Raw genomic sequence first — 54,634 nt, 5'->3', positions numbered from 1 at the left:
CATTGCTGATGGCCTCCGCCAGCAGGGCATGGTTCCAGCAATTTGCGCGGGAAAGGGTGAACAGCAGTCCGCCGACAAAAGCATCACCGGCTCCCGTGGTATCGACAACATCGACGCGCGGTGCGGGGAAATGGAACTCCCCCTCGGCGGTAATCAACAGCGCGCCATCGGCCCCCAACGAAATAATGGTGGTGTCGCAGCCCAGATCGCGCAGGTAATAACGCGCATCCTGCCAGTGGCTGGCCCCGCTGAGCTGGCACAGCTCATCTGCCGAGACTTTGCAGATAGAAGCCAGCGCGGCGGACCGGGCGATCAGTTCAGGGATTTCATCGGTATTGCGCCACATCTTGCTGCGCAGATTGACGTCAAACAGTACGTAACCACCCGCTTCACGCATTCTTCTCGCTCCCTCAAGGCACGCCTCGCGAGCGGGCCTGTCGGTGAGGCCAATTGAGCTGAAGTAAAACCATTCGTGCTGCCTGAACGGCGGCAAATCCTGCGGCGAAACGTAGGTATCAGCCCCCGGATGCACCAGATAGGTAAAGCTGCGTTCCCCGTCAGCCGTCAGGTTGACGATCAGCACCGCGCTGGTCAGGTCAGCATCCAGCCGCAGCGAAGAGACATCCACGCCGTTATCCTGGAAAACCTGGCGCAGGAAGCGACCGGCGTCATCGTCGCCAAGACAGCCAATAAAACCGCACTCTCCACCCAGCCTGGCCACACATACCCCCACGTTCGCCGACGCTCCGCCGGGGCATTTCAGATAGCTGTTCTGTTTTTCCGGCACCAGATCAACGGAGGCATCGCCGATAACCCAAACCTTATTCATGGCCTTCATTTGCGCCTCCTTATGCCTGTTTCTGCGCCAGGGCGAGCTGAATATCACGATAATATTCGTTGTTAATCAGATACTTTTTCATAAGCAGCCCAACCGCAAGGTGGAACAGAGCCGGAATGAGCGTCATCATCAGCGCAATACCGGTGAGCGAACGTGCGGTCTGTTCAACATCGGCCTGATAGCCAAAGTGGCTCAGCAGGAATCCGAGTATTCCGCCCGCGATCCCCATCCCAAACTTCTGGAAGAAGAGGATGCCGCCAAACGCCAACCCGGAAACGCGCAGACCGGTTTTCTTTTCGCCGTAATCCACCGCTTCGGCGATAGAGGACCAGAACACCGGCATTTGCATATCGCAGAAGAAATTAATAAGAAAATAGAACGCAAAGGCGAGGACAAGATTTTCACGCCCGACGGAGAAATACATCAGCGCGCTCAGGATAAAAGTAATAATCTGGGTGTAGCGGAACATCTTAATTTTGTCCCAGAATTTAGTTATCCAGGTGGTGGCGATCATCGCTAAAATAGAGGCAACGACGCCGGTGGTCAGGAAGGGTGAAATCAGGCTATCTCCGCCGTTCAGATAATACTTGGCGTAATAAGCGGCAACGGAACCGCGAATAACATAACCGCACATCAGCAGCAGAATAACAACGCCGAGAATAATCCACTGATCGTTACGTAACAGATATTTAAACTGTTTCCCCACCGATAACGAGGTAATTTCCGGCTCGCTGCGTTCACGCGTGGTAAGAAAACAGAAGATAAACAGCAAGGCGCCCATCGCCCCCATCAGCCCCATGGAAAACTGGTAACCCAGCGCCTTGTTGCCCTGCCCCAGCCAGACGGCAAGCATCGGTACGACGATAGTCACCAGGAAAGCGGCAATCTTGGTCATCACAAAGCGATAGCCGTTGGCGCTTAACCGTTCGACGGGATCGCTGGTAATCACGCCAATCATCGAAATATAGGGAATGGTGATCGCGGTATAGACCAGGGTCATAAGAATATAGGTGCCATAGGCCCACGCCAGCTTGGCCATATAAGCCATGTCAGGCGTAATAAACATCAAATACACGGCGAAACCAAAAGGAATGGCAAACCACAGCAGCCACGGGCGGTAACGCCCCCAGCGCGTGTTCAGTTTATCGGTCAGGACCCCCATGGCCGGATCGATAATGGCATCAATCATTCGCACAACCACAAACAGTACGCCAACATCAGCGGCACTCAGGCCGTAGATATCGGTATAGAAATAGGCGAGGAGCAGCTGCATGGCGATAATCACAACGTTTATCGCCATATCTCCCGCGCCGAAGCCGATTTTTTCCACGATAGAAAGTTTCATGTTGATATTCCTTTACGCTTAACAGCGCAAATCTGGTGAACAATTAATGATGTCACTACATGAAATAAAAACGTTTTTATATAAGCCATCCACCAGACAATCTATGGAGGCTATGAAGAGAGTGTAACTAACCACAAAAAGATATAAAGGTATACCTTTATATCTTTTGATCGGTTTCACATATTTTTATAGACACGATCTTACCCCAGTTTTAAACCGGGATAAGAATCAATAAGATAATGAGCAGGGGGTGGAACGAAAATCAGCGGGAAGACAAAATGGCGCAACTATGGTCCTGAATCTCTTCCGCCGATGCGCGGTTGAAGGTTAGTAAATTACGCTCGGTCGCCAGCAGGACAAAAGAGCCATCGCTTTGGCGTACCACCGCCAGCCCATAGCGTCCCATATGATCGCGCGCTTCCGGCACCTCTTCCGCCAACATCATAAACGGACTACGCTGCGCCAGTTCGCTCTCGGTTACCCGGCGCGCCAGGTATTCATGCCCCATCAGGTCGCCCGGTAGCGGAAGCCAGCGAGTGCTGATGCGCGTGAGATCGTTATCCAGTTGTTCCCGAACGTCAGGACGGATGCAAGAAATATGGATATGCAAATGGTCCTGTGAACGACCAAGCCGCGAATTAATCGCCAGCGAGACTGCGCTATCCGGAATATCATGCCCGTATTTTTTACTCATATAGCCGCGAGCCTGCCAGGCCAGCCAGAAAAAGTTGGGCGTAGCGGGTTCCAGCAATAGCGGGCTTTCTGTACCGTTGATACGGTAGGTGGGCATCAATAAATATTGCAACGGACCGTGACGATCTTTAAAGACGACATAGCCGGCGCGAGGTTTGACTTCCGCGCAAGGCGCTGGGTTTTGATGCTGTAACTGATCGGGCAGGCATTGTTCAAGCACGATTTCCCGTAATGCATCAGGATTGCCGGAAAATTTCCAGTAACCGACGCCCGCCGCGGCGACAATCACTATCACCGCCAGTAAAAAGTGGCCTGTTTTTTTCATGATATGCGTTCCCTGTGACCCATAGACGGGGAAGAGTAACGCAAAATTGTGGCAAAGAAAAAACCCGGTAACATAATACGTTACCGGGTTTATAAACGGTTTAGCGTTTGCTGATTTGGTCGAACGTACCGCCATTAGCGAAGTGATCTTTTTGCGCCTTCGCCCAGCCGCCAAACACCTCGTCAATGGTGAACAGCTTCAGCTTCGGAAACGCATCGTCGTATTTTTTCACCACGTCAGCATCGCGCGGACGGTAGAAGTTTTTCGCTGCTATCTCCTGCCCTTCCGGCGAGTAGAGATACTTGAGATACGCTTCCGCTACCGCTTTGGTGTCTTTCTTTTCCACCACTTTGTCGACCACGGAAACGGTCGGCTCTGCGAGAATAGATTCACTCGGGGTCACTATCTCGAATTTATCTTTACCCAGTTCATTCGTCGCCAGTAGCGCTTCGTTTTCCCAGGCAATCAGCACATCACCGATACCGCGTTCAACGAAAGTATTGGTTGAGCCGCGCGCGCCGGAGTCCAGCACTTCAACGTTTTTAAACAGGGCTTTGACAAAGTCCTGCGCTTTGGCCTGATCGTTATTGTTGTGGTGCAGGGCGTAGCCCCATGCCGCCAGATAGTTCCAGCGTGCGCCGCCAGAGCTTTTCGGGTTTGGCGTAATCACCGACACACCGGGTTTAATCAGATCGTTCCAGTCATGAATTTGTTTTGGATTGCCTTTGCGGACCAGGAAAACGATGGTGGAGGTGTAAGGTGCTGAGTTATCCGGCAGACGCTTAATCCAGTTTTTATCGATACGACCACGTTCCGCAATAGCGTCCACATCGTAAGCCAGCGCCAGCGTCACGACATCGGCTTCAATGCCGTTAATAACGGAAGTCGCCTGTTTACCCGAACCGCCGTGCGATTGGCGGATCACGACGTTGTCGCCGGTTTCCTGCTTCCAGTGCGCGCTAAACGCTTTGTTGTACTGCTCGTACAGCTCACGCGTTGGATCGTATGATACGTTAAGTAACTGAATATCCTTTGCCAGAAGGCTGGTTGACGCCAGCAATAATGTGAACCCCACGCCCCACTTTTTCATCGCCCGACTCGCTTATGTTGTGTTGTGATGAGCAAAGCGTGCCAGAAAGCGATCCAAACATTAAAGAATAAAAAAAGATTGGCTATAACTTCGAGGAATAAATCTGAGGGATTGCCGGATGGCGGCTAGCGCCTAATCCGGCCTACACGTGTCTGCAACCTGTAGGCCTGATAAGCGTAGCGCCATCAGGCGCGCAAAAACAATCAGTACAGTTTTTTCGCGCACTCCATCCAGTCGCTTTTGAACGGACGCTTCATGTTTTCAATCGCATCGATGATGTCATGATGAACAAGCTGCTCGTTCTGGATACCGACACAACGACCGCCATGGCCTTCCAGCAGCAGGTCAATAGCATACGCGCCCATACGGGAAGCCAGAATGCGATCGTAAGGTACCGGGGAACCACCGCGCTGAATGTGGCCGAGCACCGTCGCACGCGTTTCACGGCCCGTTTCTTTTTCAATAAAGTGCGCCAGCTCGTCAACATCACACATATGTTCGGTGATAGCGACGATAGCGTGTTTTTTCCCTTTCGCGATCCCGGCTTTGATTTCCGCCACCAGATCCTCGCGATTAAATTCAACTTCCGGCACCACGATAAACTCACAGCCGCCAGCAATAGCCGCCGCCAACGTCAGATCGCCGCAATAACGGCCCATCACCTCAACGATAGAGATACGCTGGTGAGAAGAGGAGGTGTCACGCAGACGGTCAATCGCTTCCACTACAGTGCCGAGAGCAGTGAAGTAGCCGATAGTGTAGTCGGTGCCTTTGATGTCGTTATCGATAGTGCCTGGCAGACCGATGCACGGGAAGCCCATTTCAGTCAGACGTTTTGCACCCATATAAGAACCGTCGCCGCCAATAACTACCAGCGCATCGATACCGCGTTTTTTCAGGTTTTCGATCGCGACAGCGCGAATATTTTCGTCACGGAATTCCGGGAAACGGGCGGAACCGAGGAAAGTACCGCCACGGTTGATCATGTCAGATACGCTGTAACGGTCAAGCTGCACCATACGATCTTCATACAGGCCCAGATAGCCGTCATAAATGCCCATGACTTCCAGCCCTTCCGTCAACGCTGCGCGCACAACACCGCGGATTGCCGCGTTCATGCCCGGCGCATCACCGCCGCTTGTCAACACACCGATTTTCTTAATCATGACTACCTCTGAACTTTGGAATGCAAAATGAAATCTATTGCCGGAAGCCGATTTCGCACTTCGAAACGATCCAACGAATATACAGATAGTATAACAATCCCTTCCTGCTGAATTGATTCAGGTCAGGCCAAATGGCGGTAATTTATACACAAAATGCTGGCCTGGCTCACTTTTTAACAATCAATTATACAAGCTCGAACTTCCTGCCTTCCCTGGGGACGACTGAACAGGGATCCTGATGAATAATGACATCTGAACCCGGAAAACGCCGCAAAATCGCCTGCTCTACCTGGTCAGCCACAAAATGCGCCTGAACGAGCGGCAGATTATCTTCCATTTCCAAATGAATCTGAATAAAGCGAGTCGGCCCTGACTGCCGCGTGCGGAGATCGTGCGCGCCGCTGACTCCCGGCCATGACGTCACGATATCAATAATTTCCTGTCGTTCCGCATCGGGCAGCGCGCGATCCAATAATGACTGCACCGCCTCATACCCCATACGTAACGCGCTATACAAAATATAGATGCCGATACCTAACGCAAACAGGGCATCCGCACGATGCCAACCGTACCAGGATAACCCCAGCGCGATAAGAATCGCTCCGTTCATCATAACATCAGACTGATAATGAAGCATATCCGCCCGTACCGCCTGACTTTGGGTCTTGCGTACCACCCAGCGCTGAAACGTGACCAGTATAATAGTGCATATCAGAGCGATGACGGTAACGCCAATCCCCACGCCGGGGTCGTTCATTGGCGTCGGCTTAATCAGATTCTGGATACTGGTCAAAAACAGAAACAACGCCGAACCGGAAATAAACATACTTTGCGCCAGCGCCGCCAGCGACTCCGCTTTACCGTGCCCAAACGTGTGTTCATCATCTGCGGGTTGCAGCGAATAACGCACGACCAACAAATTCGTCAATGACGCGGCAATATCCACCAGCGAGTCCACCAACGCCGCCAGAATACTCACCGATCCCGTATACCACCACGCAAAAATTTTGATCAAAAGTAACGCTGATGCCATCGCCGTTGCCGCGATAGCCGCCCGGCTAACCAGCCGTCCATAGGTTTGATTCATAAATACTCCCGCTATCTTCTGCCGGTAGTATAACGGATGGTTTAAAACAGTAAGCTAATAACAGAATGACAAACTGGAGATAAAAAAAACCCCCACATCATGTGGGGGAAGACAGGGATGGTGTCACAAAAAAGCACCTAACCTGATGATATAAATGGATTTATGTCAACCGCTGTCCACATAGCGTCCACATCGATCATAAATAAGCCCCTCAACTGAGGGGCTATTTTTGTGATCACATCCACATAATTTGCTGCCCTGACGGCAACGGGTGCGGCCTTACAGCGTGGACTTCTCCCGGCTTCACGATGTATCTCTGTACCGACTCATAGGTGATGAACGTGGCGCTGCAATTCACGTTCTGACACTGGTGATAACGCTCTTTTGTCGTGTCAGTGATATAGCGGCTTGTACGCGCATGTGCGGCATGCTGGCATAAAGGACAATGAAACATCGCGAGCACCTCTTCCGGTTTTGTTGATGTTGCCATTTTAGTTAATTTATCCTTATAAAACAAACAGATAAAATAAAAACATCACTCATCATCTTCTGTTTCGTACTCCACATCAGAAAGCCTGACCTCAAGCTCCAAGGACGTCGTGAAGCCGCTATTATTCAGAAAATGTGTCACCTTAGTGATTGTCCAGTCCTGCTCGTCTATGACGCGCTTAAAGCCTGACACTTTGACCGGCGTTTCCGTGTAAATATCTGCCCGACCAGTAGCCAGGCTGATGGAGAACTCCGCAACGCCCCGTTGCAGTTTGTCCCACTTCGCCTGAGCGGCGCGCATAGCCTGCGCTTTTGTGGCATATACCGTGGTCAGGGCAAAAACGTTGTCAGCTTCACCGGCCATGTATTCACCTTCGCGCGCTTCCGGTACTTTTGGCGCTTTCTTCTGCGTGACCGGTTTCGCTTTCGGGTGCTCCAGTGCGCGCAGGTGTTTTTCTTTCTTTTTGCGTTTCAGTTTTACCTTCTGCTTTTGCGGCTTCGGGTCTTTGGTGTGTAACCACTTTGCCGTTACACCGGTATAGGCTCCACGGTCAGCAATCGCAAAATGATGGCGGTCGCCGTCGCTGCGGGTGATGGTAATCTGCGGGATTTTTTTACCGCTGGCCGTCACCCCCTGCCCCGCTTTGAGAAACAACAGTTTTCCCATTTTTACCGACACCTCACCGCCGTTGCGTTCTGCAAGACGGGTCAGGAATTTCGCATCAGACTCCTGCGACTGGTCGATGTGCGGGATTTTAATTCCTGCCAGTGACGGCGCGACACTGGCTTCCAGCCTGTTACGGGAGGCTATCGCCTCAACAATCGCACCGAGCGTGGTGTCATGCCATGAGCCTTCCCGGCGGGAATTGAGCGTCCCGCGAAAATCTGCACTCCGGGCACGGATGGTGACCACATCCGGCGCGCCCCGGTGTTCAACCTCATCAACGGTAAATTTCCCTTTGCATACCAGGGCAAAACCTTTCCAGCCGATATACACCGTCAGGACAGCGCCACGAACCGGCAGCCCGACCTGCCCGTCGGCATCGTTCAGTTCAATATCAAGCTGGTCAGCCTCAAAGCCCCGGTTATCCGTCAGGGTCATGCTCATCAGACGGTCACTGATATTGCTGGTAATATCCCTGCTGTCGAGCATCAGCATGTAATCCGGCGTCAGCGTACTGCCTGCATCAAATGTCAGCGCATCCAGCATTATCCCGCCCCCGTCATACCCGTGAATTTAGTCGCCATACTGCCAGCCTTACCGATGAGCGACTCCGCCTGTTTACCGATATCGCCATAAAGCGCGGCCAGTGATTCATCAACGCGGGTGAGCGACAGCGTAAAATCAATTTTCCGGGGTGTGCCGTCTGCAAAGAAAATACTCCCTGTTTCACTCACCCTGCTGATGACATACATGCCGTAAATCATGCCGGTACCATCCAGCAACGGCCACGCCCGGCCTTCCTCTGCCATCAGTCTGAGCGTGGTCATCGTCAGCTTGCCGCCGGTCAGTTCGGGATAAAGCACACCGGCAAGCGTCATGTTTTCCTCACCAACGCCGAGAAACTGGTAGGCATCCCGTTTACCGATACGGGAATTTGACGGCCAGCGATAATCTGATTCACGCTGCATGGTCTGGTGTGGCAGCGTCTGGCGCATAAAAACAAACATACCTAACGCGAGCATCATTTTTCGTCACCTCCTTAACCGTCATGCATCATGCTGGCACGGGCGCGCGCACGTTTATCCCGCTCGTATTTTTCGAGCGCATCCTGTAACTGGCGGTCAAGCGGTGTCCCCGGCGCAGTACCGCCCGTCAGGTTGATGTGATATTCGTTTTTACTCTGGTCCACATAAGAGCGGCCAGCCGGTGCCGTGACCGGCTGATAAGCCTGATAACCTGCATAAGAGCTGGTCGCCGGAATATAACCACCGCTGCCATACGTGGCGGCTTGAGTTCTGGCGGCGGTCTGGTCAAGTGTGTCTGACTCTTTGTTGATAACACCGAGTTTTTCCAGTACCCAGTCAATACCACTGCGCAGTTTGTTGAACGCATTAAGCGGCAGCATCAGCGCGTCAGCCAGTGCCTGCCCGAACATGACGCCCGTGTCACGGCAACGGTTCAGGGTGTCCTGGGTAGCTTTGACCGGGGCAATCAGGTTTTTAAACCACTGCCACGCGGCCTGTAACTTTTCACCCAGCCAGTCAAACACCGGCTTAAGTGGCGTGAACAGTTCCCCCACTGGCGCAAATGCTGCTTTCAGCCCTTCAACCACACCGCCAAAGAATGCGCTGACAGGCTCCCAGTATTTACGGATAAGCAACGCCCCGGCGACAATGGCGGCCACCACAGCCACAATCGGCCAGCTAATCGCCCCGATGGCCGTCATAACAGCACTGCCAACCGTCGTGAAGATTGCCCCCATTGCGCCTGCTGCCGCGATGATGGCATTAATGCCGGTGATAACCGGCCAGGCTACGAGGCCAATGGCACCGATGACACCAATCAGTGCCAGTGCACCACCGGCAATGATGCCGATGGTTGACGCCAGTGATTTGTTTTTCTGGATCCAGCCGTCGAGTTTTAACACATACTTTGTGGCCGTCTGCGTGAGCTTACGCAGTGCGCCTTCCTGCTGGTCAAACAGGTCTGTCCCCACCGCCTCATAAGCGGACTGAAACTCCTTAAAGTCACCGCCGAGGTTATCCTGCATGATTTTAACCAGCTCTGCGGTCTTTCCGTCTGAGGCTTTAAACGCAGCGGTCAGTTTGTCCAGCTTTCCGGTTGAGGCGGCAGTCATCAGCACGGCGGCGGCTGAACTGGCCTCCTCCCCGAAAATGGTTTTCATGTATTCAGCCTGCTGGGCAGTACCGAGCCGGTTTTTCTCAAAACTGGCCTGCATTTCTTTCAGAATGGTAAATATTGGTCTGGTGTTTCCCTTACTGTCTGAGGTTTTCACTCCAAGCTCTTTGAGTGCATCCCATGCTTTTCCCGTCGGTGCCTGCAGGCGGCTTAACACGGCACGGCTTCCCGTCCCCGCCATTGAGCCTGTGATTTTTGCATCATGCAGCGCCCCGACCATTGCGGCGGTTTCTTCAATGCTGACACCGGCATTTTTTGCCACAGGTGCGGCATAGGTCAGCGCATCGCTCATGCCGTCAAAATCGGCGGCGGTTTTGTTCATCGTCATGGAGAGAACATCCCCGATATGAGCGACCTTATCGTTTGAAAGCTGAAAGGCGGATTTCATCCCCATCAGCAGGGCGGCGTTTTCTTCCATCGTGCGGCGGTTCGCCAGCGCCATATTCAGCGTGACCGGCGTTGCCGCCTGAATGGCATCAACATCCCCACCGGCTTTTGCAATGATAATCTGCGCACCGGCTGCATCATCCGCTGAGGCAGCGGTATTGTCGCCGAGCTGGCGCGCCTGTTTGCGTAGCGCGGCCATTTCGGCGGAATCTTTTGCCACACCGAGCACGGCCTGCAATTCTGAGTTTTTCTGCGCAAACTCATAACCGGGCATCAGCAGCTTAACTCCGGCCATCGTTCCCGCCGCCGCAATCCCCACACCGGCAGCGCCCACCGAGGCCATATTTCCGGCCAGTTCCTTTCCGGCCTGATAACGCTGTTTTACTGCGTTAAGTTTTGCCTGTTGCGCACTGACACGCGCCAGCGCGTCGCGCTGACGGTTAAGTTGTGCGGTGGTTTCACTGATACGGTTTTTCAGTCCCTGCTCATCATGTGCAAGATTGCGGGTATTAATTCCCACAACGGCCAGTTCCCGCTGCTGGCGTTTAACGGAATCCGTCAGGCGGTTATATTTCGCCTGTAAGTCCTCCGTCGCACGCTTTGCGGATTCCAGCACTTTCGCCTGAACACGGGTCGGTCGTTCGGTATTTTTAAACTGTGTGGCAAGGGCTTCAGCTTCCTGCCGTGCCTTTTCAAGTGCATGACCAGTCACGGCGAGCTGTGCACTGGTCTTGCGAAATCCCTCAATACGGGATGCCTGACCGTTCAGCTCGCGCAGTGATTTTTGTGTTTCCCGGATATCCCCCGACAGCGACTTACTCGCTGTGCGGATGGATTTAAACGGGCGGGATGCCTGGTCAACAGCCCTGAGCAATACCTGTAATTTTACATTGTTACTCATTCGTGTTTCCGCTTCGCCGGAGCGCCTTTTCGCGCCATGTGATGAGTTCGGTCAGGCTCATGGGATACAGTTCTGATGGCGGCCAGTGAAATATCACTGCCACATCCGCCATCAGGTCATCGACCGAGAGATTTTTCGGGAACGTCACTGCACCGAGTTCGGCGACAAAAAACCGACCACCTTACCGGCCAGCGCCACAAGGTCAGGCAGTTCCAGTGCGGCGACCTCCTGCTCGGTCAGCATCGGTGCCGTCATGCGCGGCAGCACTTTAATCAGTGCATCGACTTCGGAGTTTGCGACCGCAGCCAGACTGACACCGCGCAGCGTCCCGGCATTAGGTTTCATCAGCGTGACCTGTTCGATAACCTGCTCACCACGCTTGACCGGATTGTCCAGGGTAATCACATTTTCTTTGTTCATGGTTTTCTCACTTCTGAATCGGGGTTAACCGGTCAGCCAGGCTGACCGGATGAAAATCACAGGCCGATATTGCGGCGGTGTTGCTCCAGCCGGTCGACGCCGTTCACCTTCTCAATCATGTTGATGGTGTCGATTTCGACCAGCTCCTTACCGTCCATCGTCAGCCGGAAATAGGTGCAGACCACGGAGATTTTCGACTCAGTGTCTTCTCCCTGTTTACCCTCGCCGGTGTCGATTTCTTTCTGACGTCCACGCATGACCACTTCGACGGCCACCGTTTCGCCGGTATCGTCACGCTGGTAAGAGCCTGCAAAACGAATCGGCACAGCATCCACACCGGTTGCGGCGTAAAGCTCCCAGATAACCGAATCCGGGAAGCCACCGAGCGACCACTCCATTGACAGCGCATCGTCATCAAGACCGAGGTCTACCGGTGCGCTGCCGTTCATCCCCGCACCGCGATAGTTTTCGAGCTTACGGGTCAGTTTTGGCAGCGTGACGGACTTTGCAACGCCCTGATAGCTGTAGCCGTTCAGAAAGACGTTCATTAACTTGAGTTTGCGCGGCATTGCCATCGGTCAGGCTCCTTAATTGCTGTTAACCGAAGTGACCAGATTTGCCAGGTATTTATCGGTAATACGCTGGCGCAGGGTCAGGTTTTCGAGAGGAGGCACCGGTGTATAGTCGTAGTCGATATACAGTTTTCCGGCCTTGAGGGTTTCCGCATCGTTGGATTCTTCGCTGAACCAGCAGGTCGCATCCACGATATAGCCGTTTGTTTTCAGCTCACGGAATTTGGCATTAATACCGTCAACGATGTCGCGAATCAGCGTTGCAGTGATGGGCTTGTCCACCGCCCACATGTGCGCCTCAGCCATCGTGTCGGCCAGCACCTGCGCGGTGCGGGTGTAGTTTTCAAAGAGGAACAGCGGGTCATCAGAGCAGGTACGGTTACCCCAGAAGCGGAAACCGTCACGGCGAATCAGCGTTGTGACGCCTGACTCGTTAAGCAGGTCAGCATCAGTACCGGACTCCTGCAAATCCCAGAATACAGAGGCGCTGATGCCGGTAACACCGTTCACCCCGACATTGGACAGCGTTTTATGCCAGCCCTGCTCCTGGTCGATTTTAGCGCGCAGCCCCAGCGCACGGGCGGTGGCATACGCGGTGGCGGTGGTACTGGTGACCGTATCCCATGCGAGGAAATCCGGCCAGATGACCATCAGCTCACGCTGGCTGAAATTCTGACGGTAGGCTTTCACCTCGGAAATGGTTTTACAGCCCCATGCGCTGATATACCCGAAAGCGCGCAGCTTCTGACAGACTGATGCCAGTGCTACAGCCACCTCTTTGGTATCCAGTCCCGGCACACCAAGAATACGCGGTTTAACACCGGTTACCGACTCCGCCGCCAGCAGGGCTTTCAGTCCGGTGTACTGACCGTTTTCGTCAGTGGTGCCGATGATATTGGAAACGGTCTGCGCAAGTTTCGTTTCTTCGTCGTCGCCGGTGCCGTCCTCCACGCGCACAACAACGGTGACCGGTTTTGACTGGTCGGCGATAGCCTGCAACGATGCCGCCAGCGTGCCTTTTTTACCGGCCTTTGCAATTGCGCTCTGCACATTGGTAATCAGCACCGGTTTATTGAGGGGGAAGGTTTCCGCATCCGCATCGCTGGCCGTGCAGACCATGCCAACAATGGCAGTGGATACGGTGGAAATGACGCGGGTGCCGTCGTTAATCTCCAGCACCTGCACGCCGTGATGATAGTCACTCATCCGTTTAACTCCGTGGTTAATGGGTGAGTGGTATTTTCAGTTGTGCCGGAGATGTCAGGCTATTTGTCCCGGTTGGCTAAGGGATGACACAATTTATTCTTTGTCGCTGATGAGGGGAATTTCTTATAGAGCGTGGACAGGCCAATATCAAAAATCAGCGCCACGCGTTGACGAGATTCCCCCGCAGCCAGCAACCGTCCGACCTGCTCCCACTCACTCGCGGTGAGTTTCGGACGTCTGCCACCAATACGACCTTTGGCTCTGGCCGCTTCCAGTCCGGCGCGTGTCCGCTCGACAATGAGTTCTCGCTCCATTTCAGCCAGGGCACCCATCACATGAAAGAAAAAACGCCCCATCGGCGTGCTGGTATCAATAGCATCCGTCAGACTGCGAAAATTAACACCGCGTTCGCGCAGTTCCTCAACCAGAATGACCAGATGCCGCATACTACGCCCCAGCCGGTCCAGCTTCCAGACCACCAGTGTATCCCCCTCCGATAATGTCCTGAGCAGTTTTTTCAGTCCCAGTCGGTCGGACTTCGTGCCGCTGATTTTATCCTCAAAAATAAGCTCACATCCTGCACACTCCAGCGCGTTACGCTGCAATTCCGTGTTCTGGTCATTTGTTGACACGCGTACATAGCCAATAAGCATGAGCATCCCCCTGAATAAAAACCGGAGATGATGCCAGTTGCCCGTTATCTCTGCATTTTCATAAACGTTGGTTTAGGCGAAACGATAAATCTGGCTGCGGGCGCAGTCCAGAAAACTGGCGATGAGATGAACGGGAAGTTAACCCTGCCACAGACATCTTCCTTCGGCGTGAATACTAATAACACACTGGGCGGTAGTTCCATCGCTATCGGTGATAACGATACCGGGCTCAAAGGGAACGGCGACGGTAATCTGGCATTTATGGCTAACAACGTGCTGGCAGGATATTTTAATGAAAATGAATTGCAGCACAGTAAAAAGATGCTGACTAAAAATTTTCAGGCTCTTGTTGATAATAACTGGCCGGAGGGGGCGGGGGGATTTTCTGGTCAGTTAAGCAGTGAAGCACCGTTTAGTGTACCAATGGTTCACCGTCAGAATAATGATAATAATTTTTTCCCGCTCCTGAAAGGAAAGGTCTCACTGGAGTCTGGCTATCCTGTAGCCGCCTCTTTCGGAATATTAACTAGTGGGAATACTAATTTCCCACAAATTGCAATTCACGCGAAAACAGACTTTGATGTTAACGATAAAATATGGGTATTTGATGTTGCAACCGGAGAATTTCGCGCGCCGGGCAGGATTACAGCTACAGAAATTTTATTGAGCGGTAAAAGCCGTGTTGCTCCTGATGGTAATTTATATGGTGATGTGTGGGGTGGCTGGCTGAATGACTTCCTTAATAACAATTACAACCGCAAAAATACTGCCAGTCTGGGTGATTATGGATGGGTTCGTGACGAAAGCACCGGGTTTATAATGCAATGGGGGACACTTGGTAGCTCAAACGGAACCTACAATTTCCCGCGAGAGTTTCCGGCATCCTGCTTTGCTGTATTTGTCACCAACAATAATCAGCAGGGGGGGGCGGTGGATAACGCGTTTGGATATCCGGTGAGTAAAAGCCAGTTTTTTGCCGCTACAAAAGATTCATCGAGCAGTAATCATATAAATAACTACCCTGTAGCCTGGTTTGCGATTGGGAGATAAAATGAGCGATTATTATTACAGCTTTAAAGAGAAAGGTTTTTTCTACAAGCCGGATACCGAATCGGGAGATTGCCCGACTGATCTAATTCCTCTGACTGATGAACACTACCATGAACTTATGCAGGGTCAGGTGGACGGAAAATATATTGAGCACAGGAAAGGAGGCCCAGTACTGGTTGAACATCGCGAATATACGCCTGAAGAACTGGTTGCACAGGCTGAATCCAGAAAAGCGGAACTCCTTGCCGGAGCAGAGTCAGTCATTGCGCCACTGGCACGGGCAGTAAAACTAAAAATTGCCACAGATGAAGAGATTAAACGGCTGGACGCCTGGGAGCTCTACAGTGTACTGGTAAACCGGGTGGATACCTCAAATCCTGACTGGCCGGATAAGCCAGCCAGCCAGTAGTCGTTATTGTGGTAATTCAGGCCACCTGATTTCCGTGAAGGTGGCTGAGTCTTTCACGCCGCTCAAATCCAGCGTTTTAAGCGCCCTGATATACGCCATCCATTTAGTCAGGCTGGCCTTATCGTCGTCACTTATTTCACCCAACGCCAGTTCGGTTCGCCAGTCGGCAATGGCGCTGTTAGCGGCATCCAGTAGTTTCTGTCGGGTGGTTTCGGCCTTAGCCTGATAATCCACCGGAACGGGTAAAACCTTACCATCCCTGTACAACCATGAGCCATCACCACGGCAATCATCAGGACAGTCAGCAGCGTCTATTTCCGCAACAGACATATTAACCGGCCACAACATTGATACAGAATATGTGTTGCCACGTTGCGGGACTGGCTTATTAACAACACCCCAGATAACCCCTTCATGGTCGTACATTATTTTTGCAGTATCATCAGAAAATAATGACTGACACTCATACCAGTCCTGTCCGTCGTCTGACTTCAGAAAATATGCACCTATATTTATTTCGGCCTGAGTTTTCCCCCTGTTTACAGGCGCGTCAGTCAGTCTGAAATTTTTGATATTCTGATATTTTTTCATTATACCGTTCCCCCTTGTACGGTATACCACTGATTCCCGACTCGTTTTTGCAAAGGCGCATAATTAATACCATCAATATTTTCGCCCTGATAATCTTTCCAGACGGAGGTAACTACATATCCGGGAGTGTTAGGCCATGACCCTGCATTGTTCCAGGTAGTCACTGATGTGCCGGCCCCTAACTGAACATCTAAGACGAGATTATTATTAATCCAGGTACTTAACCAGCCATTTCCCCATAGCGAACCAAAGATATCACCGTTATTCTGATAGATGGCCCCGCCTGCACGCAGTACGTTAGCGGTGATATCGCCATTGACCGTAAACAGGACTGAACCATCAGGGTTTCGCTGGCTGTATAACTGCCATCCCTGATCATCATCCAGTTCAATTACAGTGGGCCTGTTTGCGTCGCCCCATAAGTTAAACGTGGCTGTCATTGTCGAATTATTATTACTCGTTAGTGACAGTTTTTTTTCTTTGCCTGCGCGAATAGCTCCCAGAACCATCATTTCACCGGGAGCGACACGAACGGTGTGCTGGTTGTTCGCGTATGTATCCAGTATCCCGTCACCGTTCTGTTTAAAACCGGTATCGTTATCACCGAGTACAATTGAATTACCGCCCAGTGCATTGTCAGTACCAATGCTTAACGGACCGTTTAGCTGTCCCCCTGTAATCGGCAATGCACCCACATCACCGGCTGTTGGTTTCATCAGACTACTGTAAATTGTATATGTCTGACCGCTGGTTGAGTTTCCCGGCTGTACTGATGAATATTCAGGCGTACTGTGCAACGTGACATTTGCATTACCGGTGTAGTCATATTGCGCAATTAACCAGTACGCATACTGGCCGATATTAATATAAATATCGTAGGTGTCGCCTGATGTATTAACCCATGCGACCTCGTTAGCCGCAGCAGGCGAGCGTCTCCACAACGTGGCAGTTATTCCAACAGGTGAGCCATTACCGGCACGCAATACCAGTTCGCTGATTGCCGCCTGTTCAGGTGAACCAGCGTTAAACCCCGCCCCACCGTACAGTTTAATCACCGCTGTTGATGTAGCCTGCGGCATTACAACCGTGGCGATTTTGAACCAGCCTGATTCACCAAGTGTAATGGTAGTCGATGTTACCGCGCCGATAGTTCTCGCAAATTGTTTTTTGTCCGGAATATCGCCGCCATTCTGCGATTTTTGCAGTGCACCCGCAGCGAGATTTATCGTTTCTCCTAAACCAAGGTATGCGAGAAGACCGGCAACATCCTTTCCACTCAAATGAGTCAGCGTCTCATCCAGTGGCTGCTTACCTGACAGCGCATTGTTAATGGTGGTGCTGAATTTCGGGTCATTGTTAATGGCTGCGGCAATTTCTTTCAGTGTGTCCAGCGTGGCTGGCGCACCGTTAATCAGAGCGGTAATAGCGGCCTGAACAAACGCAGTGGTCGCAATCCGCGTGGTGTTATTTCCTGCGGCAGGCGTCGGCGCTTTTGGTTCTCCGGTAAATGTCGGATTATGTTTCTGCGCATACTGGGTATGAGGATCCTGTGCGGCAATGTGGTTTCTCATCTGGTCATCCACATACAGCTTTAATTCCAGGACTTTATCATCCACGTATTTACGGGTCGCCAGTACCACCGACGGGTCGATTTTCAGCGTGATGGCTTCGGTATTCGTGATAACCAGAATCATGCGGATAGTCTGGGTACGACCACTGCCTTCCTGCAACTGCGGTTTGTACGTTTCCGGGCAGTTCGCCACCGCAATGAGTACGCCTTCATCATCATAAAGCCCAATCTCACGGATCCAGAATCCGCCCTCGTTCTCAGGGATGATTTGCTCCGCAATAATCTGGCTCTGGTTGTTCGGATCAACACTCAGAAGATTCAGCGGCGCGATGCGTTTCTGGTTAATCAGTTTTGTCTGTGCCGGGTCTGGTGTCGGCAAGACACCATTCGCATCACCAACGGCCATTTGCGTCAGATTCAGCTTACTGCCGAGCATCGTCGCGTTAGCCAGCCGTGCTGCGCCCTGATTAGTCAGAATGGCGTAGTATTTCACTGTCATGCGTTTACTCTCAGGTTATCAATTAAATGAATGGCCGAGGCCGGGAAATAATCCCCTCCGACAATAATGGCCTCCGGGGTGTAGGGATAAACCGTCAGGGCGTCGCCGTGATAGCATCCCGCACCGGCAAAAATGTTGCCGTTTGTACTTAAACTGATAGCCAGTCCCGTCAGATGGCGGCTTGCCGGTTTTGCATCAGCAACGAGGCGCTCCAGCTCCTGATACATTTCTTCGGTAATACCCTGCTCAAGCACGCCAACAACGATACGGAACGTCCCCGGATCCTCGTTGAGCTGCCACCACTCCCTTACCTCAATCAGATAGCCGAGCGGCTCCACCACACGCCGGATTGCGCCTATAGTGCCCTTATGGCAGTGAATGAAATACGCATCGCGGATAACAGCGCGTTTTGTCGCTTCCGGCCATTTATCATCCCAGCGGTCAACCGAAAATGACCACGCCAGCCACGGCAGCAGATTTGCCGGGCAGGTGTCCGGGTTCCACAGCTCACGAATACTGACCGGCGTTTTTTCAATTTCCGCACAGGCTTTTGCGGCGGCGACCTCAAGCGGTGATGAGCCGGTCGGCAGCAGTCGCGAATCACTCATCCGGGCCTCCGGTCACGACGCGGTATTCGGTACAGAAAGACGCCTGCGTATTGTTGAGCACGATGTCGGCCAGTGGTGCAGCCAGTTCGACACGCTGCACGCCTTCCACATGCAAAGCGGCATAAATGGCAGACAGACGGATGTCGCGCCCCAGCCGGTGCTGTGCCGTGATGTACGCTTCCAGCTTTTTCACGGCGGCGGCGCGGATGGGTTCGCTTTCGGGACCAGGGTAAAGGTAAAGCGTGGCGTTTATCTGGTATTCAACGATGGCGGCAGACTGCACGGTCACGCGGTCGGCCACCGGCCTGACGTCCTCGCCATTAAGGGCGTTACGCACCACGGCCAGCAGGTCTTCGGATGCAACACCGTTATTTTCACGTGACAGCACAGAGATGGTGACACAGGCCGGAGACGGACTGGTTACAGAAATATCCGCGACACGCCCGTCGGCACTGCGACCATGATACTGATAGGCACCCACCGACCCGGCGACGCTTAAACCTTCAAACGCCTGCTGAATACGCAGACGATAATCCGTGTCAGATTCCATCACTGCCGGTGTCGGCGGGATGGTCGAATCATCTGCCGGGGTGATAGTCAGGCGCGTAGTGTTGTAATTGGCACCAATCACATCAAGGTCATTACCGGCGGCACAGGCCAGCATCACCGCCCGTGCGGCCTCATTCACACGCTGACGCCAGATAAGCTCACGATAAGCATTTTCCTCCAGCAGTTTGACGAGAGGCTCAGATTCCAGCGTCAGGGTACGGGCGACCGCCTCCTGCTGGTCTTCCGGGTAAAGGGAAATCAGTGTCGCCTTGCGTTCGGCAAGAATGGTTTCAAAGTCCAGCTCCTCGACCACATCCGGTGCGGGTAGCTGGTTCAGGTCGATAATCGGCATGGTTTCAACTCACAGGGATGGTTAACGAAAGTGGCTGGCCGGTGTCGTTGTGCTGGCCGGTTAACGTGACCGTCATTCGCCCGTCAAAACTGCGCTCAGTGGTGACGGATGACAGGGTGACGCGGGGTTCCCATTTCAGCACCGCCATGTAACAGGCGACCTTAATCTGCAACTCAAGCGCCGGGGTCTGCGGCTGGTCAATCATTGATGCCAGCAACGAGCCGTAATCACGACGCATCACCCGTGAGCCGACCGGTGTGCGCAGGATATCGCCGATACTCTGGCTGATATGCTCAAGGTCAGTGACAGTCAGGCCATCACTGCGATTCATTCCGAGATAACGCGCTGTCATAAAGGACTCCCGGTTGTGCCGCCGCTGTCGCCGGGGTGTTTGTGGGTATGCAGTACCTTACCGTTTGATGAGAGTTCACCGCCGGTGTGTTCAATGTTGCCGCGCATCGTCCCGCCCTTCTGCACTTCCAGCGTGCCGGTAGTCAGTTTGTTAGTGCAGACCACTTCCGGTGTGTCCAGGGTGACACGGGTTGACGCTTTCACCGTGACCACCGGTACCGTGGCAGTAACAGAATCAGAAGCCGTCACGCTGGCCGTTTTAATTCCGCTTGCCGTGAGTGCACTGGTTTCGGGTTCATACTCAATCACCGCCCCGTCAGGGAAACGGATATGCAGGGCATCCGCCGACGCAGACGGCGCGGGGTTATCGCCGGAATAAATTCCCGGCAGAACGAACGCCGTGTCGAGTTCACCACCCACGGCCAGAATCAGCACCTGTTCCCCCACGGAAGGTGCCCACCATGTGCGCGAACGCCCGGCGCGATGGGTCAGCCACTGAAGCCAGTCGGTGCACATGCCGCCGGTCTGCACACGGCAGCGACCGGCGTTAAGGTCGGTTTCGACGACAAGGCCGGTGCGAATCATGTTGCGCAGTGCGCGCGCGAGTTCCTGAATATTTGCGAGAGTGTTCATAACGGGAAGGATGCCGCCGGGTCATACCGGCGGCAATGTGACGATGAGGTGTCGGGAATGGCACAACTAACGGTCGAGGTGAGCCAGGATAATCTCTTCAATCATCTGCACATCCTCACCGGTAAAGCCGAGCAGAGGACGCGCCGGATAATCAATTTTCTTACCGTCTTTCCGGTTTTCTTCCGACAGACCGAACTGATGCACACTGGCGATTTTCGGTGACTTCCCGCCGTAAAACTCCATTGATGCCTGCTCCGGGCTGGCGCGGATATGCAAAAAACGACTGGTGATAAGTTTCGCAAACATTTTTCGCTTAACACGACCGGTCTTTTTTCTGGCGCTCTGCTGCTGGCGTGGCACGTAGGGTGTGCCGTCCGGGGCTTTCTGTGCCATCACCCGACGCTGCTGACTCTGACGCAGACGTTTCGCCAGTTCGGCACTCAGTCGCCGACGCCCTGACGGTGACAGCGATTCAATCAGTCCGGTCAGCCGGTCTTCAAAACGCTTAAACTCATTCATCCCACTTGCTCACCAGTTCGCCATTGATATACAGCTCCACCGGGCGGGTGACCGGCTCCGGCGGCGTGGGTTCCGGGATATTCTTCACATGCAGCGCGCCGTCCACCTCACTGACCAGCGTGCGCTCGGTCAGCATCAGGCTGATGCTGATATCAAAGCTGCTGTCATTGTTGATGTCTGCATAAAACGTGAAACCTTTTTTCTGACCTTCGTCGGTGGTCATGATGTCGGGCTGATTTTCCCGCAGCCACGCCAGCACCGGCACAATGAGCAGGTCAAAATCACCGGTAAAGTCGGTCACAATGACATTGAGCGTGTAACGCTTTTCGAATGACAGCGACGTCGCCAGTGTGGAGGCAATACTCCCGTTATCCACGAATATCCGCAGCATATCGGGGTTAGTTTTCAGCACCGTGACGGCATCAGTCAGCGCCCTGCGCAGGCTGTCGGGTTTGAGCATCGTTTTCGTCCTGACAGTGTTTAATCATTTTTACCTGGCTGGCACAGCGTGCCAGCGCGTTCTCAAGCTGCCGGATATCGGCACTTAAATCGCCGTTCGTCTGCGGGTCACTGCCCGGCATCGGGCAAAGACTCACTTTCGGGCAGGCGTTGTGGACAATCACTGGCGTCGGTGCAGGCCGGGCGCTGGTGCAACCGGCGCACAGCATCAGGCAGGCCAGCGCCGTACCAGCGGCGAAAATCTTCGTTTTCATTCAGTAACCTCGTGATGGTTTTCTCGCGCTGTGCTTCACGCTTCGCGGCGTTCTCCAGTTCCTGACGCAGTGCCACCTGCGCCAGCTCGTTTTTGTCTGCTCTGGTGAGGGCAACATGAAGCTGATTTTTCAGCATGGTGATGGTCACCTGCTGTTCACTGGCGACGTTGTTCGCCCTGTCCAGCGAGGCGCGCAGGCTGGCGTTTTCATGCTTCGCCAGAAACAGCCCCGCCACCGCCAGCGATAACAACACGACCAGCACAATCATCAGCTTTGACATAATTCCCGCCCCTCAAGACGCTGACGACAGGCTTTACGTATCAGCCGGAAAAACAGCGACGCCACAAGATAAATCAGCGCGGTAAAAATCCACCCGGCAGCGACCAGCGAGATAAACGTCGCCACCATCACTACCAGAGCCGCCGCCCGTCTGCGCCACGGCACCGGCTGCAAAAACAGCGACGCGACAATCTTCACGGCCAGCGATTCCGGCGGCAGCTCCCGCCCGTAGCGTTCCAGTACATACTCTGTGGCATACACGCCGACACCACCGGCAACCACACAGATAACCGTCGTCAGAATCGCCCAGGCGGCGACAAAACTGACGGCCACGCTCTGCGGGTAAATCAGGGACAGTGCCAGCATCAGCGCCAGCGACACATTCAGCATCAGTGAAAGGGATAATTTCTTCATGGTGTTTACTCCGTTTAAGCCGGTACACCGCCGGCGGTACGCCAGACGGTGACCAGTTTTTCCAGTGAATGCTCACGCTGACCGTAACCGGCACCCGGCAGGGACGCCCAGATATTGCGACAGCGTGAAATGGCGCGCTCAATGCGTCCCGCCCGGATGTCATCCAGTGCACCGCGTTCGCGGATCAACTGAATGGCGAGCCTGTCCTGCGACAACGGACTGAAATCCGGCAGGGCAAGCTGTTTGCGGTAATGCGGCCAGAACAGGTAAAGCTGCTGATAGCGACCGGAGGCCGTGGATTTTTCACCGCGACGGTTAAACACCTTCGCCGGTCGGCCATGCGCGAACGGGTGGTCACTGTAGTCGGTGAATATTTCCGGCTTTCCGTCCAGTCCGGTGACTATCACGTCATAGCCCCGGTTTTTCGTCAGCGGGTGATTCGCCGTCCCTTCGGACACGGCCAGCATGTCGAGAAAGGCGGCGATATTCTGATGCGTGTTAATTACCGGCATTACGGTTTCCCCCTGCCCTTAAAGCGGCGCTGAATGGCAATCTCAATCACCTGATAACCGGCGATACCCAGCATGGAGCCGATGCCGCACACCGCAGGCAGTGACAGGTCAGGAAACTGCACCAGAACAACACCGGCAACCATCGAGACAAAACCACCGAGCAACATGCGCCCGATAAACAGACGCGGGGTGATGGGTTCACCACCGGCAAGCACCTTGCCGACAACAATCAGCACCCCAATCATGAAAAGCGACAGGACGCTTTTTTCTTCTGCTGTCATGCGTTACTCCCACAGATTGACAGTTTCAGCCACGGGCGCGGTCTGAACGTCGGGCAGTTCGACGGCGGTGCCGTGTGGCAGCACCGCACCCAGTTCAGCCAGTCCCGGATTTGCGGCGAGCACGGTCTCAACCACGCCCTCAGTGCGCCCGTAATACCGGACACAAATGGCGTCGAGCGTGTCGCCCTGTAGCGCAAAGGTCTTCATCAGATTTGACTCACGATGCAGCGTGGCTTGTCCTGGATACGCGCCACCGCCCAGCGCATATCCCGCCACAGTTCATCAATGGTGCTGTCAATGCTGTCAGCCTTCTTGTCGCCTTTCGCACTGGCATCCACGCCGCGATAACGCTCATAAAGCGACGCGGTCGCCATCGCACACACGGCGCGCTCGTAGTAAAAAACTTTGATGCTTTCACCGTCGATGTCGTCCGCCGGGACGTCCGCCAGACGCGTAAAACCGGCGGCAATTTTCTGTTCGCGGTACTCGTACAGCTCCGCATTCGTCTCCGCCATGCCTGACTTGATGGCCTCACGCAGACGGGCGGGGGCGACGGTCTGCTCAAGGCGCATACGTTCCCGGACGCGCTTCGGGTCGATATCGGGAAAAAAGAACGTGTTTTTAATCACCGGCTCGTCGCCTGCCGGTTGCGGGATGACCACCGTACCCTCACCGGACACGGGAGCCTCCTTTCGCGGAATAATCAGCGTCATCATGACTACCTCTGAAAAGTCGGGCGGTGGACGCCGGTGCAGTGTCAGGTGATTCACCCTCACTGACCGGCGTGCCGCCCTGGCGCGGGGCGCATTCGGTTGTTAACTGGCTTTCTTTTTCGGGCGTCCACGTTTTGCCGGTGCCACGCTCCGGGTCTTACGCGGGGCGCGGGTGGCCGCTTTTGGCTGCGGCTCCGGCTTCGGTTTCAGTTCCCGCTCCAGTCGTTCAATCTCTTTTTTGACGCCTGCCTGACAGTCGAGCTGTGTCGCACGTTGCAGGTGCGCCAGCGCACCGGCGGCATCACCACCGTCACGCAGAAACAGACCGGTAATTTTGTGCAGCTTTGCGCGCACTTCATCAGGCATGTCAGCCGTGGCGGTCAGTTCAAGGGTGTCCGTCAGCAGGCGGGGATCCACAGACTCACCGGCAGCGTGAGCGCGCATGGCCGCGAGCGCGACCTCCTCGGTGAACATGTACGGCGGGGTGCGGCGGTGTTTACCCGGCATGGTCAGACCGTACTTCAGGGCATAACGGGCAATCTCCAGCGCACCAGCAATATCGCCGGTATCCAGACGCCACAGCATGACCGTCATCAGAATGTCATCCTGTGCGCCTTTGCCCTGCTCCAGCACGCCGTTCACCCACGGCAACCAGAACGGCAGCAGTTCGCGTTTTTTCGCGGCCTTCAGCTCTTTTGAATAAATCGCTTTCAGTGTGCGCTGGTCTGCGGCCAGCTTGACCAGCATCTGCTCATAGACAGTTGCATGTCGCAGCGGGGCGGCGTCCCGCTGCGCGGTCATCGCTGCCGAGACCCGCATCATGTGGCGCTGTGCGGGACTCGTCATCGGTTACGCTCCCGGCTCTGCGGTCACTTTAGTCGGTGTGGAGAAGTCACCGACCTTAATTTTTTCCACCAGACAACCGGCGGCGTAGTCTTCCACCACGTAATCAATGTTCATTGACTCGTAGTTCTCCACGCGGTCGAGTTTCGGGTTTTCCACAATCACGCGGCGATGGCTGTCATCCATGTAGTAGATGGACAGGTTTTCCAGCTTCGTGATGAGCATCGCATCCGCCGGGAAGTACGGGACGCGTACCGCCGGCAGGTTACCGATGCGTTTCTGGCTGATAATGACGTCAGCGGCCAGCATCTCGCTGTTGTCCTGCTCCTTGTTGACGATGGGGAAATACTTGTCCGCCAGTAGCTGACGCCCCACAATCACCACAAGGTCAGGGTCTTCCTGATACCACGGCTCAATCAGGTTGTTGGTCGCATCCATCACCAGTGCATCGAGGCTGGCATAATCACCGCCCTTACCCACGCGGATGACCTCAGAGGTCGTGTGACCTTCCTCGTCAGTGACCTTGCTCATCACGCGCGCCGGGGCTTCATTGCGGTATTTCTGCAGCCAGCCGACCGCCACATCCTGCAGCATCGGGTTACTGCTGCGGTCAGAGGTTTCGGCACGCTTCACGCCGTTAAAACCGGCCATGATGAAATCAAGGGACTGGCGTTTGATAATGGCGTTACGGATACGGAGCTGGAAATCCTGATAACGCGCCCACAGGTCAAGCGTTTTGTAGCGGATATAAAAATCGAAGTTAATCTGGTCGCATTCGTACTTGTTTGACGCCAGCTTCGAGAAGTCCTTCGGCTGACGCTCGGTGCCACCGGCGGTGTCGGTGGTGCTGGCGATGGAGCCGGTGACACCGATGCCAATTTTTTCCCCTTTCATTTCGCTGACCGGCACAATGTTGATGCGGGTCAGAAAGTCAGAGGACTCCTGCATGGTGTTCATCAGGGTCTGGGTGACCGACGGTTCAACGGTGAATTTTTTCGACACATCACCGGCGTCGATGCCGTTCAGTTCGGCAACACGGGACAGGTAGGCATTAAATTTAAAGCGGGTTTCCTGGCGCATAGTTTTTCCTGAAATTAAGGGTTAATCGTGAAGGTTTTCCCGGACTGACTGACGCCGGTCAGCAGTTCGTCATCAGGGCGTCACCGCCACCACCGGTGGCCTTGCTGCGGCGCTGCTGGGTCAGACTTTCGGTGTGGTCGAGACTGTTTTTCAGGCGGGTGAATGCCTGGCTGGTTTCATCCGCCCTGTCAGTCACCTCCTGCTTAAGAGCGGAAAAGGCAGTTTCCATCTCAGCGAGGCGCTGCTCAGTGGCGCTCAGTTTTTCCTGCACATGTTCAGCAACAGCGGTCACCGCTTCATGCACGTCATTCAGACGGGCATCATCGCTGGCCTGTTTGCGGCCAAAAATGGATTTCACCTTTTCGGTCAGGGCGGTGAACACGGTTTCAGGCAGGTCTTCAAATTCCAGCTCAACAGGCGTTGCCACTGAAATCAGGTTTTCAGGGCTTAATTTGAAGCGGTTCAGAGGGTTATGTTTTGCCGTGCGGCAGAATTCCAGGTATTCCGTGCCGAGGCTTGCCGGGTCATCGGTGACGGCCAGCCCCACCAGATAACATTTGCCGGTGTTGGCAAAGTTCGGCTGAATTTCCATTGAGGTGTAGACCTTCTGCGCGGCCTTGTTCATCGCGATAAGGTCATCGGTCGGGGTGATTTTCGCAAACAGCGCCCATTTGCCTTTCAGCGCCGAATCATCGTCAATCTTTTCGGCCTTCAGTTCGACCACATCGCCATAACGCTTAAAAATACCGTCAGGCAGGATGCCGCGCAGATGTTCCAGGTTAATGCGGCAACCATAGACTCGCGGGTCAAAGGTTTCGGCCATTTCCTGAATATCCTGCGCACTGATGACACGCCCGTCACAGGTGTCACCCTCAACGCCGATACGAAAGAATTTTGAGACTTTTTTTGCCATTGTCAGGAGTCCTGAATAGTGATTAGAGGAGTCACATGTCGGCATCAGTTTCCCGACGATACGCATCCTCCGCCATCAGTCCCGGATGGCTTATCACTGACACAACAGCACCTTAGCGAATCGCGGGGCGCGACTCAGTAGCCTTGCCGTGTATTCATCACGGCGAGGTATTCATGACCATCACCACAGACACCACTCTTTTACACGACCCGCGTCGTCAGGCGGCGCTGCTGTACTGGCAGGGGTTTTCCGTGCCGCAGATTGCCGCCATGTTGCAGATGAAACGCCCGACGGTGCAGAGCTGGAAACAGCGCGACGGCTGGGACAGCGTTGCCCCCATCAGCCGTGTCGAAATGAGCCTGGAAGCGCGGCTGACCCAGCTCATCATCAAACCGCAGAAAACCGGCGGTGACTTCAAGGAAATTGACCTGCTGGGACGCCAGATTGAACGACTGGCACGGGTAAACCGTTACAGTCAGACCGGCAACGAGGCAGACCTTAATCCGAACGTCGCTAACCGCAACAAAGGCGGGCGTCGCAAACCGAAAAAGAATTTTTTCAGTGACGAGGCCATCGAAAAGCTGGAGCAGATTTTCTTTGAGCAGTCTTTCGACTATCAGTTGCACTGGTATCGCGCCGGGCTTGAGCACCGCATCCGCGATATCCTGAAATCCCGCCAGATTGGCGCGACGTTTTATTTTTCCCGCGAGGCGCTGCTGCGCGCCCTGAAAACCGGTCATAACCAGATTTTTCTGTCGGCCAGTAAAACGCAGGCGTATGTGTTCCGCGAATACATCATCGCCTTTGCCCGGCTGGTTGACGTTGACCTGACCGGTGACCCAATTGTCCTGGGCAATAACGGCGCAAAACTGATTTTTCTCGGCACCAACTCCAACACCGCGCAGAGCCATAACGGCGACCTGTACGTCGACGAGATTTTCTGGATCCCGAATTTTCAGGTGCTCCGTAAGGTGGCATCAGGTATGGCCTCACAGAGTCACCTGCGCTCGACCTATTTCTCCACCCCGTCCACGCTGGCGCACGACGCCTACCCGTTCTGGTCGGGTGAACTGTTTAACCGGGGACGCGCCAGCGCCGCCGAACGCGTGGAAATCGACGTCAGTCATAACGCCCTTGCCGGTGGGCTTCTCTGTGCGGACGGCCAGTGGCGGCAGATTGTCACCATTGAGGACGCCCTGAAAGGCGGCTGCACGCTGTTCGACATTGAGCAGCTCAAACGTGAAAACAGCGCCGACGATTTTAAAAACCTGTTCATGTGTGAATTTGTTGACGACAAGGCGTCGGTGTTCCCGTTCGAGGAGCTGCAACGCTGCATGGTCGACACGCTGGAAGAATGGGAAGACTATGCTCCGTTTGCCGCCAATCCGTTCGGCTCACGTCCGGTATGGATTGGTTACGACCCGTCACACCGTGGCGACAGCGCCGGATGCGTGGTGCTGGCACCGCCGGTGGTGGCCGGTGGCAAATTCAGAATACTTGAGCGTCACCAGTGGAAAGGCATGGACTTTGCCACCCAGGCTGAATCCATCCGCAAACTCACCGAAAAATATAACGTCGAATACATCGGTATTGATGCCACCGGCCTCGGTGTCGGCGTGTTCCAGCTCGTGCGCTCGTTCTATCCCGCCGCGCGCGATATCCGCTACACGCCGGAAATGAAAACTGCAATGGTGCTCAAGGCAAAAGACGTTATCCGCCGTGGCTGTCTGGAATATGACGTCAGCGCCACCGACATCACCAGCTCGTTCATGGCTATCCGCAAGACCATGACCAGCAGCGGACGCAGCGCCACCTATGAGGCCAGCCGCAGCGAGGAAGCCAGCCACGCCGACCTCGCCTGGGCGACCATGCACGCCCTGTTAAATGAGCCACTCACCGCCGGTATCAGCACCCCGCTGACATCCACCATTCTGGAGTTTTACTGATGAGCAAGAAAAAAGGGAAAACACCGCAGCCAGCGGTGAAAACAATGACCGCCAGCGCTCCGAAAATGGAGGCATTCACCTTTGGCGAACCGGTGCCGGTACTCGACCGCCGTGACATTCTGGATTACGTCGAATGCATCAGTAACGGCAGATGGTATGAGCCACCGGTCAGCTTTACCGGTCTGGCAAAAAGCCTGCGTGCTGCCGTGCATCACAGCTCCCCGATTTACGTCAAACGCAATATTCTGGCCTCGACATTTATCCCGCATCCGTGGCTGTCCCAGCAGGATTTCAGCCGCTTTGTGCTGGATTTTCTGGTGTTCGGTAATGCGTTTCTGGAAAAGCGTTACAGCACCACCGGTAAGGTCATCAGACTGGAAACCTCACCGGCCAAATATACCCGTCGTGGCGTGGAGGAGGATGTTTACTGGTGGGTGCCGTCCTTCAACGAGCCGACAGCCTTCGCGCCCGGCTCCGTGTTTCACCTGCTGGAGCCGGATATTAATCAGGAGCTGTACGGCCTGCCGGAATATCTCAGCGCCCTTAACTCTGCCTGGCTGAATGAGTCGGCCACGCTGTTCCGCCGCAAGTATTACGAAAACGGCGCACATGCCGGATACATCATGTACGTCACTGATGCTGTGCAGGATCGCAACGATATCGAAATGCTCCGCGAAAACATGGTTAAGTCGAAAGGCCGCAACAACTTTAAAAATCTGTTTCTCTATGCCCCACAGGGGAAAGCCGACGGCATTAAAATTATCCCCCTCAGTGAAGTGGCGACGAAGGACGATTTTTTTAATATCAAAAAAGCCAGCGCCGCTGACCTGCTGGACGCGCACCGCATCCCCTTTCAGTTGATGGGCGGCAAGCCGGAGAACGTCGGGTCGCTGGGCGATATTGAGAAAGTGGCAAAGGTCTTTGTCCGCAATGAGCTTATCCCGCTACAGGACAGGATTCGGGAAATAAACGGCTGGCTTGGCCAGGAGGTCATCCGCTTTAAAAACTACTCACTGGACACTGACAACGGCTGAACATCGCCGCCTGCGGGCGGCTTTTTTACACCCCGTCATCACGCCCTCACACGCTCACCACCGCACAAAACACCCCGCAGACACACCAACGCCCCGGCGCACAATCTAAACGCCATCACGACGCGCTCAGACGCTGAAAAAATAAAATCATCACCACCGCCAGCGCGCAGTGCTTTCCCCGCCTCGCCCGCCCGCTTCATGAGCCGGTTTTAATGCGGTTGAATTAAGTAATCAAACCCCCTTGGGGATTACCATACAAAAGAGTTAGAGACCAAAGAACATAAATGCAAATCCACGCACGCTATAGATACATGCGCTACCCTGATTGCAGGAAGCAATGACGCATGCGATAATAGAAATATTTTTCATAATAGTAACGGTGGCACATGGATCAGAGAATCCTTGAACATGAAGCAATAAAACAACTTAGCAAAAAATCAGTACGCAAGTTGTTTGGGGTTCACGACATCCCTAGAGCCAGCTCACCATTCCGCTATCCAGGTGGCAAGGACAAGCTTGCTTCATTTCTCGCTATTTTCCTCATGCATAATAAGTTAAATGGCGCACGGTTTATTGAACCATTTTGCGGCGGCGCTGGTGCATCGCTTTCACTGCTATTGGGTGGATATGTCAAAGAGATCCACTTAAATGACAAGAACTATGCTTTATTTTGTTTTTGGGATCAATTAATTAACAACACCGACAATCTGTTAGATATGGTATATCAGAATATACCATGTATCGATGAATGGCATAAACAAAAGAGAATTTATCAGTCAAGTATTACTGATCCTACTAAGTACACTAAACTCGAGTACGGGTTCAGTGTTTTTTATTTAAATAGGACAAATAGATCTGGAGTACTAAGCGCAGGGCCAATTGGTGGTTTAGACCAATCTGGAAAATATAAAATTGATTGTAGATACACTGTAAGCACCCTTATTAAAAAGCTCGAAAAAATAGCGAGCATGCGTGAATCTATATTTGTTTATAATGAACATTGTATTGATTTTTTAAAACGATTTGATAACAAAGACAATTACGAAAATGACTTTGTTTATCTAGACCCTCCCTATGTTAAAGAGGGCAGAAACATTTATTCTAAAAACTTTTGTTTCGATGACATACAGCATCGAGAGCTTAAGGAATATATAGCCGGTTATGCGAACCGCTGGCTAATTTCTTATGATGACCATCCATTAGTGCATGAGTTATATTCAAAACATGGCACAAGAGCGGTAGAGATAAGCTATGTGATGAACCAAGCTAAAGTTGGAAAAGAGCTCATGATCGCTGATTCTCGATTAAGAATGCCAGAGTCACTATTTACTGTAGACATATTGGAATCTGAAAGTAAAATTCCGATTGAAAAAAAAGCAATTAAAACGGCCTAATATTAGGCCGCTTCTTGTTGTAACGTTGCGGTTGTTGATATTACATATTGTGAAATATTATTTATTTCATTTCCCCTTTCTATCAGCAACTCAGGGTTAGAAACTAAAAGCTCTAAACCCCTCTTAAAACAAGTTGGCAACCGTAGCCTATGCAACACTGCTCCAAACTCCTCGGCTATCAAAGAGATATGATCTTTTTTTATAGATTCATCATCACTTTCGAAATCAAATGGAATAACAATCGCGTCAATTATTCTATATATTCTTTGCGACAACCAGTGATTTTGTATAACAGCAATGTCTTCTTTTACTGCTTTAGAGCGCCAGTCATTTCCGCTAGCAACTTGTGCAAAATAAATAAGCTTATTACCAGGAAACATATCGCGAGGATTATTATCCTTCCATGCAATAACATCAATACCAGCATCTTTATGAGGCCTAGACTGTAAATAGCGATTTACATCAGCCAGAGATTTTACTCTGCCCTCTCCTATTAAATCAATAGCCCTAGTTAACGCATCATAAAATCTTGAGCTATCTGGTCTTGGCCAACCGAATGAAATACTATGGCCTTGAACATAACCAGCCAAAGCAATAGTTGCAGCAATCTGTAATAAATCCCGTTGCTGGTTTGTAGGACTTTCCAAACCACTAAATAATCGTGATGCTGACATATGAGAAAAATACAAGCAGTATAAATAGATATGTTGGTCAACTGTCAGTTGTTCCAATGTACCTTCCATTAACTCAAGACAAAGTGTTTCTTCATTAAAAACAAATGGATAACTTTCACCCAAAATATCTTTTCTTTGCTGATATTGTTCCAGTAATCGTTGTATTTCATTCTCTACTTCAGCATCTTCCTCACCTATATCAGAAGATGTAAACGAATCTAAATTCTCCAGAATATTTCTTAACTCAGAAATACGCACAGTAAAGTAAATATTCGATAAACATGATAATTCAAGCCAATCTAATTTAACTTGAATATGATGACTCTCCGGATAAGGTAACAACTGCATTTATTATTCCTCAATACTCTGCAATTGAAATTGAACCTTCAATACTTTTTTCTTAAATTGTTCGATGTAGTTCTTCGTTGTGTCATCTAACGAATCAGTTCTATCAAGAACAGAAGATATAGTATCAAGCTGCTTGTTTATCTCCAGAAAAGCATCCTTGATGTGTTGAAGTGGATCTCCGGCCTGTTTATATAATTCAGACAGACTTTCAACCCCAGACTTAAAGGCTTCGTATGAGGCCTCATTAGCCAAAACCTCGCCAAAATATTTTAAATCCGGATTCTGTGAAGAAATTAAAGAAGCTCTTTTATCTTTTTTATAACCATAAAGACCAGTAAGAACATCTTTAAGTTTATCAATATTCTGCGATGGGACAGGGTTATCTTTAAGAGTAACATTCCAATCTCTCTCGAGCCCCAAGAAGTCTTTATATTCAGACCTATTTAATGCAGTATATAAGTGTGAAAATGAAAATTTTGGAGACATGCGATCAGCGTGAATATCATATACCTGCTGATTTTTTGCTTGTTCAAGTACAAACATAGCACTAACAATAGAACGCACAGTATTATTACTATCACCGAGTTTTTTTGTTATATCGTCTATTGTAAGCCCATTTGCCCTTTCACTTACAAACCATTTATATGCAAATTGCGCTTTAGCAAAAGAATCCCACTTATGTGGACCATTTACATGCTTAAATCCAATAAATGAACGAGCCTCTGACTCATCATTTACTAGATATACAGCCACTTCTTTCAAACTATCTATAACACGAGCGTCCAAGTTTTTAGGAACAACAACACGACACTTTTGTGCCAAACCCGGCTCAGTAAGTAATTTGATCGCTGCTAAACGACGATTTCCCTCTAAAACAACATATTTGGCACCTTTTTTCATGACAATTAAAGGTTCAATTGACATATATCCATTCTCTGATATGGATTTAATCAACTCCTCCAAATCAGCTGTATCAGAGAGAGCCTTAACCAGTTCGTGCGGGTCGGCATTGTCATTAAAACTTTTCCCGTTATAAAGTCTTGGGTTTTTAGCATCCAAGATTAATTCATCTGGGGAAATCATCTGTGTTTTGAATGGTTCTAAGACAGTCAGTGGCATTTCATACACCATAATCTAAATAAATTTAACAACATTCTATGCGTTTTTTGCTTCTTTACCATGTTTTTTAGTCTTTTTCCATAGAAACATGAAATACGTTAGGAAGCAACCTATCACATATAACACACATACTGAAAACCACTAACGCCTCGCGATGCTCGTTGTTCAACCCCGCCAGCCCTGAAAACAAGTTTCAAGACTGACGGCGTTTTCTATAGTCTGCGTGACGGTGGAGCAACTCTGGACTGACGGATATAATTAAGCCGCCCGTAATTATCCCGGACTATTTCGGCACACCCGACCAGCTCGTCAGGCGTCAGATTTTCGTTGACCATAATCTGCTGTAGACGGTGAACAATAGCCATCAGCTTGATATTTTTAGTGTTATGTTGCGGTATCTCGCCTGGTATTCTGTGCATTATCCAAGCCACCCGTTTTGCTTTGCACACTCAATCTGTTCGTCCGAATAGTTCCATGCTCCATCCGTGGCAACCATTGCCCCGCCAGACATCCCCGTCTCTGGTTCATACATGACAGCAAGGCCGAGCTGATGCATAATTTCATGATTAATTCTGAATACCAGACCACGCTCACTAAGTTCTTTCCAGTTCACAATCTCATATGCGCCTGTATTAAGCAGCTCAATACTTAGCAAGACATAATCTTCCAGCCAGTCTGACAGGTCAGTAACATCTGTTATCCGGGCTTCAACCTTTCGCCCCGTATACACCCCCTGCCCCCATTCATGCAAAATCAACGTGTCCCCGCGCTCATAATTACGGTCATTTTTCCGAAACTCTGCGCGTTTCTTTCCTTCCAGCACAAGGTCAAAATATTTTGCGTGCAGCTTTACCTCGTGAATTTTTGCCATCATGTCCACTCCATTACTTTTGAGAATCCCGGCCACTCATCAGCGACCGGATACATGAATTTTTTACCGTCATAATTTACGGTCGCTCCACGCGCCAGCGCCTCAAGCTCCCATCGCTGCGGCCTGATACCGTTCTGAGCAAGGTCAACGCGGATACGGGTAATTTGCATTCTTTCCGACCGGGTCAGTCTGGCCGATGGTGCAATTTCATGTGGTTTTAACGGGTTTCCGTTTCTTTGCTGACGATTTGGTGTTCTCAGGTCGTGTTTTAATGCCCCCCTGAGCGCCCTCACGACCTCCGTGTCATTCCATTCGATAACACCGTCATCAACCAGATTAAGCACTGCTGCGGCGTGTTCAGAAGGTGTGGGAGCCGGTAACGAAGTATCACCACCGGTGAGCTTTCCACAGTTATTGACAGGACTCCGAGGCGCGGCGATGCCGCTTTTTAAAGTCAAAGGCTCAACGACCGGAACTTTCGGCACAATGCGCCAGTCCGTCGTTCTGGTGATATGAATATGACGCGCGCCGAGATGCGGCGCGTAAATGCCGACCACTCTCTCGACTTCTTCCTCGTACTCGTTAACGTCATCCGACGGGCTACGGGCAACCCTGACAGTCTGACAATCGCGCGGGACATTTGCCCCACCCTGCGCGCTGATATACAACGCAAAATCACCACTGTCTGCAGCAGCGCGAGCAGCCTCGACGCGTTCGTCAAACTCATCAGCAATACTGACGCCGCGAGGCAATTTGCGTAGTTCACGGTAAGCCCCCATTGTCGGCAGGCCAACCGTTTTAAATTGCGGGATGCGCCACGTTGACGCCCATGCGGTAACAGCCGCCGCTGTGTCTTTCAGCGGTCTGCCGGTATCGTTATCGAGCTGACCATCCAGTGCATAGCCGTCGATGTTTTTTGAAATGTATTTCGCGATATATCCCGCAGCACCGCCCCGGTTAAGGTGTTTTGCCTGAAAACGGTTTCGCGCGGCTCCTCTTTCGTCGCCATCCTCTTTGAGCGCATAGCGACGCATGATTTCGATAATCTGGTTGCGCTGGCGTGGATTACAAAAAAGCATCATATGCCAGTGCGGCGTTCCGTCGTGGTGTGGCTCGACGACACGCAAACCGTAGACCTGTAAATCATTATCCTTGAATGCCGTGCGCATCAGGCTCCAGATACGGCAGAGATAACGCTGCGCATCCTTTGGATTAAATGCCTCATCGTTCCAGCCGTGATTAAGCTGAACGGTTTTACTTTCGCCTTTTCTGACCTGACGTGTCGGGTGATACTTTGACGGCGCGGTCAGCGTGATAAACATCCCCACATCACCCTCTGCGGCAGCGTAACGCTCAATACCGGCGATGGTGTTCATCAGCTCCATCCGGCGAATTTCTGGATTAGAAATACTGCCCATCACCTTACTGATAAGGTCGATGCGCTCGCCGGTTTCCCTGTTTTCAAGGTCACACGATTTAAGAAATTCCAGATTTGCCTGGCGGCGCGCACGCACATCACGAATGGCATGTTTACTGGCATAAGGAGAACGGTCTTTATTGACCTCCCCGACAGCAATCAGTAACGCCTCATGCCAGCGCATACGCTGGCCTTTAAGCTGATGAGTCCACCATTCATCGTTAAACAGACGGGCAATGGCAGAATATGCCTGCCTCGTGGTCATCTGCCCTTTACGGTATTTTTTCCAGTAGAGCGGGGAAATATTGAAAGCACGTGCAGCGCCAGCAACATGACCATACAGGTGAGCCTGCGCCTCATCCGTAAACAGCGATTCTTTTTCGCCATGTGCATCAACCCATGCATCGCAGAGTTCCTCATACATCATGAAAAGCTGCGATGAGATACGGGCGGCAAACTTTTTCAGCTCCTTGTCATTCATTCCAGGCAGGCGCGCATAGTGGTCACGCTCTGCCAGAAACAGCAACGACGCGTCGGTGTTCATTTCATGGCGCTGATTCACGCGCTCAATGCGCGGCCATAAACGACGCTGAAAAGTGGATGTGAGGAAATAAAACCCGTGCACCGGGCTTTTATTGCGCCGGATGTAGTCATAGCGTGAAGTAAACAGCGAGCGCAAAAAGTAAGGCAGGCGGTTAATCGTGGATAAAACACCTTGCACCTGACGCATCTCGTCACGTGTAAGGGGGCTTTCGCGCCCGACGGCCTCGCGTGGCGCGTTCCATGCATAAGCACCGGTAAACGTCTTACCGGTGCCTGCGGCAAATGCTGACGGAGGGACAAAACGCCCGGAGGCTTTAACGGCCATATGAGCCAAAAGCCTCTGAACAACGCTTGCTGAGTTGCTCAACCTGCGCGTTTAAATCAGCAAAAGACTTTGCGCTTCCGGTCAGAATATCGTGATGCATCAGGCCGGAAACGAGCTGGCTTAATTTCGGGTAATAACCAACCACCGCCAGCCATTCCTGACCGGCGTTTTTACCGCTTTCCGCTCTCTTTTTCTCGTGGAGAATAAACTGAAAGCTGTCACTGGTAACGACATAACGTTCGCCAATTTCAATACGAATACTCATGCCGTTCTCCGGTAATGTTTGTTTTTTGCTTCAAAGACTGACTGACAGGAAACACAACGCGTGGCTGACGGATAAGCCGCACGACGGGCAGCAGGTATTGGCGCGTCACACTCTTCGCAAACCAGCGCAGAAGCACCGCAATGTTTTACCCTTGCCGCGTTAATCTGGCGCTCCAGTAATTCAGCCTGTTGTTCCTGAATGAAATCTACGTTGTCCGGCATTACCAGTTCCTTTTGTCGTTCAGTTTCTTAAATTCATCAGCGCAATAGCTGACGATTTCTGTCGTTAATTTTGTCAGTTCATCCACGGAGGAAATTTGCTTGTGGAATACAGCGCGTTTAACAAGTAAATTGACCACATCAGACAGGAGGTTTAATTCATTCTGATAAATCGCGATAACAGATTCAGTTATGTCGCGTTTTTCTTTATCAAGACAAAGTTGAATAAGAGACAAATCACCATTTCCCATAACGGCGATTTTTAAGGCGTTATTCAGTAATACAACTGAATGAGAACAGGACATCAAAGCACCTCCCCGCGAGACAATCCGATATTGTGAAATTTTTCCGACTCCTGACTGAGCAGCTCGACTATCTCCACGCGGGATAACTCCGCCTTTGTGATATGGCGAATCATGGCGTCAAGATGAGAAGAAAAGCGTGTCGCTGCGTCGGCCTGTGCTTCGGTTCTGGCCTGTTGCAGCAGTAATGCGTATTTACCGCACTGATTTTCAGAAACTGTATGCATGACTTTCTCCAGGCAAAAAGAAGCCCCGCACGATTAAGTGCGTTAAAAACTCGGGTTAATTACTTAATGCAGATATTGCTCTGGTTTTACCGACGTCAGAATTGTCGGTGCATACTCAAACAGACTGAATAATTCACGTAATGCACGGAATAAAGCATCACGCCAGTAACATGACTCTTCATTAATTCGCCAGTATGGCTGGTTGAATTCTTTTTCAGTCAATCCGGCATGCATAAATAAAGTACGACGCTGACTGACTGTTAAAAAACTAATATATGCATACTCACTTGCGCCAACCTGACGGCGTTTTGAGAATGCCCCACGCAATTCATCAATTGCACAAACCAGCCGTTCACGTTCGACGTCGTTCATTTCTTCAAAACGCATCGTTGCATGACGTTGTTTTAACTGCGCATGAAAGCAAACCGTTAGCCGTTCGCGTTCCATCATCTGATTATAATAATCGCATGTCTCCTGCCAGCGAGGGACGGCCAGATGCTTACCAATTATCCGGCGCATAGCTGCTGGCTGTTTTTCAACGAGATTGAGCGTCATCACTGTCATTTCCAGACCCTCCGGCTTTTCAGAAAGGTCAGAGCCTTTTTTAACGGACTCTGTTTTTTGGTGCGGATAATGATTCCCTTACGCCCCTTACCGTGGGTGATGGTGAAGTCAATCGCCCTGGGGCTTTCGTTACGCAGTAACTGCGCAATACAACGCGGCTCATTCATAATCACAACCCCATCCACAAAAGCCATGCATCACGCTGTTCAACCGGTCGGTTATAAAACGCCTCACGTACAGCGCGATTAAACTCTGGAATGAAAACCCATTTCTCACCGGCGCGGGCCTTCGGCTTATTTGGATCTCGAAGCTCGATAACCGGTAGCTTGTTAGCCTTTATCATTTCTGTAACTGCGGTTTTTGGTTTACCCAATAAATCTGCAAACTTTTCCGCATGTACCGCATCAAGCGGGTACTTAATCACATAATCATTAACTTCCATCTATGTTACCCTCATAGGATCCAGCCCCTTAAAAACCGCTTGGAACCGTTTAAGCGGCGCTGGACTCACGCCCGAAAAGGTTCTGGATTAATGACCTTTTCGGGGAATATAGTCATTAAGTCAGGACTATGTCAAATGAATATCGCACAAAAATTAAGAGCAATAAGACAATCGGAAGGGCTAACTCAAGCAAAATTCAGTGAAATCAGCGGCATAGCGTTAGGAACGCTAAAGAATTACGAAGGAGGCCATCAAGACCCTGGCATCCAAGTTGTGTTGCAGGTCACCAATGCACCTCAGTTCCAAAAATACACACTATGGCTCATGACAGATAAAACAGCGCCGGAAGCGGGACAAATCGCACCGGCTCTCGCGCACAGTGGGCCAGAGTCAACAGAATCCAACCACTCCGCGAAAAGGATTGGCTAACTCTATATAAAAATTACATTTTCACCATTTGCCACCAAGATGGTGAATACAGCGCCGGAGGGCTTTCTTATGGCAATTAAGAAGCTCGATGATGGTCGCTATGAAGTGGACATTAGACCTCGCGGTCGCGACGGAAAACGCATCCGCAGGAAATTTGAAAGAAAAGCTGAAGCACTAGCATTTGAGCGATACACAATCGCCAATGCCAGTCAGAAAGAATGGGGAGGCCAGCGAGCAGACCGCCGAACTTTGACAGAATTGCTCGACATCTGGTGGAAATACCACGGGCAAAACCACGAGCATGGGACAAAAGAGTTTAATCATCTGCTCAAAACCATCAGCGGCATAGGTGATATACCAGTGAGTCGGATGAACAAAAGGGCTTTGACGGATTATCGCTCCATGCGACTACGTGATGGCATCAGTGCTGCAACGATAAACCGCGACATGTACCGATTATCCGGCATGTTCACAAAATTAATTCAATTGGATGAATTTTCCGGGCAACACCCAATTCACGGACTGCCGCCACTGACGGAGGCTAACCCTGAAATGACGTTCCTGGAAAAAGCAGAAATCGAAAAACTGCTAAATGTTTTGACTGGTGATGACTTACTTGTCGCGCTTTTATGTCTGAGCACTGGAGGAAGGTGGACGGAAGTTGCCACACTAAAACCAGCACAGATTACAAGTTGCAGGGTTACCTTCCTGAAAACCAAAAACGGTAAAAAGCGAACAGTGCCGATTTCTGAGGAACTGGAGAAAAAAGTTAAAGAGGAGGCCAGCGCCAAATTGTTCAAGGTAGATTATGAGAAGTTTTGCGGGATTTTACGCAGAGTGAAACCTGATATACCTCCCAATCAGGCAACCCACATTCTGCGGCATACATTCGCAAGCCATTTCATGATGAATGGGGGCAACATAATTGCACTGCAACAGATTCTGGGGCATGCGAGCATTCAGCAGACAATGACCTATGCGCACCTTGCGCCTGACTACCTGCAGAACGCCGTCGCTCTGAATCCACTAAAAGGCGGAGTGACGTTATAAATTTCCCCTCTGAGTGTCCACATAGTGTCCACACTCAAGAAATTTTGAAACCGCTCCAGACCCTTACAGCTTTCGATAAATGACTGTTTTTACTATTGATTGCATGTAAGTGATTGATAAAAAAAACCCCCACATCATGTGGGGGAAGACAGGGATGGTGTCTATGGCAAGGAAAACAGGGTTGTTACTGGGAACGTGAGTTGCTACTACTCAATAATTTCAACGATGAACTTTTTTGCCATTGCGCCACGTCGCGCAGTTGCTCCATTCGTTGCTGATGCTTTTCATTCAAAACCGCTTGCTGCTCCGGCGTTAACAGGCGATACATCTGGTTACGCACGCGGGCCATTTCGACCTGGCGGGCGACCTGCTCTTGCGCCATTTTTTCTGCCTGAGCGCGCACAGCGCTTTCATCAAATTTTTCTGCGGTGACAAGCCGATGCATTGTCTCCATTTCGCTAACATTAACAGGAGGCTGTTCGTGCCTTGCCTGTTGCATAAGATCTCGCATCTGCTGACGCTGATGTTCGGTTAAACTTATGCCGTCAAACATATGATTTTGCGCGCTACGCTGCGTGGCCCCGTCACCGGGGTGCCAGTTATCGCTTGTAACAACTTCAGCTGCGTGGCTTAAAAAACTGAATGCCAGCGTTGAGGCCATAACAGCAGCGGTAACTTTGCGCATCGCTTGCTCCCAAAATCTTTTCTGTCGCGATTCAACGAGAGACAGTTTACGATTCGGGCTGCAAACATGCGTCAGGGGGTGTAAAACAACGTAAAGTCATGGATTAGCGACGCCTGATGACGTAATTTCTGCCTCGGAGGTACGTAAACAATGAATAAAATCCTGTTAGTTGATGATGACCGAGAGCTGACTTCCCTGTTAAAAGAGCTCCTCGAAATGGAAGGTTTTAATGTCCTGGTGGCCCACGACGGCGAGCAGGCGCTTGAGCTTTTGGATGACAGCATCGATTTACTTTTGCTTGACGTCATGATGCCGAAGAAAAACGGTATCGATACGTTGAAAGCGCTTCGCCAGACACACCAGACGCCTGTCATTATGCTGACCGCGCGCGGCAGCGAGCTGGATCGCGTTCTCGGCCTTGAGCTGGGCGCGGACGACTATTTGCCCAAACCGTTTAACGACCGCGAGCTGGTAGCGCGCATCAGGGCTATTTTGCGCCGTTCCCACTGGAGCGAACAGCAGCAGAGCAGCGACAACGGCTCGCCGACGCTGGAAGTCGATGCGCTAAGCCTTAATCCGGGTCGCCAGGAAGCCAGTTTCGATGGCCAAACGCTGGAGCTGACCGGTACGGAATTCACCCTGCTCTATTTGCTGGCGCAACACCTCGGCCAGGTGGTTTCCCGTGAACATTTAAGCCAGGAAGTGCTGGGTAAGCGCCTGACGCCGTTCGATCGCGCCATTGATATGCATATTTCTAACCTGCGCCGCAAACTGCCGGAACGCAAAGACGGTCACCCGTGGTTTAAAACATTGCGTGGTCGCGGCTATCTGATGGTTTCCGCTTCATGATAGGAAGTTTAACCGCGCGCATCTTCGCCATCTTCTGGTTGACGCTGGCGCTGGTGCTAATGCTGGTACTGATGTTGCCCAAGCTCGATTCACGCCAGATGACCGAGCTGCTGGACAGCGAACAGCGCCAGGGATTGATGATAGAGCAACATGTAGAAGCTGAACTTGCGAACGATCCGCCCAACGACCTGATGTGGTGGCGTCGCCTGTTCCGCGCGATCGATAAGTGGGCGCCGCCTGGACAGCGGTTATTACTGGTGACCTCTGAAGGACGCGTGATCGGCGCTGAACGCAGCGAAATGCAGATCATTCGTAACTTCATTGGTCAGGCGGATAACGCCGATCATCCGCAGAAGAAAAAATATGGCCGCGTAGAGATGGTGGGGCCGTTCTCCGTTCGCGACGGAGAGGATAATTACCAGCTTTACCTGATTCGACCGGCCAGCAGTTCGCAATCCGATTTTATTAATCTGCTGTTTGACCGCCCGCTCCTGTTGCTCATTGTCACAATGCTGGTCAGTTCGCCGCTCTTGCTATGGCTGGCATGGAGTCTGGCGAAACCGGCGCGTAAGTTGAAAAACGCGGCTGATGAAGTGGCGCAAGGCAACCTGCGTCAGCATCCGGAGCTGGAGGCGGGTCCGCAGGAGTTCCTCGCCGCTGGCGCCAGTTTTAACCAGATGGTGACGGCGCTGGAACGGATGATGACCTCGCAGCAGCGTTTGCTGTCAGACATCTCCCATGAGCTGCGAACGCCCCTTACGCGCCTGCAACTGGGTACCGCGCTGCTGCGTCGTCGTGGCGGCGAAAGCAAAGAGCTGGAGCGTATTGAAACCGAAGCGCAGCGTCTGGACAGCATGATCAATGACCTGCTGGTGATGTCGCGTAACCAACAGAAAAACGCGCTGGTCAGCGAAACGATGAAAGCCAATCAGCTATGGGGCGAAGTGCTGGATAACGCCGCCTTTGAAGCCGAACAGATGGGCAAGTCGTTAACGGTAAATTATCCGCCGGGGCCGTGGCCGCTCTATGGCAACCCAAACGCGCTGGAAAGCGCGCTGGAAAATATTGTTCGTAATGCGCTGCGCTATTCACATACGAAGATTGAAGTCGGCTTCTCGGTGGATAAAGACGGTATTACGATCACGGTCGATGACGACGGGCCGGGCGTCAGCCCTGAAGACCGCGAGCAGATCTTCCGTCCGTTCTATCGCACTGATGAGGCGCGCGACCGCGAGTCTGGCGGCACCGGACTGGGGCTGGCGATTGTCGAAAGCGCCATGCAGCAGCACCGCGGCTGGGTTAAGGCTGACGATAGCCCGCTGGGTGGGTTGCGGCTCACGCTGTGGCTACCGCTGTACAAGCGAACCTAAAAACCATCGGCCTGCGAATGCAGGCCGATTTTTTATCTCGCCGTCGAGATTTACCGGGAGATTTCCGGCGCCAGAATCCACTCGGCGCTGTCGTTCCACACGTCCATCCGGGTAATTTTGCCATCGCGCACTTCGAAACGATCGATAAAGCGATTACCGGCAAACGGGCGACCGTCGGGCCATTCCCCATACAGCGTACCGTTGGAATAAATCACAACGTAATCATCATGCTGCACCGCATCAAACTCGCCCAGCGCCTTCTTCACCCACTTGTAGCGAGCGCCGTTAAACTGCGCGATATCTGCCGCGCCCGCCATCGCCCGGCCTCCGGTGAAGGTAATTTTCACCTCCGGGTGCATATACGTTGCGGCGCGTTCAGCATCGGGAATCATCGAGGCCACCAAAAATTCTTTTACGATCGCCACCGCATTTTCAGCTTCAGTCATAATCCTTCCTTTCATTTTGGCGGAGTTTTATCCCCCCACAGTCGTCTGGCGCTATCTTCAATTTTGCCGCTCAAACGACGCTTCTGCATGGTGCGGCTCCAGCTCGCCGACAGCCCGGCGGCGCTCAACAGCCGGTGATATTGTTCGTCATCAAACGGCATAGACCAGGCGATAACACCCGCTTCATGAACCGAGACATCGCTCAGACGCGACGCCAGTTCCAACGGCGCATCGCTGGAGACCTTACCTGGCGCAATGACCCGATACAGCCAGCCGGTTTTTCCGCTGTTCTGCATAAGGAGGGCCATGTCGCTGATGGCAAAGTGGAAATTAAGTTTAAAGCATGGAGAGCGCGGCTGAGTGACCTGGATCAACGCCTCACCCCAGCGGTAGATATCGCCAATAAACACGTTGTGTTCGGTCATTCCGTTCGTCGACAGATTCTCGCCAAACGCCGGGGCGCAAAACAGCGTCGCCTGCTCCGGGAACTGGCGAATCCAATCAGCATAGTGTTCGCGGGGGTAATGGCATAGCGCGCGGTCGGGGCCGCCGTGGATTTTCTTTTCGGCCTGCTGATCGCCTGCCAGACCGAGCTCGGTCAGCATGAGTTCGCCGTCGATTTGCACCTTGGCGATAGCGCTCGGGCGGCTGCCGTCATAGTCACGAATTTTGCCAATAAACACGTCAACCGGATAATGCATCTGCTGCTCCTTACGCGGATACAAAAAAAGCGAGTCATCAGACTCGCTTCTACAGACGTGCAATGCAAATTATTTTTTAGCGGCGAAACGCGCTGCTGCTTCGTCCCAGTTCACCACGTTCCAGAACTCTTTGATGTAGTCCGGGCGGCGGTTCTGGAATTTCAGGTAGTAAGCGTGTTCCCACACGTCCAGACCCAGGATCGGGAAGCCGGAAGCGCCGGAAATGGCTTCACCCATCAGCGGGGAATCCTGGTTTGCGGTAGAAACCACAGCCAGTTTGTCGCCTTTCAGCACCAGCCACGCCCAGCCGGAGCCGAAACGGGTTGCTGCTGCTTTTTCGAATTCAGCTTTGAAGTTGTCAACGGAACCGAAGTCACGCTCGATAGCCGCTTTCAGATCGCCCTGCAGAGTGGTGCCTTTTTTCAGCCCTTTCCAGAACAGGCTGTGGTTAGCGTGGCCGCCCGCGTTGTTACGCAGCACGGTTTTTTTGTCCGCTGGCACCTGGTCCAGTTTAGTAATCAGTTCTTCAACCGGCAGGTCAGCAAACTCAGGCAGGTTTTCCAGCGCCGCGTTAGCGTTGTTGACATAGGTTTGATGGTGTTTGGTGTGGTGAATCTCCATCGTCTGCTTATCGAAGTGCGGTTCCAGTGCATCATAAGCGTACGGCAGGGATGGCAGTGTATAACTCATAATCATCTCCATTATTGTCGAGCGGCACAGTGTTAACGCCGCGTAAGCAGTTGGTTCATTATAGTTAATTAAATGATATTGAAAATGATTATCAATGCCGTACTTTTTCCAGGGTTATAAACGTTACGGCATCCGCTGAAAAAAACCGTTTTTTACGCCTCCAACCGAAACCGCCTGTTGATGAATTCCTGGAAATCATGAAATGTGAAACAGGGTTTCAAAATATTTCTTTTGGTGCCAAATTTTGTCAGCGGTGGCAAAATCAAGAAGGTTATAATTTCACACTGCAATTACATTCCCGGTAAATTATTACAATTGCGAGGGAATCATGAAGCAACCTGGTTTTATACGTCTGGCTACGTTGGCCTTACTCTCCACACTCTCTTTCTTCTCCCACGGCGAAACCATTTTGCGCCTGGCCTACGCTGAAAATAGCCAGCCGGTAAAAGATGCGTTGCACTTCCTGGGGCAGCAAGTGGAAGAGAAAACGGGCGGCGATATCAAAGTACAGTACTTCCCGGACGGACAGCTTGGCGGCGAGCGCGAACTGGTGGAGTTGACGCAGGTCGGCGTCGTCGACATCACTAAAGTGTCGTCCGGGCTGATCATGAATAGCAGGGGAATTGCCGCCCTGTTCGCCGGCGGTCTGGTTGCGGGAGTGCTGTGGGGCGTTGGCTGTATGCTGGTCACGCTGGTGGTCGCTAAACGTCGAAATTATCGGGTTTTCTTCACCGTCCAAAAAGGCATGGCGACAATATAGGCAAAGATCTTTAATTTAAATTAGGGATAATGTTCAAAAAGCAAAATAAAACAAATGGAATTTATATTCACCATATAAAATAAAAATCAAAACATCATCAACAAAATCAATATAGGAATTTCCTTACACTTATATTTCATTGATTTCTAACGTTAATTTCAATATATTTAAATTATAAATACAAACAAACCAACTAAATAATTATTGTATAACTACCTTTTTATCAAACGGTAAGCCAGACGATTCCCATTATGTGATCTCACGCAGCGTTTTCTTTGCATTGCTGCCAGCTAAGTCGTTTCGTGTCGTTATGATGAAGGTATTTTAGAAAACAAATATTACCCACTGATTTAAATAACATCCAGACGGTCACGATGCGCTCCGACTTTTTTAAAACGTGAAGTTAATCACTTCATTAACGTGCTGATTGCCAGAATACACCCAACGGCGGCAATCGTTATAAGGTTACCAGGCTGCGTAATTTTTAAACTCATGCAAACGGAAGGGGTATCCCGTCCATAAAAAATAATGAGGAACATGTCATGAGTAACGCGATTACGATGGGTATTTTCTGGCATTTGATAGGGGCGGCCAGTGCAGCCTGCTTCTATGCCCCGTTCAAGCAAGTGAAACAGTGGTCATGGGAAACCATGTGGTCAGTGGGCGGCATCGTCTCATGGCTTATTCTGCCGTGGACAATTAGCGCTCTGTTACTGCCTGATTTCTGGGCCTATTATGGGCAGTTTAACCTCTCCACCCTTTTACCGGTTTTTCTGTTCGGCGCCATGTGGGGCATCGGCAATATTAATTACGGTCTGACCATGCGTTATCTCGGGATGTCGATGGGTATCGGCATCGCTATCGGCATTACGCTTATCGTCGGCACGCTGATGACGCCTATCATCAACGGTAACTTCGATGTGTTAATCCATACCGAAGGGGGACGCATGACGCTACTTGGCGTTTTTGTCGCGCTGATCGGCGTCGGGATTGTGACGCGCGCCGGACAGTTAAAAGAACGCAAAATGGGCATTAAAGCGGAGGAGTTCAATCTGAAGAAAGGGCTTCTGCTGGCAGTGATGTGCGGTATTTTCTCGGCGGGGATGTCTTTTGCCATGAACGCCGCGAAACCGATGCATGAAGCTGCTGCCGCGCTTGGCGTTGACCCGCTCTATGTCGCGCTGCCGAGTTACGTGGTGATTATGGGCGGCGGCGCGCTAGTGAACCTCGGTTTCTGTTTTATCCGCCTGGCAAAAGTGCAAAATCTGTCGATAAAAGCCGACTTCTCGCTGGCAAGACCGTTGATTATCAGCAATATTCTGCTGTCCGCGCTTGGCGGTCTGATGTGGTATTTACAGTTCTTTTTCTATGCCTGGGGTCACGCGCGCATTCCCGCGCAATATGACTACATGAGCTGGATGCTGCACATGAGCTTCTATGTGCTGTGCGGGGGGCTTGTCGGTCTGGTGCTAAAAGAGTGGAAAAATGCTGGCCGCCGTCCCGTTGCCGTATTAAGCCTCGGCTGCGTGGTAATTATTATCGCGGCAAATATTGTCGGTTTAGGCATGGCCAGTTAATCGCTTTGATTACTGAGATGACGCCATTGGCTCGGCGTCATCCCGGTTTCCCGCGTGAACACCACTGAAAAATAATTACTATCTTCAAAACCGCACTGCATCGAAATCTCGCTAATCATCAGCGGGCTATGCTGAAGCAGATACTGCGCGTGGCAAATACGGACCTGGCGTAAATATTGATTAATCGTCATCCCGGTTTGGGCGCGAAACTGCTGCCGCAGCACCCGTTCGCTGCATTGTTCCTGCTGGCAAAACGCATCCAGCGCAAAGGGACACTCAAGGCTATTAGCCAAAGCGGTAATTAATTTATCCAACAGGGTTTCTCGGGAGGTTGCCGGAAGATCGTCGGTCGCGTAGCGATGCCGTTTTAACGTCATCACCAGTTGACCAAACAGCAATTCCGCCATCTCATTCGCCAGCGGATCGCGCCCATTACTCTCATGTTCAAGCTGGTTAATAACCTGCCGCGCCTGATTCATTCCCATACTGCCCAGCCGCCAGTGAGGATGCCACTGCGCTCCCTGAAAGCCGGGAATCATCGCCTGCCAGTTTATATTGAGTTTCAAACGCTCCGGGCAGTAAATAATATTTTGCAGCACCAGATCGTTAACGGAAGTATAGGAGTGTTTGTCTTCAGCACGAATGTAAAACAGATCGCCGCGGGTAATTCTGTATGGGCGCTCATTAAGAACGTGTAGGCCATTGCCCCGCCAGACCATCACCAGTTCACAAAACTCATGCGTATGTTCCGCAAAAACATCCTGTGGATAGCGATCGGCAACCGTAACGGCCTGCTGCTCATCAGTAAAAAAATCTTTTTTCAAAAGGATTAACTGATTTGCCACCGCAGCACCTCATGTTGAATGCTTGCCGGATGGCGCTACGCTTATTCTGTCTACCGCTCGCCGCCGTAGGCCAGGTAAGGCGCAGCCGCCATCCGGTATTAAAGGGTATAATTATCAGCATATTGGCGACGAAAACGTTGATAGCGTTCGCGTTACTGGATTATCGCATCGCGTCCCTGACGGATATCCCGCGGCGACCAGTTAAATTCTCGGCGAAACAGAGTCGAAAAGTGGTTACTGTCGCCAAAACCGCAGCGGTACGCGATTTCTGTCACGCTATGATCGCTATGGCGCAATAAATGCCGGGCTTTGATCAAACGCAGGCGATTAAGGTAACGTTGCGGCGTCAGCCCGGTATGCTGTTTAAGCTGACGATGCAGCGTACGTAGCGACAGCGAAAACTGTTCAGCTACCGCCTCCCAGCAGACCTCCTCCGCAAAATGGTCTTCCAGCCATGCCATCAGTTGGTTGAGTTTGGCGTCGTTATTGGTCGCGCCTTCCATCAGGCTACTGCGGCGTAACAACACCAGTAGTTGCATAAACAAAATTTCGCGATTCGCCACGGCAGGCGCATCCATGCCGTCTCCGGCGCGCTCCATCAGACCGACCAACTGGCGCACCTGCTGCAACACACTCTGATTCACCCGCCAGTGAGAAGGATAGTAACCATCCTGCTCCTGCGGCAGCAATTGATCCAACCCCGCCAGGAACTGGAAGGCGTCCGGTGAACGCCACAGTACATTCGTCAGGCATAGGTTGTCGGTATGTTCATATAAATGCCGGTCGTGATCGCGAACAAAACACACGGTACCGCCGCTGATGGTATACGGCTGCCCGTTGAATACATGAATGCCCGTACCGTGTTCCACAATCACGATTTCATGAAAATCATGATGATGTTCAGGGAAAGCGGCTTGCGGCAGACGAGGCTCAATCGCCACGGGTGCTTTACCTGATGGAAAAAAATCCACGCTATGCAGTACGGTCATGGTTGCTTCCTCCTGAATTCAACATGTCCGAATAGTAATTAAGGGTTATCGGCCTCACCTTAAATTTTTGACGCTAAAGCGCGCAAACATGGTCTTTTTTTCAAGAAAAGGCGGGAAAAAGCGGGAAATGCGGACGACATCACACCGGCCTATTAGTAGAAACTGTGAACGCTATCACGTTCATCTTTGCCTTGTTGCCAGCGGCTCATTTTCCTGTCAGTAACGAGAAGGTAGGTCTTTGAGGGCTTTTTTAGACTGTGCGCAATGACTCTAAGAAGGACCTGATTATGACTTTTCGCCATTGTGTCGCGGTTGATCTCGGCGCATCCAGCGGGCGCGTGATGCTGGCGCGTTACGACAGCAAACACCGTACCCTGACGCTACGTGAAATTCACCGTTTTGTGAACTGCCTACAAAAAACAGACGGGTTTGACACCTGGGACATCGACAGTCTGGAAAAGGATATCCGTCTTGGTCTGAAGAAAGTCTGCAATGAAGGCATTCTTATCGACAGCATCGGCATCGACACCTGGGGCGTCGATTATGTCCTGCTGGATAAACAAGGTCAGCGTGTCGGCCTGCCGGTCTCCTACCGCGATAACCGTACCACGGGCATCATGCCGCAAGCGCTGGTCCAGATCGGCAAAAGCGAAATCTATCGCCGCAGCGGGATTCAGTTTCTGCCGTTTAACACCATCTATCAGCTACGCGCGCTGACGAAACAACAGCCTGAGTTAACGGCGCAGGTCGCTCATGCGCTGCTGATGCCCGATTATTTCAGCTACCGCCTGACCGGTGAAATGAACTGGGAATACACCAACGCCACGACCACCCAGTTGGTCAATATCAATACCGATGACTGGGACGATACCCTGCTGGCGTGGACCGGCGCGAAAAAGAGCTGGTTCGGTCGCCCCTCGCACCCTGGCAATGTTATCGGCGACTGGATTTGCCCGCAGGGCAACCGTATTCCGGTGGTAGCCGTCGCCAGCCACGATACCGCCAGCGCCGTTATTGCCTCTCCGCTGGCAAATAAACATAGCGCTTACCTGTCTTCAGGCACCTGGTCGTTGATGGGTTTTGAAAGCAAAATGCCCTACACCACTGACGAGGCGCTGGCTGCCAATATCACCAACGAAGGCGGCGCGGAAGGGCGTTATCGGGTACTGAAAAACATTATGGGTTTGTGGCTGCTCCAGCGCGTGCTGAAAGAACGGCGCATTACCGATCTGCCTGCGCTTATCGCCCAAACAGAAGCGCTGCCGGCCTGCCGTTTCCTGATTAACCCGAATGACGATCGCTTTATCAATCCTGACGATATGCGCGCCGAAATCCAGGCCGCCTGTCGCGAGACCGACCAGCCCGTTCCCGTCAGCGATGCCGAACTGGCGCGCTGCATTTTCGACAGTCTGGCGCTGTTATATGCCGACATTCTGCACGAACTGGCAAATCTGCGCGGCGAAAAATTTACCCAACTGCATATTGTCGGCGGCGGATGCCAAAACGCGCTACTCAACCAGTTGTGCGCCGATGCATGTGGTATTCGCGTGATGGCCGGGCCGGTTGAAGCCTCCACCCTTGGCAATATTGGTATTCAGCTTATGACCCTCGACGAATTAAACAACGTCGATGACTTCCGTCAGGTCGTCAGCGCTAACTACGACCTGACAACCTATATCCCTAATCCTGATAGTGAAATTGCCCGCCACGTTGCGCAGTTTCAACCCAAACGACAGACAAAGGAGCTTTGCGCATGACCACTCAACTGGAACAAGCCTGGGAACTGGCAAAACAACGTTTCGCCGCAGTAGGTATTGATGTCGAGGAGGCGCTGCGCCAGCTCGATCGCCTGCCGGTTTCCATGCACTGCTGGCAGGGCGACGATGTTGCCGGATTCGAGAACCCGGAAGGTTCGTTGACGGGCGGAATTCAGTCGACCGGCAACTATCCGGGCAAAGCGCGTAACGCCACCGAACTGCGCGCCGATCTGGAACAGGCGCTGCGTCTGATCCCAGGCCCAAAACGGCTGAACCTGCACGCCATTTACCTTGAGTCGGATACGCCGGTTGCTCGCGACCAGATCAAACCGGAGCATTTTAAAAACTGGGTGGAGTGGGCGAAAGCGAACCGGCTGGGGCTGGATTTCAACCCCACCTGTTTTTCTCATCCACTGAGCGCTGACGGTTTTACCCTCTCTCATCCAGACGCGAAAATTCGCCAGTTCTGGATCGATCACTGCAAAGCCAGCCGCCGCGTCTCGGCATACTTTGGTGAGCAGCTCGGTACGCCGTCGGTGATGAACATCTGGATCCCGGACGGCATGAAAGACATTACCGTCGACCGTTTAGCCCCGCGCCAGCGCCTGCTGGAAGCGCTGGATGAGGTCATTAGCGAGAAATTCGACCCGGCGCACCACATCGACGCCGTTGAGAGCAAACTGTTTGGCATCGGCGCGGAAAGCTACACCGTCGGCTCCAATGAGTTCTACATGGGCTACGCCACCAGCCGTCAGACCGCGCTGTGCCTGGATGCGGGCCACTTCCATCCCACTGAAGTGATTTCCGACAAAATTTCCGCCGCCATGCTCTACGTGCCACGGCTGCTGCTGCACGTTAGCCGCCCGGTACGCTGGGATAGCGACCACGTGGTGCTCCTGGACGATGAAACCCAGGCAATTGCCAGCGAGATCGTCCGTCATAACCTGTTCGACCGTGTGCATATCGGTCTGGATTTCTTCGACGCCTCTATCAACCGTGTCGCCGCGTGGGTTATCGGTACCCGCAACATGAAAAAAGCGCTGCTGCGCGCTCTGCTGGAACCCACAGATCAACTGCGTCAGCTTGAGGCCAGCGGCGATTACACCGCGCGTCTGGCGCTGCTGGAAGAGCAGAAATCTCTGCCGTGGCAGGCCGTCTGGGAAATGTATTGCCAGCGTCACGACACGCCGGCTGGCAGCCAGTGGCTGGACAGCGTTCGCGCCTACGAAAAAGAGATCCTGAGCAAACGTAGCTGACTGCGACACCTGATCTGTAGGCCGGATAAGACGCCCGCGTCGCCATCCGGCAATAAATGAAACACGATTGCCGGATGGCGCTGCGCTTATCCGGCCTACGTAAGACCCGAATAACCTTCGGGCAATGAATGGGAACACGAACATGCAAAATATTACCGATTCCTGGTTTGTCCAGGGCATGATTAAAGCCACGTCTGATGCGTGGCTGAAAGGGTGGGACGAACGTAATGGCGGTAACCTGACGCTACGTCTGGATGAAGCCGATATCGCGCCTTTTGCGGCTAATTTCCACGAAAAACCGCGCTATATCGCGCTAAGTCAACCCATGCCGCTGCTGGCGAATACGCCGTTTATCGTTACCGGTTCCGGCAAATTCTTCCGCAACGTGCAGCTCGATCCGGCAGCCAATTTAGGCGTGGTCAAAATCGACAGCGACGGCGCAGGCTACCACATTCTGTGGGGCTTAACCCACGACGCGGTACCCACCTCTGAACTCCCGGCGCATTTCCTTTCCCACTGCGAACGCATCAAAGCCACCCACGGCAAAGACCGCGTCATTATGCATTGCCATGCGACTAACCTGATCGCCCTCACCTACGTACTGGAAAACAACACTGCGCTGATCACCCGCAAACTGTGGGAAGGCAGCACCGAATGTCTGGTGGTATTCCCGGACGGTGTCGGCATTCTGCCGTGGATGGTGCCAGGCACCGATGAAATCGGCCAGGCCACCGCGCAAGAAATGCAGAAACATTCGCTGGTGCTGTGGCCGTTCCACGGCGTGTTCGGAAGCGGACCTACGCTGGATGAAACCTTCGGTTTGATAGATACCGCAGAGAAATCCGCTGAGGTATTAGTCAAAATCTATTCGATGGGCGGTATGAAGCAGACCATCACGCGCGAAGAACTGGTCGCACTCGGCAAACGTTTTGGGGTGACACCGCTGGCCAGCGCCGTAGCGCTGTACTAATACCTCCCAACTCAACGCCGGATGCGGCTTTGCCTTATCCGGCCTACAGGTCGGTGCGCATTTTACCGTAGGCCCGATAAGCGTAGCGCCATCGGGCAACAGGGAATTTTTTTAAGGAGAATAGTGATGAGCTTTATGTTGGCACTGCCAAAAATTAGCCTGCATGGCGCTGGAGCGATTGCCGATATGGTGAACCTCGTGGCGAATAAGCAATGGGGCAAAGCGCTGATCGTTACCGATGGTCAACTGGTAAAGCTGGGCCTGCTGGATAGCCTGTTTAGCGCACTGGATGAACATCAAATGTCTTACCACCTGTTTGATGAGGTGTTCCCAAATCCGACAGAAGAGCTGGTGCAGAAAGGTTTTGCGGCGTATCAGAGCGCAGAATGTGACTACATTATCGCCTTCGGCGGCGGCAGCCCGATCGATACCGCAAAAGCGGTGAAAATTCTGACCGCCAACCCAGGTCCATCTACCGCCTACTCCGGCGTCGGCAAAGTGAAAAACGCCGGCGTACCGCTGGTAGCGATTAACACTACGGCAGGTACCGCGGCAGAGATGACCAGCAACGCGGTGATTATCGACTCTGCCCGTAAGGTCAAAGAGGTGATCATCGACCCGAATATCATCCCGGATATTGCCGTGGATGACGCCAGCGTTATGCTGGAAATCCCGGCTTCTGTGACCGCCGCAACCGGCATGGATGCCCTGACCCATGCGGTGGAAGCCTATGTCTCCGTTGGCGCGCATCCGCTCACCGACGCTAACGCGCTGGAAGCGATTCGCTTAATCAATGTGTGGCTACCGAAAGCGGTTGACGATGGTCATAACCTCGAAGCCCGTGAGCAAATGGCATTCGGCCAGTACCTGGCGGGTATGGCGTTCAACAGCGCTGGTTTGGGGCTGGTTCACGCGCTGGCGCACCAGCCGGGCGCAACCCACAACCTGCCGCACGGCGTTTGCAACGCTATCCTGCTGCCAATTGTCGAGAATTTTAACCGTCCGAACGCCGTCGCGCGTTTTGCCCGCATCGCACAGGCGATGGGCGTGGAGACGCGCGGTATGTCTGACGAAGCCGCAAGTCAGGAAGCGATTAATGCTATCCGTACGCTGAGCAAACGCGTCGGCATTCCAGAAGGTTTCAGCAAGCTGGGCGTCACAAAAGAAGATATCGAAGGCTGGCTGGATAAAGCCCTCGCCGACCCGTGCGCGCCGTGTAACCCGCGCACCGCCAGCCGCGATGAAGTTCGCGAGCTGTACCTGGAGGCGTTATGATCCGCAAAGCCTTTGTGATGCAGGTAAATGCCGACGCGCACGAGGAGTATCAGCGTCGTCATAACCCAATCTGGCCGGAGCTGGAAGCCGTATTAAAATCTCACGGCGCGCATCACTACGCGATTTATCTCGATCAGGAGCGCAATCTGCTGTTCGCCACCGTTGAGATTGAATCCGAGGAGCGCTGGAACGCCGTTGCCAGCACCGACGTTTGCCAGCGTTGGTGGAAACATATGCGTGACGTTATGCCCGCGAATCCGGATAACAGCCCGGTCAGCGCAGAGCTAAAAGAGGTGTTCTATCTGCAGTAAGTCGTGTGCCCGATGGCGCAAGCTTACCGGGCCTACGGTTTTATTTTTTGTCGGCCGGATAAGGCGGTTAC

General features: G+C 52.2%; 66 protein-coding genes and 1 pseudogene (1 of these 67 running past the window's edge). 16 read left to right on the top strand and 51 right to left on the bottom strand.

Annotated elements, in window-relative coordinates; genetic code table 11:
- The 15 genes from NA330_RS21015 to NA330_RS20945 form a co-directional block, all read right to left on the bottom strand.
- Positions 1-838, bottom strand: the 5' portion of a protein-coding gene (locus tag NA330_RS21015; protein ID WP_023242412.1) for an aminoimidazole riboside kinase. 122 nt of this gene lie to the left of the window's left edge; only the first 838 of its 960 coding nucleotides appear in the window; it begins with the start codon at positions 836-838; the stop codon falls past the left edge of the window.
- A 10-nt stretch (positions 839-848) separates the two neighbouring features.
- On the bottom strand, positions 849-2,183 hold the full coding sequence (locus NA330_RS21010) for an MFS transporter (RefSeq protein WP_023227082.1): 1,335 nt from the start codon (positions 2,181-2,183) through the stop codon (positions 849-851).
- A gap of 262 nt (positions 2,184-2,445) precedes the next feature.
- Positions 2,446-3,201 carry a CDP-diacylglycerol diphosphatase gene (locus NA330_RS21005; protein WP_023242411.1) on the bottom strand — a complete coding sequence of 252 codons (756 nt, stop codon included), beginning with the start codon at positions 3,199-3,201 and terminating at the stop codon, positions 2,446-2,448.
- A 100-nt stretch (positions 3,202-3,301) separates the two neighbouring features.
- Entirely contained in the window at positions 3,302-4,291 is a 990-nt protein-coding gene (locus NA330_RS21000) for a sulfate ABC transporter substrate-binding protein (protein ID WP_023242410.1), read from the bottom strand.
- Between the two features lie 203 nt (positions 4,292-4,494).
- Positions 4,495-5,457: a 6-phosphofructokinase gene (gene pfkA / locus NA330_RS20995; protein ID WP_000591793.1), complete on the bottom strand. Its 963-nt coding sequence runs from the start codon at positions 5,455-5,457 to the stop codon at positions 4,495-4,497.
- A 184-nt stretch (positions 5,458-5,641) separates the two neighbouring features.
- Positions 5,642-6,544, bottom strand: a complete 903-nt coding sequence (gene fieF, locus NA330_RS20990) for a CDF family cation-efflux transporter FieF (RefSeq protein WP_001077321.1) — start codon at positions 6,542-6,544, stop codon at positions 5,642-5,644.
- 235 nt (positions 6,545-6,779) lie between these two features.
- Positions 6,780-6,998, bottom strand: a complete 219-nt coding sequence (gene ogrK, locus NA330_RS20985) for a prophage transcriptional regulator OgrK (RefSeq protein WP_000468308.1) — start codon at positions 6,996-6,998, stop codon at positions 6,780-6,782.
- Between the two features lie 81 nt (positions 6,999-7,079).
- Positions 7,080-8,243, bottom strand: a complete 1,164-nt coding sequence (locus NA330_RS20980; protein ID WP_001747944.1) for a phage late control D family protein — start codon at positions 8,241-8,243, stop codon at positions 7,080-7,082.
- The gene (locus NA330_RS20975) at positions 8,243-8,722 is read right to left on the bottom strand and encodes a phage tail protein (RefSeq protein ID WP_000978915.1); all 480 of its coding nucleotides are present in this window, start codon (positions 8,720-8,722) and stop codon (positions 8,243-8,245) included. Before NA330_RS20975 ends, NA330_RS20980 begins: the two co-directional genes overlap by 1 nt.
- Before the next feature lie 14 nt (positions 8,723-8,736).
- A complete protein-coding gene (locus tag NA330_RS20970) occupies positions 8,737-11,184 on the bottom strand; it encodes a phage tail tape measure protein (protein ID WP_001747943.1) in 2,448 nt (815 codons plus the stop codon).
- Positions 11,177-11,332, bottom strand: a complete 156-nt coding sequence (locus NA330_RS20965) for a GpE family phage tail protein (RefSeq protein WP_000143830.1) — start codon at positions 11,330-11,332, stop codon at positions 11,177-11,179. The genes NA330_RS20970 and NA330_RS20965 overlap by 8 nt, the downstream gene beginning before the upstream one ends.
- Positions 11,329-11,604, bottom strand: coding sequence for a phage tail assembly protein (locus NA330_RS20960; RefSeq protein ID WP_001031303.1), 276 nt, complete (start codon positions 11,602-11,604; stop codon positions 11,329-11,331). Before NA330_RS20960 ends, NA330_RS20965 begins: the two co-directional genes overlap by 4 nt.
- 56 nt (positions 11,605-11,660) lie before the next feature.
- On the bottom strand, positions 11,661-12,179 hold the full coding sequence (locus NA330_RS20955; protein WP_001251408.1) for a phage major tail tube protein: 519 nt from the start codon (positions 12,177-12,179) through the stop codon (positions 11,661-11,663).
- A 12-nt stretch (positions 12,180-12,191) separates the two neighbouring features.
- Positions 12,192-13,382: a phage tail sheath protein gene (locus NA330_RS20950; protein WP_001286716.1), complete on the bottom strand. Its 1,191-nt coding sequence runs from the start codon at positions 13,380-13,382 to the stop codon at positions 12,192-12,194.
- Positions 13,383-13,441: 59 nt separating this feature from the next.
- On the bottom strand, positions 13,442-14,035 hold the full coding sequence (locus tag NA330_RS20945; protein WP_001747942.1) for a recombinase family protein: 594 nt from the start codon (positions 14,033-14,035) through the stop codon (positions 13,442-13,444).
- Positions 14,036-14,062: 27 nt separating this feature from the next.
- Here NA330_RS20945 and NA330_RS20940 point away from each other — a divergent pair, with 27 nt between their 5' ends.
- Both NA330_RS20940 and NA330_RS20935 read left to right on the top strand, forming a co-directional pair.
- Positions 14,063-15,085 carry a gp53-like domain-containing protein gene (locus NA330_RS20940; protein ID WP_095462199.1) on the top strand — a complete coding sequence of 341 codons (1,023 nt, stop codon included), beginning with the start codon at positions 14,063-14,065 and terminating at the stop codon, positions 15,083-15,085.
- Between the two features lies 1 nt (position 15,086).
- Positions 15,087-15,494 carry a tail fiber assembly protein gene (locus NA330_RS20935; protein WP_001747940.1) on the top strand — a complete coding sequence of 136 codons (408 nt, stop codon included), beginning with the start codon at positions 15,087-15,089 and terminating at the stop codon, positions 15,492-15,494.
- A gap of 3 nt (positions 15,495-15,497) precedes the next feature.
- Here NA330_RS20935 and NA330_RS20930 read toward each other — a convergent pair whose 3' ends face one another.
- The 18 genes from NA330_RS20930 to NA330_RS20845 all read right to left on the bottom strand — a co-directional run bounded on the left by NA330_RS20930 (position 15,498) and on the right by NA330_RS20845 (position 26,914).
- Positions 15,498-16,115, bottom strand: coding sequence for a tail fiber assembly protein (locus NA330_RS20930; RefSeq protein ID WP_006678265.1), 618 nt, complete (start codon positions 16,113-16,115; stop codon positions 15,498-15,500).
- Complete coding sequence (locus NA330_RS20925; protein ID WP_001747938.1) at positions 16,085-18,154, bottom strand: phage tail-collar fiber domain-containing protein; 2,070 nt, start codon at positions 18,152-18,154, stop codon at positions 16,085-16,087. The genes NA330_RS20930 and NA330_RS20925 overlap by 31 nt, the downstream gene beginning before the upstream one ends.
- The gene (locus tag NA330_RS20920; protein ID WP_001747937.1) at positions 18,151-18,762 is read right to left on the bottom strand and encodes a phage tail protein I; all 612 of its coding nucleotides are present in this window, start codon (positions 18,760-18,762) and stop codon (positions 18,151-18,153) included. The genes NA330_RS20925 and NA330_RS20920 overlap by 4 nt, the downstream gene beginning before the upstream one ends.
- Positions 18,755-19,663, bottom strand: coding sequence for a baseplate assembly protein (locus NA330_RS20915; RefSeq protein WP_001747936.1), 909 nt, complete (start codon positions 19,661-19,663; stop codon positions 18,755-18,757). The genes NA330_RS20920 and NA330_RS20915 overlap by 8 nt, the downstream gene beginning before the upstream one ends.
- A 4-nt stretch (positions 19,664-19,667) precedes the next feature.
- Entirely contained in the window at positions 19,668-20,015 is a 348-nt protein-coding gene (locus NA330_RS20910; RefSeq protein WP_000127164.1) for a GPW/gp25 family protein, read from the bottom strand.
- On the bottom strand, positions 20,012-20,647 hold the full coding sequence (locus tag NA330_RS20905) for a phage baseplate assembly protein V (protein ID WP_001747935.1): 636 nt from the start codon (positions 20,645-20,647) through the stop codon (positions 20,012-20,014). Before NA330_RS20905 ends, NA330_RS20910 begins: the two co-directional genes overlap by 4 nt.
- Before the next feature lie 66 nt (positions 20,648-20,713).
- Positions 20,714-21,166, bottom strand: coding sequence for a phage virion morphogenesis protein (locus tag NA330_RS20900; protein WP_001001795.1), 453 nt, complete (start codon positions 21,164-21,166; stop codon positions 20,714-20,716).
- The gene (locus NA330_RS20895; RefSeq protein ID WP_001747934.1) at positions 21,159-21,626 is read right to left on the bottom strand and encodes a phage tail protein; all 468 of its coding nucleotides are present in this window, start codon (positions 21,624-21,626) and stop codon (positions 21,159-21,161) included. Before NA330_RS20895 ends, NA330_RS20900 begins: the two co-directional genes overlap by 8 nt.
- Complete coding sequence (lysC, locus tag NA330_RS20890) at positions 21,589-21,834, bottom strand: Rz1-like lysis system protein LysC (protein ID WP_230855587.1); 246 nt, start codon at positions 21,832-21,834, stop codon at positions 21,589-21,591. The genes NA330_RS20895 and lysC overlap by 38 nt, the downstream gene beginning before the upstream one ends.
- Positions 21,734-22,159, bottom strand: a complete 426-nt coding sequence (gene lysB, locus NA330_RS20885; protein ID WP_001747933.1) for an Rz-like lysis system protein LysB — start codon at positions 22,157-22,159, stop codon at positions 21,734-21,736. Before lysB ends, lysC begins: the two co-directional genes overlap by 101 nt.
- Complete coding sequence (locus NA330_RS20880) at positions 22,147-22,572, bottom strand: DNZ54_00345 family protein (protein ID WP_001747932.1); 426 nt, start codon at positions 22,570-22,572, stop codon at positions 22,147-22,149. The genes lysB and NA330_RS20880 overlap by 13 nt, the downstream gene beginning before the upstream one ends.
- A 14-nt stretch (positions 22,573-22,586) precedes the next feature.
- A complete protein-coding gene (locus NA330_RS20875) occupies positions 22,587-23,084 on the bottom strand; it encodes a glycoside hydrolase family 24 protein (RefSeq protein ID WP_001144101.1) in 498 nt (165 codons plus the stop codon).
- Positions 23,084-23,365, bottom strand: a complete 282-nt coding sequence (locus NA330_RS20870; RefSeq protein WP_000123123.1) for a phage holin family protein — start codon at positions 23,363-23,365, stop codon at positions 23,084-23,086. Before NA330_RS20870 ends, NA330_RS20875 begins: the two co-directional genes overlap by 1 nt.
- A 3-nt stretch (positions 23,366-23,368) precedes the next feature.
- Entirely contained in the window at positions 23,369-23,572 is a 204-nt protein-coding gene (locus tag NA330_RS20865; protein ID WP_000846409.1) for a tail protein X, read from the bottom strand.
- Complete coding sequence (locus tag NA330_RS20860; RefSeq protein ID WP_000988633.1) at positions 23,572-24,081, bottom strand: head completion/stabilization protein; 510 nt, start codon at positions 24,079-24,081, stop codon at positions 23,572-23,574. Before NA330_RS20860 ends, NA330_RS20865 begins: the two co-directional genes overlap by 1 nt.
- A 99-nt stretch (positions 24,082-24,180) precedes the next feature.
- Positions 24,181-24,924: a terminase endonuclease subunit gene (locus NA330_RS20855; RefSeq protein WP_001747931.1), complete on the bottom strand. Its 744-nt coding sequence runs from the start codon at positions 24,922-24,924 to the stop codon at positions 24,181-24,183.
- A gap of 3 nt (positions 24,925-24,927) precedes the next feature.
- The gene (locus NA330_RS20850) at positions 24,928-26,001 is read right to left on the bottom strand and encodes a phage major capsid protein, P2 family (RefSeq protein ID WP_001747930.1); all 1,074 of its coding nucleotides are present in this window, start codon (positions 25,999-26,001) and stop codon (positions 24,928-24,930) included.
- Positions 26,002-26,059: 58 nt separating this feature from the next.
- On the bottom strand, positions 26,060-26,914 hold the full coding sequence (locus NA330_RS20845; RefSeq protein ID WP_001085975.1) for a GPO family capsid scaffolding protein: 855 nt from the start codon (positions 26,912-26,914) through the stop codon (positions 26,060-26,062).
- A 173-nt stretch (positions 26,915-27,087) separates the two neighbouring features.
- Between NA330_RS20845 and NA330_RS20840 the strand changes: the two genes are divergently transcribed.
- The 3 genes from NA330_RS20840 (at position 27,088) to NA330_RS20830 (ending at position 31,288) form a co-directional block, all read left to right on the top strand.
- Positions 27,088-28,860 carry a terminase ATPase subunit family protein gene (locus NA330_RS20840; RefSeq protein WP_000156861.1) on the top strand — a complete coding sequence of 591 codons (1,773 nt, stop codon included), beginning with the start codon at positions 27,088-27,090 and terminating at the stop codon, positions 28,858-28,860.
- Positions 28,860-29,894, top strand: a complete 1,035-nt coding sequence (locus NA330_RS20835) for a phage portal protein (RefSeq protein WP_000038188.1) — start codon at positions 28,860-28,862, stop codon at positions 29,892-29,894. Before NA330_RS20840 ends, NA330_RS20835 begins: the two co-directional genes overlap by 1 nt.
- A 386-nt stretch (positions 29,895-30,280) precedes the next feature.
- Complete coding sequence (locus NA330_RS20830) at positions 30,281-31,288, top strand: DNA adenine methylase (protein ID WP_000372780.1); 1,008 nt, start codon at positions 30,281-30,283, stop codon at positions 31,286-31,288.
- A 2-nt stretch (positions 31,289-31,290) separates the two neighbouring features.
- Here the strand turns inward: NA330_RS20830 and NA330_RS20825 are convergent, their stop codons facing one another.
- From NA330_RS20825 to NA330_RS20770, 12 genes are all read right to left on the bottom strand, one after another.
- Positions 31,291-32,310, bottom strand: a complete 1,020-nt coding sequence (locus NA330_RS20825) for a hypothetical protein (RefSeq protein ID WP_001176391.1) — start codon at positions 32,308-32,310, stop codon at positions 31,291-31,293.
- A gap of 3 nt (positions 32,311-32,313) precedes the next feature.
- A complete protein-coding gene (locus tag NA330_RS20820) occupies positions 32,314-33,429 on the bottom strand; it encodes a ParB N-terminal domain-containing protein (RefSeq protein WP_001747929.1) in 1,116 nt (371 codons plus the stop codon).
- Positions 33,430-33,641: 212 nt separating this feature from the next.
- Positions 33,642-33,848: a hypothetical protein gene (locus tag NA330_RS20815; RefSeq protein ID WP_000554777.1), complete on the bottom strand. Its 207-nt coding sequence runs from the start codon at positions 33,846-33,848 to the stop codon at positions 33,642-33,644.
- Complete coding sequence (locus tag NA330_RS20810) at positions 33,848-34,300, bottom strand: DUF3850 domain-containing protein (protein ID WP_001747928.1); 453 nt, start codon at positions 34,298-34,300, stop codon at positions 33,848-33,850. The genes NA330_RS20815 and NA330_RS20810 overlap by 1 nt, the downstream gene beginning before the upstream one ends.
- Positions 34,300-36,585: a replication endonuclease gene (locus NA330_RS20805; RefSeq protein ID WP_001747927.1), complete on the bottom strand. Its 2,286-nt coding sequence runs from the start codon at positions 36,583-36,585 to the stop codon at positions 34,300-34,302. Before NA330_RS20805 ends, NA330_RS20810 begins: the two co-directional genes overlap by 1 nt.
- Positions 36,575-36,850 (bottom strand): DUF5405 family protein, encoded by a 276-nt coding sequence (locus NA330_RS20800; RefSeq protein ID WP_000027664.1) that lies wholly within the window; start codon positions 36,848-36,850, stop codon positions 36,575-36,577. The genes NA330_RS20805 and NA330_RS20800 overlap by 11 nt, the downstream gene beginning before the upstream one ends.
- Complete coding sequence (locus tag NA330_RS20795) at positions 36,847-37,071, bottom strand: TraR/DksA C4-type zinc finger protein (RefSeq protein WP_001113264.1); 225 nt, start codon at positions 37,069-37,071, stop codon at positions 36,847-36,849. Before NA330_RS20795 ends, NA330_RS20800 begins: the two co-directional genes overlap by 4 nt.
- Positions 37,071-37,373 (bottom strand): DUF5405 family protein, encoded by a 303-nt coding sequence (locus tag NA330_RS20790; protein WP_001747926.1) that lies wholly within the window; start codon positions 37,371-37,373, stop codon positions 37,071-37,073. The genes NA330_RS20795 and NA330_RS20790 overlap by 1 nt, the downstream gene beginning before the upstream one ends.
- Positions 37,373-37,597: a DUF2732 family protein gene (locus NA330_RS20785; RefSeq protein ID WP_000557703.1), complete on the bottom strand. Its 225-nt coding sequence runs from the start codon at positions 37,595-37,597 to the stop codon at positions 37,373-37,375. Before NA330_RS20785 ends, NA330_RS20790 begins: the two co-directional genes overlap by 1 nt.
- A 63-nt stretch (positions 37,598-37,660) precedes the next feature.
- Complete coding sequence (locus NA330_RS20780) at positions 37,661-38,161, bottom strand: hypothetical protein (protein WP_000217677.1); 501 nt, start codon at positions 38,159-38,161, stop codon at positions 37,661-37,663.
- Positions 38,158-38,328 (bottom strand): hypothetical protein, encoded by a 171-nt coding sequence (locus NA330_RS20775; protein WP_001005162.1) that lies wholly within the window; start codon positions 38,326-38,328, stop codon positions 38,158-38,160. Before NA330_RS20775 ends, NA330_RS20780 begins: the two co-directional genes overlap by 4 nt.
- 2 nt (positions 38,329-38,330) lie before the next feature.
- A complete protein-coding gene (locus NA330_RS20770; protein ID WP_000453532.1) occupies positions 38,331-38,603 on the bottom strand; it encodes a Cox family DNA-binding protein in 273 nt (90 codons plus the stop codon).
- A gap of 135 nt (positions 38,604-38,738) precedes the next feature.
- On the opposite strand from NA330_RS20770, the gene NA330_RS20765 reads away from it, so the two are divergent.
- Positions 38,739-39,032: a helix-turn-helix domain-containing protein gene (locus tag NA330_RS20765; RefSeq protein ID WP_001017512.1), complete on the top strand. Its 294-nt coding sequence runs from the start codon at positions 38,739-38,741 to the stop codon at positions 39,030-39,032.
- 69 nt (positions 39,033-39,101) lie between these two features.
- A complete protein-coding gene (locus NA330_RS20760; protein WP_001747925.1) occupies positions 39,102-40,082 on the top strand; it encodes a phage integrase in 981 nt (326 codons plus the stop codon).
- Between the two features lie 184 nt (positions 40,083-40,266).
- On the opposite strand, the gene cpxP is transcribed toward NA330_RS20760, so the two are convergent.
- Complete coding sequence (gene cpxP / locus NA330_RS20755) at positions 40,267-40,767, bottom strand: cell-envelope stress modulator CpxP (RefSeq protein WP_001233463.1); 501 nt, start codon at positions 40,765-40,767, stop codon at positions 40,267-40,269.
- A 150-nt stretch (positions 40,768-40,917) separates the two neighbouring features.
- On the opposite strand from cpxP, the gene cpxR reads away from it, so the two are divergent.
- Positions 40,918-41,616 (top strand): envelope stress response regulator transcription factor CpxR, encoded by a 699-nt coding sequence (cpxR, locus tag NA330_RS20750; RefSeq protein WP_001033731.1) that lies wholly within the window; start codon positions 40,918-40,920, stop codon positions 41,614-41,616.
- On the top strand, positions 41,613-42,986 hold the full coding sequence (gene cpxA, locus NA330_RS20745) for an envelope stress sensor histidine kinase CpxA (protein ID WP_000580402.1): 1,374 nt from the start codon (positions 41,613-41,615) through the stop codon (positions 42,984-42,986). The genes cpxR and cpxA overlap by 4 nt, the downstream gene beginning before the upstream one ends.
- A gap of 50 nt (positions 42,987-43,036) precedes the next feature.
- Here cpxA and NA330_RS20740 read toward each other — a convergent pair whose 3' ends face one another.
- The 3 genes from NA330_RS20740 to sodA form a co-directional block, all read right to left on the bottom strand.
- The gene (locus NA330_RS20740; protein WP_021294276.1) at positions 43,037-43,432 is read right to left on the bottom strand and encodes a nuclear transport factor 2 family protein; all 396 of its coding nucleotides are present in this window, start codon (positions 43,430-43,432) and stop codon (positions 43,037-43,039) included.
- Between the two features lie 11 nt (positions 43,433-43,443).
- Entirely contained in the window at positions 43,444-44,133 is a 690-nt protein-coding gene (yiiM, locus tag NA330_RS20735; protein WP_000559229.1) for a 6-hydroxyaminopurine reductase, read from the bottom strand.
- A gap of 69 nt (positions 44,134-44,202) precedes the next feature.
- Positions 44,203-44,823: a superoxide dismutase [Mn] gene (gene sodA, locus NA330_RS20730; protein ID WP_000122632.1), complete on the bottom strand. Its 621-nt coding sequence runs from the start codon at positions 44,821-44,823 to the stop codon at positions 44,203-44,205.
- A gap of 328 nt (positions 44,824-45,151) precedes the next feature.
- Here sodA and NA330_RS20725 point away from each other — a divergent pair.
- Both NA330_RS20725 and rhaT read left to right on the top strand, forming a co-directional pair.
- Positions 45,152-45,574 (top strand): annotated as a pseudogene (locus tag NA330_RS20725) (hypothetical protein); the annotation flags it as partial.
- Between the two features lie 551 nt (positions 45,575-46,125).
- On the top strand, positions 46,126-47,160 hold the full coding sequence (gene rhaT / locus NA330_RS20720; protein ID WP_000063541.1) for an L-rhamnose/proton symporter RhaT: 1,035 nt from the start codon (positions 46,126-46,128) through the stop codon (positions 47,158-47,160).
- Here the strand turns inward: rhaT and rhaR are convergent.
- A complete protein-coding gene (rhaR, locus tag NA330_RS20715) occupies positions 47,157-48,005 on the bottom strand; it encodes an HTH-type transcriptional activator RhaR (RefSeq protein ID WP_000013288.1) in 849 nt (282 codons plus the stop codon). The genes rhaT and rhaR overlap by 4 nt on opposite strands.
- Before the next feature lie 152 nt (positions 48,006-48,157).
- Entirely contained in the window at positions 48,158-48,994 is an 837-nt protein-coding gene (rhaS, locus tag NA330_RS20710) for an HTH-type transcriptional activator RhaS (protein WP_000217112.1), read from the bottom strand.
- A 287-nt stretch (positions 48,995-49,281) separates the two neighbouring features.
- Between rhaS and rhaB the strand changes: the two genes are divergently transcribed.
- The 5 genes from rhaB (at position 49,282) to rhaM (ending at position 54,563) form a co-directional block, all read left to right on the top strand.
- The gene (gene rhaB, locus NA330_RS20705) at positions 49,282-50,751 is read left to right on the top strand and encodes a rhamnulokinase (RefSeq protein ID WP_000143965.1); all 1,470 of its coding nucleotides are present in this window, start codon (positions 49,282-49,284) and stop codon (positions 50,749-50,751) included.
- A complete protein-coding gene (gene rhaA / locus NA330_RS20700) occupies positions 50,748-52,007 on the top strand; it encodes an L-rhamnose isomerase (RefSeq protein WP_000211468.1) in 1,260 nt (419 codons plus the stop codon). The genes rhaB and rhaA overlap by 4 nt, the downstream gene beginning before the upstream one ends.
- 142 nt (positions 52,008-52,149) lie before the next feature.
- A complete protein-coding gene (gene rhaD, locus NA330_RS20695) occupies positions 52,150-52,977 on the top strand; it encodes a rhamnulose-1-phosphate aldolase (protein ID WP_001179685.1) in 828 nt (275 codons plus the stop codon).
- A gap of 126 nt (positions 52,978-53,103) precedes the next feature.
- A complete protein-coding gene (gene fucO / locus NA330_RS20690; protein ID WP_000009253.1) occupies positions 53,104-54,252 on the top strand; it encodes a lactaldehyde reductase in 1,149 nt (382 codons plus the stop codon).
- Complete coding sequence (rhaM, locus tag NA330_RS20685) at positions 54,249-54,563, top strand: L-rhamnose mutarotase (RefSeq protein ID WP_000619478.1); 315 nt, start codon at positions 54,249-54,251, stop codon at positions 54,561-54,563. Before fucO ends, rhaM begins: the two co-directional genes overlap by 4 nt.
- Positions 54,564-54,634: the final 71 nt, after the last annotated feature.

Origin of the sequence: Salmonella sp. NW722, assembly GCF_051702785.1 — a bacterium.
In the GTDB taxonomy this organism is placed as follows: Bacteria; Pseudomonadota; Gammaproteobacteria; order Enterobacterales; family Enterobacteriaceae; genus Salmonella; species Salmonella enterica.
Note: the sequence above shows the minus strand (reverse complement) of the source record. Positions and strands in the feature narration are given on the sequence as shown.

What these genes read in the sequence shown, in the direction of transcription:
- NA330_RS21010 (WP_023227082.1), bottom strand. Translation starts at nt 2,183, where the DNA reads ATGAAACTTTCTATCGTGGAAAAAATCGGCTTCGGCGCGGGAGATATG.
- NA330_RS21005 (WP_023242411.1), bottom strand. Translation starts at nt 3,201, where the DNA reads ATGAAAAAAACAGGCCACTTTTTACTGGCGGTGATAGTGATTGTCGCC.
- NA330_RS21000 (WP_023242410.1), bottom strand. Translation starts at nt 4,291, where the DNA reads ATGAAAAAGTGGGGCGTGGGGTTCACATTATTGCTGGCGTCAACCAGC.
- pfkA (WP_000591793.1), bottom strand. Translation starts at nt 5,457, where the DNA reads ATGATTAAGAAAATCGGTGTGTTGACAAGCGGCGGTGATGCGCCGGGC.
- fieF (WP_001077321.1), bottom strand. Translation starts at nt 6,544, where the DNA reads ATGAATCAAACCTATGGACGGCTGGTTAGCCGGGCGGCTATCGCGGCA.
- ogrK (WP_000468308.1), bottom strand. Translation starts at nt 6,998, where the DNA reads ATGTTTCATTGTCCTTTATGCCAGCATGCCGCACATGCGCGTACAAGC.
- NA330_RS20980 (WP_001747944.1), bottom strand. Translation starts at nt 8,243, where the DNA reads ATGCTGGATGCGCTGACATTTGATGCAGGCAGTACGCTGACGCCGGAT.
- NA330_RS20975 (WP_000978915.1), bottom strand. Translation starts at nt 8,722, where the DNA reads ATGATGCTCGCGTTAGGTATGTTTGTTTTTATGCGCCAGACGCTGCCA.
- NA330_RS20970 (WP_001747943.1), bottom strand. Translation starts at nt 11,184, where the DNA reads ATGAGTAACAATGTAAAATTACAGGTATTGCTCAGGGCTGTTGACCAG.
- NA330_RS20960 (WP_001031303.1), bottom strand. Translation starts at nt 11,604, where the DNA reads ATGAACAAAGAAAATGTGATTACCCTGGACAATCCGGTCAAGCGTGGT.
- NA330_RS20955 (WP_001251408.1), bottom strand. Translation starts at nt 12,179, where the DNA reads ATGGCAATGCCGCGCAAACTCAAGTTAATGAACGTCTTTCTGAACGGC.
- NA330_RS20950 (WP_001286716.1), bottom strand. Translation starts at nt 13,382, where the DNA reads ATGAGTGACTATCATCACGGCGTGCAGGTGCTGGAGATTAACGACGGC.
- NA330_RS20945 (WP_001747942.1), bottom strand. Translation starts at nt 14,035, where the DNA reads ATGCTTATTGGCTATGTACGCGTGTCAACAAATGACCAGAACACGGAA.
- NA330_RS20940 (WP_095462199.1), top strand. Translation starts at nt 14,063, where the DNA reads ATGATGCCAGTTGCCCGTTATCTCTGCATTTTCATAAACGTTGGTTTA.
- NA330_RS20935 (WP_001747940.1), top strand. Translation starts at nt 15,087, where the DNA reads ATGAGCGATTATTATTACAGCTTTAAAGAGAAAGGTTTTTTCTACAAG.
- NA330_RS20925 (WP_001747938.1), bottom strand. Translation starts at nt 18,154, where the DNA reads ATGACAGTGAAATACTACGCCATTCTGACTAATCAGGGCGCAGCACGG.
- NA330_RS20920 (WP_001747937.1), bottom strand. Translation starts at nt 18,762, where the DNA reads ATGAGTGATTCGCGACTGCTGCCGACCGGCTCATCACCGCTTGAGGTC.
- NA330_RS20915 (WP_001747936.1), bottom strand. Translation starts at nt 19,663, where the DNA reads ATGCCGATTATCGACCTGAACCAGCTACCCGCACCGGATGTGGTCGAG.
- NA330_RS20910 (WP_000127164.1), bottom strand. Translation starts at nt 20,015, where the DNA reads ATGACAGCGCGTTATCTCGGAATGAATCGCAGTGATGGCCTGACTGTC.
- NA330_RS20905 (WP_001747935.1), bottom strand. Translation starts at nt 20,647, where the DNA reads ATGAACACTCTCGCAAATATTCAGGAACTCGCGCGCGCACTGCGCAAC.
- NA330_RS20900 (WP_001001795.1), bottom strand. Translation starts at nt 21,166, where the DNA reads ATGAATGAGTTTAAGCGTTTTGAAGACCGGCTGACCGGACTGATTGAA.
- NA330_RS20895 (WP_001747934.1), bottom strand. Translation starts at nt 21,626, where the DNA reads ATGCTCAAACCCGACAGCCTGCGCAGGGCGCTGACTGATGCCGTCACG.
- lysC (WP_230855587.1), bottom strand. Translation starts at nt 21,834, where the DNA reads ATGCTGTGCGCCGGTTGCACCAGCGCCCGGCCTGCACCGACGCCAGTG.
- lysB (WP_001747933.1), bottom strand. Translation starts at nt 22,159, where the DNA reads ATGTCAAAGCTGATGATTGTGCTGGTCGTGTTGTTATCGCTGGCGGTG.
- NA330_RS20880 (WP_001747932.1), bottom strand. Translation starts at nt 22,572, where the DNA reads ATGAAGAAATTATCCCTTTCACTGATGCTGAATGTGTCGCTGGCGCTG.
- NA330_RS20875 (WP_001144101.1), bottom strand. Translation starts at nt 23,084, where the DNA reads ATGCCGGTAATTAACACGCATCAGAATATCGCCGCCTTTCTCGACATG.
- NA330_RS20870 (WP_000123123.1), bottom strand. Translation starts at nt 23,365, where the DNA reads ATGACAGCAGAAGAAAAAAGCGTCCTGTCGCTTTTCATGATTGGGGTG.
- NA330_RS20865 (WP_000846409.1), bottom strand. Translation starts at nt 23,572, where the DNA reads ATGAAGACCTTTGCGCTACAGGGCGACACGCTCGACGCCATTTGTGTC.
- NA330_RS20860 (WP_000988633.1), bottom strand. Translation starts at nt 24,081, where the DNA reads ATGATGACGCTGATTATTCCGCGAAAGGAGGCTCCCGTGTCCGGTGAG.
- NA330_RS20855 (WP_001747931.1), bottom strand. Translation starts at nt 24,924, where the DNA reads ATGACGAGTCCCGCACAGCGCCACATGATGCGGGTCTCGGCAGCGATG.
- NA330_RS20850 (WP_001747930.1), bottom strand. Translation starts at nt 26,001, where the DNA reads ATGCGCCAGGAAACCCGCTTTAAATTTAATGCCTACCTGTCCCGTGTT.
- NA330_RS20845 (WP_001085975.1), bottom strand. Translation starts at nt 26,914, where the DNA reads ATGGCAAAAAAAGTCTCAAAATTCTTTCGTATCGGCGTTGAGGGTGAC.
- NA330_RS20840 (WP_000156861.1), top strand. Translation starts at nt 27,088, where the DNA reads ATGACCATCACCACAGACACCACTCTTTTACACGACCCGCGTCGTCAG.
- NA330_RS20835 (WP_000038188.1), top strand. Translation starts at nt 28,860, where the DNA reads ATGAGCAAGAAAAAAGGGAAAACACCGCAGCCAGCGGTGAAAACAATG.
- NA330_RS20830 (WP_000372780.1), top strand. Translation starts at nt 30,281, where the DNA reads ATGGATCAGAGAATCCTTGAACATGAAGCAATAAAACAACTTAGCAAA.
- NA330_RS20825 (WP_001176391.1), bottom strand. Translation starts at nt 32,310, where the DNA reads ATGCAGTTGTTACCTTATCCGGAGAGTCATCATATTCAAGTTAAATTA.
- NA330_RS20820 (WP_001747929.1), bottom strand. Translation starts at nt 33,429, where the DNA reads ATGCCACTGACTGTCTTAGAACCATTCAAAACACAGATGATTTCCCCA.
- NA330_RS20815 (WP_000554777.1), bottom strand. Translation starts at nt 33,848, where the DNA reads ATGCACAGAATACCAGGCGAGATACCGCAACATAACACTAAAAATATC.
- NA330_RS20810 (WP_001747928.1), bottom strand. Translation starts at nt 34,300, where the DNA reads ATGGCAAAAATTCACGAGGTAAAGCTGCACGCAAAATATTTTGACCTT.
- NA330_RS20805 (WP_001747927.1), bottom strand. Translation starts at nt 36,585, where the DNA reads ATGGCCGTTAAAGCCTCCGGGCGTTTTGTCCCTCCGTCAGCATTTGCC.
- NA330_RS20800 (WP_000027664.1), bottom strand. Translation starts at nt 36,850, where the DNA reads ATGAGTATTCGTATTGAAATTGGCGAACGTTATGTCGTTACCAGTGAC.
- NA330_RS20795 (WP_001113264.1), bottom strand. Translation starts at nt 37,071, where the DNA reads ATGCCGGACAACGTAGATTTCATTCAGGAACAACAGGCTGAATTACTG.
- NA330_RS20790 (WP_001747926.1), bottom strand. Translation starts at nt 37,373, where the DNA reads ATGTCCTGTTCTCATTCAGTTGTATTACTGAATAACGCCTTAAAAATC.
- NA330_RS20785 (WP_000557703.1), bottom strand. Translation starts at nt 37,597, where the DNA reads ATGCATACAGTTTCTGAAAATCAGTGCGGTAAATACGCATTACTGCTG.
- NA330_RS20780 (WP_000217677.1), bottom strand. Translation starts at nt 38,161, where the DNA reads ATGACAGTGATGACGCTCAATCTCGTTGAAAAACAGCCAGCAGCTATG.
- NA330_RS20775 (WP_001005162.1), bottom strand. Translation starts at nt 38,328, where the DNA reads ATGAATGAGCCGCGTTGTATTGCGCAGTTACTGCGTAACGAAAGCCCC.
- NA330_RS20770 (WP_000453532.1), bottom strand. Translation starts at nt 38,603, where the DNA reads ATGGAAGTTAATGATTATGTGATTAAGTACCCGCTTGATGCGGTACAT.
- NA330_RS20765 (WP_001017512.1), top strand. Translation starts at nt 38,739, where the DNA reads ATGAATATCGCACAAAAATTAAGAGCAATAAGACAATCGGAAGGGCTA.
- NA330_RS20760 (WP_001747925.1), top strand. Translation starts at nt 39,102, where the DNA reads ATGGCAATTAAGAAGCTCGATGATGGTCGCTATGAAGTGGACATTAGA.
- cpxP (WP_001233463.1), bottom strand. Translation starts at nt 40,767, where the DNA reads ATGCGCAAAGTTACCGCTGCTGTTATGGCCTCAACGCTGGCATTCAGT.
- cpxR (WP_001033731.1), top strand. Translation starts at nt 40,918, where the DNA reads ATGAATAAAATCCTGTTAGTTGATGATGACCGAGAGCTGACTTCCCTG.
- cpxA (WP_000580402.1), top strand. Translation starts at nt 41,613, where the DNA reads ATGATAGGAAGTTTAACCGCGCGCATCTTCGCCATCTTCTGGTTGACG.
- NA330_RS20740 (WP_021294276.1), bottom strand. Translation starts at nt 43,432, where the DNA reads ATGACTGAAGCTGAAAATGCGGTGGCGATCGTAAAAGAATTTTTGGTG.
- yiiM (WP_000559229.1), bottom strand. Translation starts at nt 44,133, where the DNA reads ATGCATTATCCGGTTGACGTGTTTATTGGCAAAATTCGTGACTATGAC.
- sodA (WP_000122632.1), bottom strand. Translation starts at nt 44,823, where the DNA reads ATGAGTTATACACTGCCATCCCTGCCGTACGCTTATGATGCACTGGAA.
- rhaT (WP_000063541.1), top strand. Translation starts at nt 46,126, where the DNA reads ATGAGTAACGCGATTACGATGGGTATTTTCTGGCATTTGATAGGGGCG.
- rhaS (WP_000217112.1), bottom strand. Translation starts at nt 48,994, where the DNA reads ATGACCGTACTGCATAGCGTGGATTTTTTTCCATCAGGTAAAGCACCC.
- rhaB (WP_000143965.1), top strand. Translation starts at nt 49,282, where the DNA reads ATGACTTTTCGCCATTGTGTCGCGGTTGATCTCGGCGCATCCAGCGGG.
- rhaA (WP_000211468.1), top strand. Translation starts at nt 50,748, where the DNA reads ATGACCACTCAACTGGAACAAGCCTGGGAACTGGCAAAACAACGTTTC.
- rhaD (WP_001179685.1), top strand. Translation starts at nt 52,150, where the DNA reads ATGCAAAATATTACCGATTCCTGGTTTGTCCAGGGCATGATTAAAGCC.
- fucO (WP_000009253.1), top strand. Translation starts at nt 53,104, where the DNA reads ATGAGCTTTATGTTGGCACTGCCAAAAATTAGCCTGCATGGCGCTGGA.
- rhaM (WP_000619478.1), top strand. Translation starts at nt 54,249, where the DNA reads ATGATCCGCAAAGCCTTTGTGATGCAGGTAAATGCCGACGCGCACGAG.